Origin of the sequence: Rahnella sp. GSA61A, assembly GCF_019969905.1 — a bacterium.
Taxonomy (GTDB): domain Bacteria; phylum Pseudomonadota; class Gammaproteobacteria; order Enterobacterales; family Enterobacteriaceae; genus Rahnella; species Rahnella aceris.
Genome location: NZ_JAHXYO010000007.1, coordinates 115,344 through 173,014 on the forward strand (window position 1 = coordinate 115,344; position 57,671 = coordinate 173,014).

Sequence of the window (57,671 nt, forward strand, 5' to 3'; positions counted from 1 at the left end):
CGATCTTTATAGGCTTTAGCATCTTCCAGTAAGCGCTGTGCTTCACCGTTTGCCAGAGGCTGAATCTGGTTCGCGTAAGCTTCTGCTTCACGAATAGACTGTTGTTCTCTTTCACGGGCGGCGATCGCGTTATCGAAGGAAGCTTTCACTTCTTCCGGCGGACGCGCGGTCTGGAAGTTGACGTCCTGAATGGTAATACCCATTTTGTACGGACGAATAGTTTCTTCCAGTACACGCTGGGTATCGCTACGCACGGTAGTACGGCCTTCCGTCAGGATTTTATCCATCGTGTATTTGCCGATAACGCCACGTAATGCGCTGTCAGTCGCCTGGCTCAGGCTGTCGTCAGGGTTGGCGACGCTGAACAGATAAGCTTCAGGATCCGTCACGCGATACTGCACGTTCATTTCAACGCGCACAACGTTCTCATCAGACGTCAGCATTACACCAGACGCAGCAAGTTCACGTACCGATTCTACGTTTACTGCACGAACTTGATCGATGAAGGTCGGTTTCCAGTTCAGGCCAGGCTCAACCAGATGGCTGAACTTACCAAAACGGGTCACAACGCCACGCTCGGCTTCTTTAATGGTATAGAAACCCGTTGCTGCCCAGATCACCACCACCGCTGCGACCGCGATGCCAACAATCCGGCCACCACTCATCCCATGACCGGAACCCGTTGGTGCGCCATTGTTGCTGTTATTGTTGTTGCCTGAACCTTTTCCACCGAAGCCCCCCAGCTTTTTGCTGAGCTTACGGAAGATATCATCCAGATCAGGTGGCCCCTGATTGCGGCCGCCTTTGTTGTCGTTATTTCCACCAGAATTTCCACCAGAGTTGCCGCTATTATTATTGCTGCTGCCCCAGGGGTCGCGGTCCTGTCCGTTATTACCGGGCTGATTCCACGCCATGTTATAGCTCCATTATTCTATGATTGGTGTTCTTCAGGCCAAATCAGACAGACTCTGGTTGCGGACATAGCTTTCCAGTTCCTGCTCTTGTTTGCAGAGGCGACGCCAGTCAACGATGGGCATTCGCACCATCAGACCAATACTGCCATCCTCTTCAATCCATTCTTTTTCAATGGCCTGAAGCTGGTAAAAACGGCTACGAAGTCGGCCTGCTTCCGGCGGTAAGCACAATTCATGCTGCGCAATCTCGCCAGAGAGTCGCTCCGTTAATGCCTGGAAAAGCAACGGAATACCTTCACCTGTCACGGCTGAGAGCCAGACCCTGACCGGCAAATTCTCCTCGTTGCGGTCGATACGCGGAACAAAGTCATCCAGCATATCTATTTTGTTCATCACTAACAGCGCAGGAATTTCATCTGCTTCGATCTCTGCCAGCACCGTATTCACCGCGTCAATATTTTCCTGAACACGGATGTCCGCTGCATCAATCACATGGAGTAACAGAGATGCCTGTCGGGTTTCCTGCAACGTTGCTTTAAAAGCCGCAACCAAATCATGGGGCAGGTGACGAATAAACCCTACGGTGTCCGCCAAAACCGTCTCCCCGACATCTGCCACTATAATACGGCGCAGCGTAGGATCCAGCGTAGCAAACAACTGATTGGCCACGTAGACATCGGCCTGAGTAATACGGTTAAAGAGTGTGGATTTCCCGGCGTTGGTATACCCAACCAAAGACACCGTCGGAATATCCGCACGAACGCGTGAACGACGCCCCTGTTCACGCTGCTTAGCCACTTTTTCAAGACGGCTGAGGATCAAAGTGATTCTGTCCCGCAACAAACGGCGGTCAGTTTCGAGCTGGGTTTCACCTGGGCCACGCGCGCCAATGCCGCCGCCCTGCCGCTCAAGGTGCGTCCAGCCGCGAACCAGTCGGGTAGCAATGTGGCGTAATTGCGCCAGTTCTACTTGTAACTTACCTTCATGTGTTCGGGCCCGCTGGGCAAAAATATCTAATATCAATCCGGTGCGGTCGACAACTCGACATTCGCATAAGGCTTCCAGGTTTCTTTCCTGGCCGGGAGACAAGGCGTGATCAAACAGGATGACAGAGGCGCCCGTTGCTTTGACGGCATCTGCGATTTCTTGGGCCTTTCCTTCACCGACAAAGTATTTTGGGTGCGGTGCCTTGCGGCTCCCGGTGACGACTTGCAACGCCTCTACACCTGCAGAAGATACCAGCGATTCAAATTCGCTCAGGTCTTCCGTGTCTTTGTCCTGCGAGAAATAGATATGAACCAGTACGGCCTGCTCACCGGCTTCATAACGGTCAAACAAGCTTGCGACCTCTCATTTGGGAAAAATTCGCCAGCCGGGGGTGCATAAGCATAATCGGAATACTTATGAACCCCTTCGTGGTTGACCAACGTTGCGCTTTATTCAGCGTCATCGTTTTCCTGCTGCGGCTGTTGCGCAGACGGAGTGCTACCTTGGTGATAATTGTTGGTGCTGCCCGAACCTGGATTATTGCTATGGTGTGACACCGGGCGGGAAGGCACTACGGTGGAGATAGCGTGTTTATACACCATCTGGCTAACCGTATTTTTTAACAGAATGACAAACTGGTCAAAAGACTCAATCTGGCCTTGCAGCTTAATACCATTCACCAAGTAAATAGAAACCGGAACACGTTCACGACGCAATGCGTTCAGGAACGGATCTTGCAAAGATTGCCCCTTAGCCATTCTATCTTTTCCTTATTAGTTTGTTGTTTGTAACTTTGAGCCTATCGGCTCGAAAATAAATCACATAAAAAATTTGCGCGCTGAGTACTGATCAATTGTACACAATCACCCAACCTATGCACTAACAACCTGAATTACACGGTTTAAGGCCTCTTCTGGCTTCTCAGAATCGAGCCATTCGACACTCTCCCAACCTCGCAACCAGGTCATCTGACGTTTGGCCAGCTGTCGTGTCGCGCAAACACCACGATAAACCATTTCATCGTAATCGAATTCACCAGACAAATATGACCACATCTGGCGATAACCCACACAACGAATGGAAGGCAAATCTGTATGCAAATCGCCCCGGGCTATCAGCGTTCTGACTTCGTCTTCAAAACCATTGGACAACATCTGACTAAAACGTTCCTCGATCCGCGCATGTAATAATTCCCGGCGGGTCGGCGCAATCGCAAACTGATGTACGCGATAGGGTAATGTTTCACCCGAAATTTTAGTCAGTTCCGTTAAAGTTTTACCCGAAATAAAAAAAACTTCCAGTGCTCTGGACAGTCTCTGCGGATCATTCGGATGAATTCGCATAGCCGCAACGGGATCTATTTTGCGCAACTGGTCATGTAACGCCTCCCAACCCTGTTCTGCAGCCTGCTTTTCGATACGCTCGCGCACGACAGGATCAGCAGGTGGCAAAGGGGAAAGACCTTCAAGCAATGCCTTGAAATAAAGCATAGTCCCACCTACCAATAACGGGATCTTATTGCGCGAGGTTATTTCTGCCATTTCGCGTAATGCGTCTCGACGAAAGTCAGCCGCCGAATAAGCCACCGTCGGGTCAAGAATATTAATCAACCGGTGCGGTGCTTCAGCCAGCTCTTCTGCCGTGGGTTTCGCCGTGCCAATATCCATCCCGCGATAAATCAGGGCGGAATCGACACTGATAAGCTCGACAGGCAGGTGTTTCAGCAGCGACATCGCCAATGCTGTTTTACCTGAGGCGGTCGGCCCCATAATAAAGATTGCCGGGGGAAGTGCGTTGTTTTCAGAATCAGTCATGCTTAAAAGCCGCCAGCGCGGACTGTAAATCAAGAGGTTGCAGAAGGCCGGACGGGGGCGATTTCACCAATTGCGGGCAAAGACGCTCAACATCCGTGAGTAATTGTATGGCTTGCGAAATCGTCCAGACCTCATGCTCGCAGCCGCAGTGGCGGGCAAACCACATAGCTACCGCATCAGAAGTCACCTCCTGCTGAACAGCAAGGTAACCTAACAGATCAGGTATCAACTTTTGTAAATTTTGTTGGCGTAATGGTAAAGGTACCGCGCGAACCGTCACACGCTGTGACTCACTGAGCATTTCTAAACCAAAATGCTGTAATAACGCCTGATGGCGCGCCAGCACGGCGGTCTCTTCTTTCTGCATTGTCAGCTTCAGCGGAATTAATAACGGCTGCGGCCGCAATCCTTCTTCGGGTGGTGTCAGCTGCGCCCATTTCAGCCAGCGATCGGCCACCGGTAACGCCAGCAACACCAGTTGTTTGCCGCGCTCAAGTAACGCATATTCCGCGGAACATACCGTCAGAACGCGCCCGAAACTCTGGCTGTGCGATTCCAGCGCCGGTTCCGTCAGTGTACGGGCCACTGAAACGGCGGGCTTAGCGGGCTGTGCCACAGCAGGTGCCGGTTCCTGTAAGGAAAACGACTCCGGCGCGGGCTGCAACAAACGTCCGTAAGCTTTGCTTTCTGAAGGATTGTAAGCAGGTTCCGTGCTGCGATAAGCAGATTCACGTGGCTGGCTGGCGCGGGCAGTTTGAGGAAACACATTTTCGCGCGGGGAATTGTTTTCCCGCGATGCCGGCACTTTGCGTTCTGCCGGCTGCGAGAAATGATTGCCACCCGCCGCCTGACGATTTTCCTGCTGCCAGCGCGGCGTATCTTCCTGAAGCTGTGGCTCGTCAAGAACGGGTGCCCCGGCCTGCTGCAATACGGACATCACCGCCTGATAAATAAAATCATGTACCAGCCGCGACTGATGGAAACGCACCTCGTGTTTTGCCGGATGCACATTCACATCCACCTGATGCGGATCGACATCCAGATAAAGCACATACGCGGGCTGCTGATCATCTTTGAGCTGATCCTGATACGCCTGGCGGATCGCGTGATTAATCAGGCGATCTTTCATCATGCGGTTGTTCACATAGCAATACTGCATATCTGTCAGACTGCGCGAACCCGCCGGATCGGCGACCCAGCCACGGATCGCCAGATCACCGTGGCTCCATTCCACTTCCAGTGCGTGCTCGACAAACGCCGGGCTACAAATACTGGCCAGACGGCGGGAGAACTGTGAACGGTCTTTCACCGCGCGATACTGACGGATGAGTTTGCCGTTGTGGCTGAGATTGACGGAAACGTCAAAGCGCGCCAGCGCAATTCGCCGGACAACTTCATCGATATGGGTGAATTCGGTTTTCTCAGTACGCATGAATTTACGGCGGGCGGGCGTATTGTAAAACAGATCCAGCACTTCAACCGTCGAGCCTTGCGGATGCGCCGCCGGTTTGATCGTCACCGCCATATCCCGTCCTTCGGCATAGGCCTGCCAGGCTTCATTCTGCTCTGCGGTGCGCGATGTCAGAATCAGGCGCGATACCGAGCTGATACTGGCCAGCGCTTCGCCACGAAATCCGAGGCTCAGGATTGCTTCCAGATCATCAAGACAGGTGATTTTACTGGTGGCATGACGTGCCAGCGCCAGCGCCAGATCGTCTTTGCCAATCCCGCAGCCGTTGTCGCGAATGCGGATAAGCTTGGCGCCACCGCGATCGATATCAATATCAATACGCGTCGCGCCCGCATCAAGGCTGTTTTCCACCAGTTCCTTCACCACGGAAGCCGGTCTTTCGACAACTTCGCCCGCTGCTATCTGGTTAGCAAGTTGCGGCGGCAGTACCTTGATCGGCATAGCGGCTCCTGTGGCAGACGGTTATTCCCGCCTATGACTGTGGAATAGTTAAGGTTTGGCCGAGCTGTACCTCGCCAGACTTCATATGATTTGCGGTTCTGATGTCGTTCATGCTGACACCATATTTACTGGCGATCGCCGACAGCGTATCGCCGCGTTTCACTTTATGTTTCGCGGGTTTCTTCGCCGTTTTTGCTGTCGAATCCGGTGCTGCGGCTATTGAAGATGTGCGGGTTCCCGCAGGGACTTTCAATCGCTGGCCGACCCAGACGCCGTCTTTTTTCAACTTATTGAGGTCGCGCAGTGCCGCATTTGTCGTGCCATAGCTGTTCGCGATCCCGGTCAGGGTTTCACCCCGTGTCACTTTATGGATCTGCGTGGCACCGGCTGCCCCGGCAGTCACTTCAATCGGACCCGGTTGACTCACGGCAGAGCGGGTTGTCGCACTACTGTCTGCCGCCGCTGCTGATGAGGCCAGCAGCGGACGGTTTTCGACCTTTGGGCCGTTTTGTATCGGATGCGACTGGAAATAATTACGCAGGCCGATGTGGATAGCCCTCGCAATTTTATCCTGGTACGCGCTGCTGCCCAGCAGCCGCTCCTCAGTTGAATTACTGATAAAGCCGGTTTCCACCAGCAGGGAAGGAATATCCGGCGAACGCAACACGCCTAAACTGGCGTGCTCAGGCTTCGCTTTATGCAAAGAGCCAACGGATCGCAGTTCGCGCAGAACACGGGTCGCGACGTCATAACCCACACGTTGTGAATGACCGAACTGTAAATCCAGCACTGCCTGACTGAGATACGGGTCTGAAGCGGTATTCGCCAGCACATCCCCGGCGCCGCCGAGCAGTTCTGATTGTTTCTCGTGCTGCTCCAGCCAGTTACCCATTTCGCTGTTAGCACGACGGTTCGACAGCACCCAGACTGATGCACCACGCGCGCTGCGGCTTGGCGCGGCATCTGCGTGAATGGAAACCAGCACATTAGCGTTTTTCTTACGCGCCACATCGGAACGTCCCATGACGGAAATAAAGTAATCACCGTCGCGGGTCAAGACCGGCTGGAACATCGGGTCGGCATTCAGAATCGCCTGTAATTTACGGGCGATAGAGATGGTGACATTTTTTTCTTTCAGCCCGCCCGCGCCAATTGCGCCCGGATCCTGCCCGCCATGACCGGCGTCAATCGCGACAATTATCCTGCTGTCACTGGTCGACACGGTAGAAGAGCGTGAGTTATCCGGCGCCACCGTAGTAGCTACGACTTTAGTCTGATCATTGGTAAACGGGTTTGATTTTTCGGAAGGCGTAATCATTTTGCCCGCATTTGGCGATGGCGTGTTGGTCGCCACGGCAACCGGTGCACGCTGACGTGCCGGAGCAGAGGCGTTCATGGTCAGCACCACGGTGTACTGGCCGCCGTCTTTTTGTTTAGTGGCGTTGGTTCTGACTTTCTGATTCAGTTCAAATACCAGACGCTGACTCTGCGCATTGGGCGGCGTACTGGCACGCACACGCGTCACCAGATTCTGACCGTTGAAATTCAACGGCAAGCCTTTCATCACGCCGTCCTGACGGATATCCATCACTACGCGTTCAGGGTTGTGCAGAGGGAAAAAAGAGTAATCCGGTGAGCCATCAAATGTAATCGTAACGGTAGATTGCGTGGCACCGTTGGAAACATTGATGTTTTTCATGCCTGCTGCAAAAACCGGTGAGGCGAGCACAGCAAACAATATCAGCGTCGATAACAACATCGCGGCTGAAATATAAAGAGAGGTAAAACGTGAGTTCATCGCGTGATCATCCTTGCTGTTGAACACGATGCAGCAATTTTATGCCAGATTCAGAAACCGCCACCAGCTTCGCGGTGCGACCGGTCAGGGAATAATCCAGCGTCAGTTCAATATCCGGTTCTGGCAACACACCTGCCCCCTGCTGTGGCCATTCCACCAGACAAATAGCGTCCTGTGCGAAATAATCGCGGATCCCCATAAACTCCAGTTCTTCCGGATCAGCAAGGCGATATAAATCAAAATGATACACGGCAATCTTTTCCAGCTGATAAGGCTCAACCAGCGTGTAGGTCGGGCTTTTCACATTGCCCTGATGCCCTAATGCCTGAAGAAATCCCCGGCTAAAGGTTGTTTTACCGGCTCCCAGATCGCCATAAAGATGGATAACCGTTGAACCTTCACAGGCTTTCGCCAGGGAAGCACCTAGTTGCAACGTTGCCGCTTCGTCGGGTAAAGAGATATTAAGTTGATTCATTCAGTGATATCTATTTCTTCAGGTCTGGATTAACTAACGGGGCAATCACCGCTAAAAGATCAGTTGCCAGCATACCGCGCGTTCCCTGCCGGTGGGCAATTTCGTCTGCGGCAGCACCATGCACTACTGAGCCCGCGCAGGCCGCATCATAACTATTCAGTTTCTGAGCCAGCAGGCCGCCGATAATACCAGAAAGTACGTCGCCCATGCCGCCGGATGCCATACCGGCATTGCCGACATCCGCGACCGCCATCTCGCCACGCTCACTGGCAATCAGAGTGCCGGCACCTTTGAGCACCACCACGCCGCCATATCGCTCCGTGAGTTTCTTCGCTGAAAGTAAGCGGTCACTTTCAATTTCGTTCACGCTGCAACCTAGCAAACGTGCCGCTTCGCCCGGATGGGGCGTCAGCACACGATTTTGCCGTTTCCGCGGATTGATTGCCAGCAGGTTAAGCGCATCAGCGTCCCATAAGGCCGGTTTATCCCAATTTTCTGCGCGTTCTACCGCCTGTTTGCCCCATTCTTTCTGACCCAGACCGGGGCCGATAACTAACACATCCGCCCATTCAAGCCCTTCATCGAGCGACTCTGCGGTGAGTTCTTCCACCATCAGCTCAGGTCTCGCGGTCAGTAACGGTCCGGTATTTTCTTTGTGAGTGAGTACTCGCACCAGTCCGGCCCCGCTTCGCAACGCGGCTTCCGAAGCCATGCGGATCGCCCCCGCAAAACCGGTATCGCCGCCCACTACCAGCAAACGCCCGTGTTCGCCCTTGTGAGAACAAGGGCGACGCGGGTGCAGCCATGCGCCTAATTGTGACGCATCCAACCGTTGTAAGGGAGCAAGATGCCCGCCCAGCCAGCTTTCCAGCCCCAGCGCATCGCAGTGTAATTTGCCGGTGTAGTCGCGCGCCTGCCCGGTCAGTAAACCGGGTTTCAGGGCGATGAAACTGATCGTATGCGAGGCGTGAACCGCCTTCCCCGCAGTCTGACCCGTTTGCGCATCAAGACCGGAAGGGATATCTAAAGAGATGACAGGCAAAGACGCCGAGTTAATGGCTTCAATCAGCCCGTCATAAGGTGCTCGCGGCGCGGAAGATAAACCGGTGCCAAGCAAACCATCGATAATCAGATCAGCGTTCTGCGGCCATGCAAAGTCCGCAGGGTTAACCGTGCCGCCGCTTTTCAGCCAATCCTGCCGCGCTGTTTCTGCCTCTTCTGGCAGCGACTTACTGCCTGCCACGGCCAGCAGCGTCACGCTTATGCCTGCAGTTTTCGCCAGACGCGCAACTTCAAAACCGTCACCACCGTTATTACCGTGGCCACACAAAATCAGCCAGTGGCGGGTTTGCGGAAACTCACGCTGCGCCAGTAAAAAAGCGGCTTTTGCCGCACGTTGCTTCAGTGTAAACAGAGAAATCCCCGTTTCCTGCGCCGCCTGGCGTTCAGCCTGTCGCAGCCAGTCAGCAGAAAACACAGAATGTGGTAAACTCGCCTCGTTTCGTTTTTCACGTTGGTTCGTCATGACACTCCCTCTCGATCTCGTTCAACTGGCTCAACATATCAAGCAATGGGGCCAATCGCTAGGCTTCCAGCAAGTTGGCATCTGCGATACAGACTTATCTGCCGAAGAGCCTAAACTGCAAGACTGGCTTGATAAACAATATCATGGCGAGATGGAATGGATGGCGCGCCACGGCATGTTACGCGCACGGCCGCATGAACTTCTGCCCGGCACATTGCGGGTGATCAGCGTGCGCATGAATTATTTACCCGCCAAAGCGGCCTTTGCCAAAATCCTGAATAATCCGCAACTCGGCTACGTCAGCCGCTATGCCCTTGGACGTGACTATCACAAAGTCTTGCGCCAGCGCCTGAAAAAACTTGGCGATATGATTCAGGCGCATTGTACTGAACATGCTGATCAGACCGTCACCTTTCGCCCTTTTGTCGATTCCGCCCCCGTGATGGAACGCCCGCTGGCGGCGAAAGCCGGTCTTGGCTGGGTTGGTAAACACTCACTCATTCTTAACCGTGAATCCGGTTCATGGTTCTTTCTTGGCGAACTACTGATTGATTTGCCCCTGCCTGTCGATCAGCCGCAGGAAGAGAAATGCGGAAAGTGCGTGGCCTGCATCACCACTTGCCCGACCGGTGCCATTGTTGCGCCTTATACCGTCGATGCCCGCCGCTGTATTTCCTATCTGACCATTGAGCTGGAAGGCGCAATACCGGAAGAATTCCGCGCGCTGATGGGTAACCGTATCTACGGCTGCGATGATTGCCAGCTGATTTGCCCCTGGAATCGCTATTCGCAACTGACGGATGAAGAAGATTTCAGCCCGCGCGCCGCGCTGCATGCACCAGAGCTGATTGAATTGTTTAGCTGGGCGGAAGAAAAATTTTTGCGTATCACGGAAGGTTCGCCGATCCGGCGTATCGGACATCTGCGCTGGCTGCGCAATATTGCAGTGGCGCTGGGCAATGCGCCCTATTCGGAAGACGTGCTTAATGCCTTACAGTCGCGGGAAGGGGAAAATGCGTTGCTGGATGAACATATCAGTTGGGCAATCGCACAGCAGACAGAAAGAAGGAATGAACATCGGATAGAAGTGCAAACTTCACAGCAAAAACGCCTGATCCGCGCAGTGGAAAAGGGTTTGCCAAGGGATGCATAACCATTCCCCAAAGCAATGCATTAGAAAAGCAATATTTTCTGTGCATAAAAATAAAAATGCTTTGCCAATCAAGTGCAAAAAAAAGAGCAAGTGATCGTCATAACGTTTCTTTATAAATTTATATTGATTTAAATCAACAAGTTATATTTTGGCAATATGGCGGGCGCAAAAAACAGACAGTGTAAAAAAACAACTAAACCTGTGGATAAGTCTGTTTAAAACATTACTACAAATCGTGTAATGATCACGTCATTTATGCACAGAAAATGCAGGAAGAAAGCGTTAAGAAATGATTTTGAACTGAAGAAGAAAACTGGAGCGGGAAACGAGACTCGAACTCGCGACCCCGACCTTGGCAAGGTCGTGCTCTACCAACTGAGCTATTCCCGCATTGAGATGTCTGACATCTGCTGTACTGGCATTTGCTATAAATGTACAGCCTTTGAAACTTTGGAGCGGGAAACGAGACTCGAACTCGCGACCCCGACCTTGGCAAGGTCGTGCTCTACCAACTGAGCTATTCCCGCGTCGCATGGCACTGCTTTTTACGGCTTAGATCTTTGAATCTACGTAACTTAAAAATTTGGAGCGGGAAACGAGACTCGAACTCGCGACCCCGACCTTGGCAAGGTCGTGCTCTACCAACTGAGCTATTCCCGCTCTGCGCACTCAACGAAATTCTTCATCGGTACGGGGTGCGCATTATACGAGAAATCCTTTTAGCCGCAAGCCCCTGAAAGCAAAAAAATGAATTTTTCGTTCAAGTGTCGATTAAAACATCAAAGAGATGAATTAATCAGCGAAACACGGTGATTTCGTGCTCCGCAGCGCAATAAAAAAGATTTCAGTTATTCTGGAGATTAATAAAATGTTCGCGGTAGTAGGCTAATTCAGCGACGGATTCACGGATATCATCCAGGGCCTGATGGGTATTTTGCTTTTTAAAACCTGCCAGCACTTCCGGCTTCCAGCGACGCGCCAGTTCTTTCAGCGTGCTGACATCCAGGTAACGGTAATGGAAATACTCTTCCAGCTCCGGCATATACTTAAACAGGAAACGTCGGTCCTGCCCGACGCTGTTGCCGCAAATCGGCGATTTCCCCGCCGGAACCCACTCGCGCAGGAACTCGATAGTTTTTTGCTGGGCTGCATTGTCATCAAACGGGCTGGCTTTGACGCGATCCACCAGACCGCTGCCGGTGTGCGTACGCACATTCCAGTCATCCATCAGCGCCAGCTGAGCATCAGACTGATGCACCGCCATCACCGGCCCTTCGGCCAGAATGTTCAGATGCGCGTCAGTCACCAGCGTGGCAATCTCAATAATGCGGTCACGTTCAGGATCCAGACCGGTCATTTCCAGGTCGATCCAAATTAAGTTCGAGTCATTTGAAGCCATGATGTGTCCTGTTACAAAGTAGAGAGTTGACGGAGATCTCCGTCATTCGGGCAATTACTATAAAATAGCTGGTATCATAGTCGTTTTGGTCGCACCGAGCGATTAAAGCCAGTCAAGTGAGGCGCAGTGACTAAGTCAAAACTGTCTAAAGGGCAACAACGTCGCGTTCAGACTAACCATCAGCGTCGTCTGACACAGACCGACAAACGAAAAGAGCTGGACGATTCTCTGCATGGCGAACCGCAGGACGGCGTTGTCATCAGCCGTTTCGGGATGCATGCGGACGTTGAAGCGGCCGACGGCAGCCAGCACCGTTGCAATATCCGCCGTACCATCCGTTCTCTGGTCACCGGTGACCGCGTTGTATGGCGCGCCGGGGAAAATACCAGTGTGAAAGGTATCGTCGAGGCGGTCCACGAACGAACTTCCGTTCTGACACGCCCTGATTTCTATGATGGCGTCAAACCCATTGCCGCAAACATTGACCAGATCGTCATTGTCTCCGCCATTCTGCCGGAGCTGTCGCTCAATATTATTGACCGTTATCTGGTGGCGTGCGAAACCGTTGAAGTTGAGCCGCTGATTGTGCTCAATAAAATCGATCTGCTCGACGACGAAGGCCGTAAATTCGTTCAGGGCATGATGGATATCTACCGCAATATCAATTATCGCGTACTCGAAGTGTCGAGCCAGACCGGCGAAGGCATGCCTGCGTTTGAAAAGGCGCTGACTGACCGCATCAGTATTTTTGCCGGCCAGTCAGGCGTAGGCAAATCCAGCCTGCTGAACGCCCTGCTGCCACCGGATGAAAAACAAATTCTGGTGAATGAAGTCTCTGATAACTCAGGCCTGGGTCAGCACACCACCACCGCAGCGCGTCTGTATCACTTCCAGCATGGCGGCGACGTCATCGACTCCCCGGGCGTGCGTGAATTCGGCTTATGGCACCTTGCGCCAGAGCAAATCACCCAGGGCTTTGTCGAATTCCGTCCTTTCCTTGGCTACTGCAAATTCCGTGACTGCAAACACGGCAGCGATCCGGGCTGTGCAATCCGTGACGCCGTAGACCGGGGTGAAATAGCCGAAGAACGTTTCGACAACTACCACCGCATTCTGGAAAGCATGGAAGACGTAAAAACACGTAAAAACTTCGACACGCTGTAATGCTAATTAATTGAATTAACATGTTAATGGCAAACGGGTGAGGTTAACGGAAGTTGAACCGTTGATTTCACCCCGTTACAATCCTCCGCCATACAACACTGCGTGACCCTGAACTGATTTCAGGGTCTCCTGCAAAATGACCGGTAACGCCGGTCATTCATACCATCCAAGAGGTTTTCCCCGTGCTGGACAGTATCAAAATCAAACTGCAATACTTACTTCCTAAACAAGGACTGACCCGTCTTGCTGGCTGGGGCGCGGACAAACGTGCGGCCACGCTGACCCATTGGGTGATCAAAGCGTTTGCGCGTTTTTATAACGTCGACATGAAAGAAGCGCAAAACCCGGATCTCAAATCTTACACCACATTTAACGAATTCTTCGTGCGTCCGCTGCGCGATGGCGCACGTCCGGTCGTCAGCGGTCTGGATATGCTTTGCCTGCCAGCCGACGGCGCAGTTAGCCAGTTAGGGGCAATTACCGATGGCAAGCTGTTCCAGGCTAAAGGTCATTTCTACAGTTTAGAAGCGCTGCTGGCGGGTAACTATCTGCTGGCTGAGCAGTTCAAAGACGGCCAGTTCGCCACCATTTATCTGGCACCACGGGATTATCACCGCGTGCATATGCCGTGTGACGGCGTGCTGCGCGAAATGATTTATGTGCCGGGTGATTTGTTCTCCGTCAACCCGCTGACCGCCGCGAATGTGCCAAATCTGTTCGCCCGTAACGAACGCGTCATCTGCGTCTTTGATACTGAATTCGGGCCGATGGTGCAGATTCTGGTCGGCGCAACGATTGTCGGCAGCATTGAAACCGTCTGGGCCGGCTGTGTCACACCACCACGCGAAGGCATTATCAAACGCTGGACCTATCCGGCGGCGGGCGAAGAAGGTGCCATCGCGCTGGAAAAAGGTCAGGAAATGGGCCGTTTCAAACTGGGTTCTACGGTGATCAACCTGTTTGCCGCTAAACAAATTCGCTTCATGCCGAATCTGAGCAATGGCACCGTGACCCGCATGGGCGAACCGTTCGCTGAAGCGCTGCGCGCAGCGGCACCCGCAACAACTGACGCGCAAGCACCAGCAACAGAAGTACCTGTAGCAACAGAAACACCTGCTGGTGTGGCAACGGCTGAACCACAAGTCCCGAAAGATTATTAAGTTCGCCCTGAACAGACGAAAAGAACTGAGAAAAAGGATGTGACCGAGTGCGCCTGATCCCCGCCCTGCTGATGAGTTTACTGCTGTCCCTGCCATTGATGGCGGGTGCAGCCCCGACTGAAGATCAGCTCAAACAGGAGCTGAAACAGGCGGAAGCCAACAAAGAAATGGCCAATCAGACGCAGGTGGTTGAGGCGCTGCAAAGCGCACTCAACTGGCTGAATGAAGCCAGTGTTTCAGCCGGGCGCACGGCGGAATATCAAAAGGTCATTGATGATTTTCCAAAACTGACGCAGGCCCTGCGCCAGGAATTGCGAAATCAGCCTGACAAGCCACCCGCGCTGGATAACAGCATCTCAGCCGCTCAGCTCGAGCAGCAAATTCTGCAAGTCAGCAGCCAGCAACTGGAAGAAACCCGCCAGTTACGTCAGGAGCAGGATCGTTCCCGCGACATCAGCGACTCACTAAGTCTGATCCCGCAACAGCAATCCGAAGCCCGCAACGCGCTGAGCGACATCGATCAGCGCATACAGGCGGCGACAGCGGCGGCCACCTCCTCACCCCTGGCGCAGGCGCAACTCAGCGCGCTTCAGGCCGAATCCGCAGCGCGCAAAGCGAAGGTGGATGAACTGGAACTGGCTCAGCTTTCTGCCAATAACCGGCAGGAATTGTCGCGGATGCGCACCGATCTCTACAAAAAGCGCGCCGATTTTCTTGATCAGCAATTACAGGTTTTACGCAACACGCTGAATAATCAACGTCAGCAGGAAGCCGAACAGGCGCTGGAAAAAACCGAGCTGCTGGCCGAACAGAGTGGCGAGTTGCCACACTCGATCAGTCAGCAGTTACAGGCAAACCGCGAGTTGTCGCTGGCGCTGAATCAGCAGGCGCAGCGGATGGACCTGATTTCCTCTCAACAACGTCAGGCCGCTGCACAGACTCAGCAGGTACGTCAGGCGATTAATACCATTCGCGAACAGGCGCAGTGGCTTGGCGCGTCTAATTTACTTGGCGAAACGCTGAGGGCGCAGGTTGCGCGTCTGCCGGATATGCCAAAACCGCAACAGCTTGACCGCGATATGGGCCAGTTGCGCGTTCAGCGTCTGCACTATGAAGATTTGCTGGATAAGCAGGCTATTTACCGTCAGGCGCGGCAGGACGATGGCAAACCGCTCACCACAGATCAGCAAAAAATTCTGGATGCGCAGTTGCGGACGCAACGTGATTTGCTCAATTCCCTGCTCTCGGGTTGCGATACCCAAATTCTTGAACTGACCAAGCTGAAAGTGGCAAACAGCCAACTGGTGGAGGCGCTGAATGACGTACATGACGCCGCCCACCGTTATCTGTTCTGGGTGGCAGACGTCAGCGCCATCGGCATTTCTTACCCGGTGCAGGTCGCGCATGACCTGAAACGGCTGGTCTCGCTGGATTCGCTCAGCCAGCTTGGCGGCGCGTCGATGATGATGGTCACCAGCAAAGAAACACTGTTGCCGCTGTTTGGCGCACTGATTCTGGTGATTATCAGCATCAGTTCCCGCAAGCACTATTATGCATTTCTGGAACGTGCCAGCAGTAAAGTCGGCAAAGTCACGCAGGATCATTTCTCGCTGACCCTGCGTACCGTGTTCTGGTCAATTCTGGTGGCGATGCCGTTACCTGTGCTGTGGGCCGCGCTGGGATTCGGGCTGCAAAGTGCCTGGCCGTATCCGATTGCGGTGGCGATCGGCGATGGCGTCACCGCGACGTTGCCAATCCTGTGGGCGTTTATGGTCAGTGCCGCGCTGGCACATCCTCAGGGATTGTTTGTGGCACACTTCGGCTGGCCGCAGCGTGCGGTGTCAAGGGCACTGCGCTATTACGCGCTGTCGATCTGGGTGCTGGTGCCGCTCATTATGGCGCTGATTACCTTCGATAATCTCAACGATCGCGAGTTCTCTAATACGCTGGGACGTCTGTGCTTCGTGATTCTGTGTCTGGTGGTCGCACTGGTCACCAATAGCCTGAAACGCGCGGGCATTCCGCTGTATCACGATAAAAAAGGCAACAGCGAAAACATCATTAACAAGACGCTGTGGTGGATGCTGCTGGGCGCACCGATTGTCGCTGCGCTGGCTTCACTGATGGGCTACCTCGCGACCTCACAGGCGCTGCTGGCCCGCCTGGAAACCTCGGTCGCCATCTGGTTCGTGTTGCTGGTGATTTATCACATTATCCGCCGCTGGATGCTGATTCAGCGACGTCGTATCGCCTTCGAACGCGCCAAGCAGCGCCGTGCGGAAATGCTGAATCAACGCGCCCGCGGTGAGGAAGATGGCCATCAGATCAGCACCAGCAATGAAGGCACGGTCGAGATTGAGGAACCGGTGGTGGATCTGGATGCCATCTCTGCCCAGTCGCTGCGGCTGGTGCGTTCTCTGCTGACGTTGATCGCGCTGATCTCGGTGATCTTCCTGTGGTCTGAAATTCACTCGGCCTTCTCTTTCCTGGAAAATATTCATCTCTGGCAGGTTGCGTCTACGGTTCAGGGGGTGGAAAGCATGCAGCCGATCACCCTCGGATCGGTGCTGATCGCCATTCTGGTGCTGATTATCACCACGCAACTGGTGCGTAATCTGCCCGCATTGCTGGAACTGGCGCTACTGCAACATCTGGATCTGACGCCGGGTACCGGCTATGCCGTACTGACCGTCACCAAATACGTATTGCTGCTGATTGGCGGCCTGACCGGTTTCTCGCTGATCGGGATCGAGTGGGCAAAACTGCAATGGCTGGTGGCGGCACTCGGTGTCGGTCTCGGCTTCGGTTTGCAGGAGATCTTCGCTAACTTTATTTCCGGCCTGATTATCCTGTTTGAAAAACCGATCCGTATCGGCGATACCGTAACGATCCGCAACCTGACCGGCAGTATCACCAGGATCAACACCCGTGCCACGACGATCGCTGACTGGGACCGCAAGGAGATTATCGTGCCGAACAAGGCCTTTATCACCGAGCAGTTCATCAACTGGTCGCTGTCGGATTCCGTCACGCGTGTGGTGCTAACCGTGCCTGCACCGTCGGAAGCCAACAGTGAAGAAGTGACAGAAATTCTGCTCAACGCTGCGCATCGCTGTTCGCTGGTGCTTGATATGCCTGCGCCGGAAGCCTATCTGGTGGATCTCCAGCAGGGGATTCAGATTTTCGAGCTGCGTATGCATGCCGCTGAAATGGCGCACCGTATGCCGCTTCGCCATGAAATTCACCAACTGATCCTGGCTGGATTCCGCGAGCACGGCATTACACTGCCATTCCCGCCATTCCAGGTGCGTATGGAAACACTGCACCGCGCGCAAAATGGCAATAACGCGACCTTTACCAGCAGCAGCGGAAGTGGCCGCAGCGGAAACAGTTCGCGCTCACCGGGCGATTTGTAAGAGAAAAGAGAACAGCAAAAGGGCAGATTCTTCTGCCCTTTTTTAAGCTCATTGGCTGATGGAGTTTACAGATCCGCGATTAGCGCTGCAGCAGCGTTGCGGTGCAAAGAGATCAGCGATTTGATATCCATGCCGACAATTTCACCGTCAGTCACCCGCCATTTCCCGCCGATCATCACCCGATCGGCTTTTTCCGCACCACACAATAGCAGCGCGGCAATCGGATCATGACTGCCGCTGAAACGTAATTCATCGAGTTTAAACAGCGCCAGATCAGCCTGTTTGCCCACGGCAATCTGCCCGATATCATCGCGACCGATAAGCTTCGCCGAACCGCGCGTCGCCCAGCCCAGCACTCGCTCCGGCGTGACATATTCCGCCCCGTATTTCAGACGTTGCAGATACAGCGCCTGTCGCGCTTCATACATCAGGTTTGATGCGTCATTCGACGCCGAACCGTCAACGCCCAGACCAATCGGCACGCCAGCGGTCTCCAGATCCCGCGTCGGGCACATGCCGGACGCCAGCCGCATATTCGACACCGGACAATGACAGATACCGGTGCCCGCCGCGCCCAGACGGCGGATTTCGTCGTCGTTAAAGTGAATACCGTGTGCCAGCCATGTCCGGTCACTCAGCCAGCCAACGCTTTCCAGATAATCGACTGTACGCAGACCAAACATTTTCAGGCAAAACTGTTCTTCATCCAGCGTTTCCGCCAGATGCGTATGCAGCCGGACATCTTCCCGCTGCGCCAGTCTGGCGCTCTCACGCATAATTTCGGTGGTGACCGAAAACGGCGAGCAAGGTGCCAGTGCAATCTGCATCCACGCGCCCTCGCCGCGCTGATGATAGCGGTCAATCAGGCGCTGGCTGTCCTGCAAAATCACCTCGCCCGACTGGACCGTCTGTTCCGGCGGCAAACCGCCCTGCTCCTCGCCGAGACTCATCGAGCCGCGCGTCAGTAACGCACGCATGCCCAGCTCACGCACGACGCCCACCTGCACATCGATCGCCTCCTCCATGCCCTGCGGGAAAAGATAATGGTGGTCAGTGGTGGTAGTGCAACCGGAGAGCAACAGTTCAGCCATTGCGACGCGGCTTGCCAGACCCAGCGCCTCCGGCCCTAAACGCGCCCAGACGGGATAAAGTTTTTTCAGCCACGGGAATAACGGCACGTTGACCACGGGCGCCCAGGCCCGGGTCAGCGTCTGATAAAAATGATGATGAGTGTTAATCAGCCCCGGCAGCAGTACAGACTCGGAGGCATCATAAATATGATCTACCGGCTGCGAAGGTGGCTGACCCGCGGTCAGCAACTCAGCAATTTTCTGCCCTTCAGTGACGATGCCGCCACGGGCATCCAGTGAGTTGGCGGTAAAAACCGCCAGCGGATTTTTGATCCACGTGCGTTGCTCTGACATGTCTGACTTCCTTTTTAAGGTCACATTAAATTCAAAAAGTGAGTCAGCTCAGTTATGCCCTGTCTGCTGATCCAGGGGCGCAACGCGCAGAATTTCAGTGAACCTTGATCTCCTCCGCGACCACGCTGGTGCGTTCTGCAGGCATCAGTAAATTGAGCAGAATAGCGATAACGCCACCGCTGGTCACGGCATGCCCGAAGATATTGCCAACGATGGGTGGGAACTGACCAAGCACATCTGGCACGGCTTCAATGCCCAGACCGATGCCAAAGGCGATGGCAATTATCAGCATTTCACGACGTCCGACCGGAGACTGTGTCATGATTCGGATACCCGCCGCGACCACGCTGCCAAACATCACCAGCGTTGCGCCACCCAGCACCGGCGCAGGAATTTGCTGCAACACTTCGCCGATAAACGGAAACAGGCCTAGCACCAGTAATACCGCGCCAATATACATGCCGACAAAACGGCTGGCGACGCCGGTCATCTGGATCACGCCATTGTTCTGTGCAAATGTTGTGTTAGGAAATGACGAGAAGGCTGCGGCGATAAGGCAACTGATACCGTCAGCCAGAATCCCGCCCTGCAGACGTTTACGGAAGCTTTCTCCTTCAATCGGTTGCTGCGACAACATGCAGTTAGCGGTCAGATCACCCACCGCTTCCAGGATGCTGATAAACGATACCAGCGCGATCGGCACGAAAATAATCCAGTCAAACTTAAAACCAAAACGGAACAGTTGCGGCAATGCAAACCAGTCGCCCTGCAAAGGTTTCACCGTCAGATGGCCGGTCAGCGCAGCGGCGATACAGCCGACAACAATGCCTAAAACTATTGATGAAAGGCGCAGCCAGCGCACGTCGATGCGGTTGCAGGCGACAATCACCAGCAGCGTCAGCGCCCCCAGCCCGAGGTTAACCGGTGCGCCGAAATTCGCGGCACCATGGCCGCCCGCCCAGTCGGTAATGCTGACTTTAATCAGGCTGATGCCAATCAGCGCGATTACGGTGCCGCTGACCAGCGGTGTAAACACGCGGCGCATCTGCCCGATAAACCGGCTAACCAGCAGCGGGATAAACGCCGCCACAAAGTTCACCCCAAAAATCATCGCCATGATGTCTTCAGGGGAGCCACCGCGGCTTTTCACCAACATACCGCCGGAGAGGATCACCCCCAGAAACGCAAAACTGGTACCTTGCAAACAAATCATCCCCGCGCCCACCGACATAAACCGGCGCGCCTGAATAAATGTCCCGATGCCGGAAGCCAGCAAAGACATGCTGATCAGATAAGGCAAGTAGGCATTCAGCCCGAGAACCGAGCCGATAATCAGCGGCGGCGTGATAATTCCGACCACGCTTGCCAGCACGTGCTGGATGGCGGTGAAAAATGCCGGTGCCGGTGCAATGCGCTCTTCCAGTCCATAAAGAAGTTCTTTGTCGTTGGATTCTGACATAACGAGTTTTCCGGATAATAAGTGATGATCCGGTAATGCATAAATCAGGCCAGCAGCAAAAAATTTAGCTTAACTCAGGCAGAAGACCCTGTTTATGGCGCTTGGCGAGAAAGGGCCAGCACTGAAACTTTAAAATCAGCGCTGCGTCATTTAGGTACTTTTGTTTCAGTAAAAGTGCAGTTTTGGGTTTATTGCACAATGAAGGGGCAAAAAAGGGAAGTCGTGGAAGGAAGCCCTGACCTTGGGAACAGGGCTTAAGCACTCATCAGGCGCGTGTCACCGGAAAGGCCAGGACATCACTCAGGCTGGCAGCACCCAGCGCAATCATAATCAGGCGGTCAACGCCCAGCGCCACACCTGAACACTCCGGCATACCGTGTTCTAACGCATCCAGCAGATTGTTATCGACAGGATGCTGCGGCAGGCCGCGTGCCGCGCGTTTGCGGTTATCCTGCTCGAAACGCTGACGCTGCTCACGGCTATCCGTCAGTTCACGGAAACCATTCGCCAGCTCAATGCCTTTGTAATACACCTCGAAACGCTCGGCGACGCGGTGATCTTCCGTACTGATTTCTGCCAGAGCGGCCTGCGTGGCCGGGAAATGATAGACGAATGTCGGTTTGTCGCGACCAATGTGCGGTTCTACACCCATCGTAAACAACAACTGTAACAGGGTGTCACGGTCTTCTTCGGTATCAGCAATGTTGGATAAATCCAGTTTTGCCGCCGCTTCACGCAGTTCCGTTTTGTCGGCGGATAACGGATCCACACCGAGATGGCGGGTAAACGCCTGCTGATAAGACAGGGTTTCAGCGCTATCGCAATCGAGAACCTGCTGGAGTAAATCATCCACTTCATTCATCAGACGGTACATGTCATAACGCGGACGGTACCATTCGAGCATGGTGAATTCCGGATTATGATGACGCCCGGCTTCTTCATTACGGAAACTGCGTCCCATCTGATAAATCGGCCCGCTGCCCGCAGCCAGCAAACGTTTCATGTGATATTCCGGGCTGGTCATCAGATACAACGTCATGCCATCAGCCGCACCCGGCCCGACAAAACGCGTCTCAAACGGCACCAGATGAATGTCGGTCACCGTGGCCTGGCTCATTGCTGGCGTTTCAACTTCCAGTACGCCGCGATCGGCAAAGAAACGTCGAATCTCAGCGAGGATAGCCGCACGCTTCAACAAATTGGCGACGGGAGCACTGGGTTGCCAGCTTGCTGTTTCGCTCATGGTGATTTACTCCGAATTCAGAAAAGTCATGCAGTCTACCTGCATCCCCGCAGGCAAACAAATATCTCATTTTACGAAGCGCAATGCAGAGAAAGCCTAAACCTGCATTCACATCAAATTACCATGACTACCCCTTTGGTATAATAATTCTCTTACAAACAATAAGAATATCAGCCACCGGGACAGCGCCTGTATGTCATCGGGGTTCACTAACTCTTCGATTATGAAGAGCTTTTCGCGGGTGTTTCAAACCCGATCTCATTGATGATAGTGGAGGAATGCAGTGCAAACCTTTAACGCCGACATTGCAATTATAGGTGCAGGTGGGGCGGGTTTACGCGCAGCAATAGCCGCAGCGGAAGCCAATCCCAACCTGAATATCGCGTTGATTTCGAAAGTGTACCCAATGCGCAGCCACACCGTGGCGGCCGAAGGCGGTTCTGCCGCTGTGACGCAAGATCACGACAGCTTTGATTTTCACTTCCAGGATACCGTTTCCGGAGGCGACTGGCTGTGTGAGCAAGACGTGGTGGATCATTTCGTTCATCAATGCCCGACTGAAATGGCCCAGCTTGAACTGTGGGGCTGTCCGTGGAGCCGTAAGGATGACGGTTCCGTCAATGTTCGCCGCTTCGGCGGAATGAAGATCGAACGCACCTGGTTTGCCGCGGATAAAACCGGCTTCCATATGCTGCACACCCTGTTCCAGACCTCGCTGAAATACCCACAAATCAAACGATTCGATGAGCATTTCGTCCTCGATATTCTGGTCGATGAAGGCCAGGTACGCGGCGTCGTCGCCATCAATATGATGGAAGGCACACGCGTGCAAATTCGGGCCAACGCCGTGGTCATGGCGACCGGCGGCGCAGGCCGTGTTTACCGTTACAACACCAACGGCGGTATCGTCACCGGCGACGGTATGGGTATGGCGTTCCGCCATGGCATTCCGTTGCGCGACATGGAGTTCGTGCAATATCACCCGACCGGCCTGCCGGGTTCCGGCATCCTGATGACAGAAGGTTGTCGCGGTGAAGGCGGTATTCTGGTCAACAAAGACGGATACCGTTATCTGCAGGATTACGGCATGGGGCCGGAAACCCCTCTGGGCGAGCCGAAAAACAAATACATGGAACTCGGCCCGCGTGACAAAGTATCACAGGCGTTCTGGCACGAATGGCGCGCCGGACGCACCATCGAAACGCCGCGTGGCGACGTGGTATATCTGGATTTACGCCATCTCGGCGAGAAAAAACTGCGTGAACGTCTGCCGTTCATCTGCGAACTGGCCAAAGCGTATGTCGGCGTCGATCCGATTACGGACCCGATCCCTGTTCGCCCTACCGCGCACTACACCATGGGCGGCATTGAAACCGATGCACAGTGTGAAACCCGCATCAAAGGTCTGTTCGCAGTCGGTGAATGTTCGTCCGTCGGTCTGCATGGCGCCAACCGTCTCGGCTCAAACTCACTGGCAGAACTGGTGGTGTTCGGGCGTATGGCCGGTGAAAAAGCGGCAGAGCGTGCAGTTGAAGCCAAAGACACCGGCAACAGCGTCGCGCTCGATGCGCAGGTGCGTGATATCGAAAACCGTGTTGCCGCGCTGATGGCACAGGAAGGCGACGAAAGCTGGGCCGCCATCCGTGACGAAATGGGTCTGGCGATGGAAGAAGGTTGCGGGATTTATCGCACTACCGAGCTGATGCAAAAAACCATCGATAAACTGGCCGAACTGAAAGAACGCTTCAAACGGGTGAAAATTCAGGATACCTCCAGTGTCTTTAATACCGACCTGCTGTATACCATCGAACTGGGTCATGGCCTGGAAGTAGCAGAATGTATGGCGCATTCCGCCATCAATCGTCGCGAATCACGCGGCGCCCATCAGCGTCTCGATGAAGGCTGTACCGAACGCGATGACGTGAATTTCCTCAAACATACTCTGGCCTTTTATCAGCCAGATTCCGCCCCGCGCCTCGAATATGGCGACGTGAAAATTACCACGCTGCCACCGGCAAAACGCGTGTACGGCGGGGAATCTGAGACTCACGATAAAAAAGATAAGGAGCAATCACGTGGCTAAAATGCGCAGCCTGAAGGTTGAGATCATGCGCTACAACCCGGAAACGGACAGCGCGCCGCATCCGGTGGTGTATGACGTGCCTTTCGATGAAACAACGTCACTGCTCGATGCTCTGGGCTACATCAAAGATCATCTGGCCGCTGACCTTTCCTATCGCTGGTCGTGCCGTATGGCAATCTGCGGCTCGTGCGGCATGATGGTGAATAGGGTGCCGAAGCTGGCGTGCAAAACCTTCCTGCGGGAATATCCGGACGGTATGCAGATTGAGGCGCTGGGGAACTTCCCGGTGGAACGTGATCTGGTGGTCGATATGACCCACTTTATCGAAAGCCTCGAAGCCATCAAACCTTACATTATCGGCAATACCCGCACGATCGGCGAAGGCCCGGGCAAGCAAACTCCGGCGCAAATGGAGAAATATCACCAGTTCTCCGGCTGTATCAACTGTGGTTTATGTTATGCCGCCTGCCCGCAGTTTGGACTGAATCCTGAATTCATCGGCCCGGCAGCTATCACGCTGGCGCATCGTTACAACCTCGATAACCGTGACCACGGCAAAGCACAACGTATGCCACAGCTCAACAGTCAGAATGGTGTCTGGAGTTGTACGTTCGTCGGTTATTGCTCCGAAGTCTGTCCGAAGCACGTCGACCCTGCCGCCGCCATTCAGCAAGGCAAAGTCGAAAGTTCGAAAGACTTCATGATCGCGAGGCTGAGACCGCAATGAGGGAGGAAAATATGACGACTCAAAGTACGGGCAGCAAACGTAAACCCTACGTGCGTGAGATGAAAGCCAGTTGGTGGAAAAATTTACCGTTCTACCGTTTTTATATGCTGCGTGAGGGCACGGCGGTTCCGGCAGTATGGTTCAGTCTCTTACTGCTGGCAGGGGTTTGCTCGTTACGTAACGGGCCTGAAAGCTGGGCGGGTTTTGTGAATTTTCTGCAAAATCCGGTGGTCTTGCTGATTAACCTGATCGCCCTGCTTGCGGCCCTGTTGCATACCAAAACCTGGTTCGAACTGGCACCGAAAGCCTCCATCCTGGTGGTGAAAGGTAAAAAGATGGGACCTGAACCGGTGATTGCCGGTTTCTGGGGCGTGACGATCGTTGTGACGCTGGTTGTTCTCGTCATCGCACTGTTTCTTTAAGGAGGCGACATGAAAAATACTCTTCCTAAACGTTCAGACGAGCCGGTGTTCTGGGGATTGTTTGGTGCGGGCGGTATGTGGAGCGCAATTTTTGCGCCGGTGATGATTCTGCTGGTGTGCTTCCTGCTGCCGCTGGGCTTTTTCCCCGGCGACGCACTGAGCTATCCACGCGTGCTGGCATTTGCGCAAAGCGGGATCGGGCGTCTGTTCCTGCTGCTGATGATCGTGCTGCCTCTGTGGTGCGGTCTGCACCGGATCCATCACTGCATGCACGACCTGAAGGTCCACGTTCCGGCCGGAAAATGGGTGTTCTACGGGCTGGCGACGATCTTAAGTATCGTCACCCTTATCGTGCTGATCCGCCTCTGATCCGCAAAGATCTGACTTTCCAGCGGCCATCTCTCTGGCCGCTGTTTTCATTCTTTATCCGCAGGTTTTCCCTTTTTCTTTTTTGTTACCTACACTTAGAGAACATACTAAGGAAGGAAACTCCATGCGTATCTGGTCAAAACTCAGCGTTATCATCACAGCACTTATGTCAGTCGCGTGCAGCGTAACGCCGCCTGCTGACGTCAAAGTCGTCAATAATTTCGAACTCACCCGCTATCTCGGTACCTGGTATGAAGTCGCCAGACTGGACCATAGTTTTGAAAGCGGACTGGAACGCGTCACCGCCAATTACAGCCTGCGCGATGATGGCGGCGTAAAAGTGATTAATCGCGGGTTTAATCCGCAGAAGAATAAATGGCAGGAAAGTGAGGGCAAAGGTTACTTCACCGGATCACCTGCGCGCGCGGCGCTGAAAGTGTCATTCTTCGGTCCGTTCTATGGCGGTTATAACGTCATAGAACTGGATAAAGATTATCGTTACGCGCTGGTCTGCGGACCGGATAAAAGCTATCTGTGGATCCTGTCCCGTACGCCAACGCTGGATGACAGCGTGAAGCAGCAACTTCTGCAAACGGCGCAGCAGTACGGATTTGATACCAGCAAACTGGTGTGGGTGAAACAGCCTTGATGCTTACACCATAAAACTCGCGCCATAAAAACAACACTGCCTGCATCAACGTGCAGGCAGACATCAGTTTACTTAACGTTATTCGCTCGCTATTGCGCGCTTTTCTGAATGGCTTCCCCACCGGCAGACACATCTTCACCTACGCCACGCGTGGTGTTGCAGGCTGTTAAGGCAGAAGACAAGATAAGAACAGACAAGATAGCGAGGATACTTTTCTTCAGCATATAAATCTCCTTCCTATAAGAGAATGTAAAGTACGACACTTTTAGTGTAGCTAATTTTCTGGATATAGAAGGGAACAGGCAGGATTTTAAGACATTTGGTAAAACGAGGCTGAAGGGATCAGCCTGCTTTGGAAATTGCGCCACCCAGATGCTGGATGTCTTCACCGAAACCATGAACCGTGTTGCAGCCGGATAACGAAGCCAGCAGCATCACTGAAACCACGATAAACATCATCTTCTTCAACATGGTAAACATAATCCCATTCAACAAGTTGGGGCTGGAAAGCTGCGACAGGCATTCACCTGTGGCAGCTTTCATCCGGCGTAATAAGTATTGAGAACTTATTTAACGCGGGAAACGTATTCGCCAGAGCGGGTGTCACAACGGACGATTTCGCCGATCTGCACGAATAATGGCACTTTAACCACAGCGCCGGTGCTCAGGGTCGCTGGCTTACCGCCGGTACCTGCGGTATCACCTTTCAGGCCAGGATCAGTGTCCACAACTTCAGCTTCGATGAAGTTTGGTGGCTGAACAGCGATAGGACGGCCATCCCACAGCGTCACGATACATTCTGCGTTGTCCTGCAGCCATTTAGAGGCGTCAGAAACAGTTTTCTCTTCAACCTGATGCTGTTCGAAAGTCTCAGGGTGCATGAAGTGGTAGAACTCACCGTCGTTGTAGAGGTAGTTCATGTTGGTATCTACAACATCAGCGCCTTCGCATGAGTCAGTAGATTTGAAGGTTTTTTCTACACGGGAACCGGTCAGCAGACGACGCATTTTAACGCGTGCGAAAGCCTGGCCTTTGCCTGGTTTTACGAATTCACTGGATTCGATAGCGTAAGGCTCGCCCTCGAACATGATTTTAAGACCCGGACGGAAATCGTTGCTAGAATAAGTCGCCATGATGGCCCTCTAATTTTAAACTGGTATTAGCCAAAAAAATGGCAAACATTGTAACCCTAAACACGCCATTTAGAGAAGATTGGTTGTATCAACTCGGCGATGTTATCACTGACCCGGATGAACTGCTTACTCTTCTGGCACTTAACGACAATGCAGAACTGCAAAGTGGGCGTGAAGCCCGTCGTTTGTTCCCGCTTCGCGTGCCCCGCGCCTTTGTGGCACGTATGCAGCCGGGCGATCCACAGGATCCTTTATTGCTTCAGGTATTGACCGCACGCGAGGAATTTATTGCCGCGCCGGGCTTTACCACTGACCCGCTTGATGAACAACGCAGCGTTGTTCCGGGTTTGTTGCACAAGTATAGCAATCGCGCCCTGTTACTGGTGAAAGGCGGATGTGCGGTAAATTGCCGCTACTGTTTCCGTCGTCATTTCCCGTACCAGGACAACCAGGGAAATAAGGCTAACTGGGTTCAGGCGCTGGATTATATCCGCACTCGCCCGGAACTCGATGAAATTATTTTCTCCGGTGGTGATCCGCTGATGGCCAAGGATCATGAACTCGACTGGTTGATCGGTGAACTCGAAGAGATCGCGCACATTAAGCGGCTGCGTATTCATACCCGTTTGCCGGTGGTTATCCCTGCACGTATCACGGATGCCTTCTGCCAGCGCCTTGAAAAATCACGTCTTCAGGTGCTGATGGTGACGCATATCAATCACGCCAATGAGATTGATAATGCATTGCGCGCCAGCATGGCGAAGCTGAAAAGCCATGGCGTGACGCTGCTCAATCAGAGCGTGTTGTTGCGGGGCGTAAATGATTCTGCTGATGTGCTGGCGACACTGAGCAACGCGCTGTTTGACGCGGGTATTTTGCCTTACTACATCCACGTGCTGGATAAAGTACAGGGTGCGGCGCATTTCATGGTGAACGACGACGAAGCGCGCGTCATTATGAAAGGGCTGATGAGTAAAGTGTCAGGTTATATGGTACCGAAACTGACCCGTGAAATTGGCGGCGAGCCGAGCAAAACCATTCTGGATCTGCGGCTGAAGCAGTCTTAACACGTTCTTCCAACCCCAAATAATTCAAGTTGCAGGAAGGCGGCAAGTGATGGAGTCCCGATGAGCTTACTCAGGTAAGTGATTCGGGTGACTGAACGTAGCCAACGCACCTGCGGCTTGACGTATGAAAAGGGAACGCAAAAAGGGATGCCATTGGCATCCCTTTAGTATTTATAGCCTTCACGCGACTATGGGCACTTATAAACCTGACCGACCATTTTGCTGTCAACCGGTGCAAAGCTGGACAGGAAGTTCTGGGACGGGCTGTTGGCACCATAAATGGTGTTGCCGCCCATCGCTGCCGCTTTGTTACGCAGGTCATTGGCTGCGCCACGCATGGAGCTGCCGTCACCGCCGGTACCGGAGAACCAGTTGCTTTGGGCACCGGTGACTTCGCCAAGCAACTGACAATTTGCGCCTGGTTTGTCGTCCGTGAATTTCACCTGCTGGCCCGCTGCATCCAGTTGATGAGTGGTACTGCACCCGGCAAGCAGCGCGATAGCTGACAGGCCCAGTAACATTTTAATCCGCATCACTTTCCCCATTTGTTTTTGTAATCACATAAAGCCTATCAGAAAACACCTGGCTCTCTTAGGCATCCGTTGCCACGCATACCCAAGTTTGTGCTATCGGTAAAAATCCGAAATCCACGCAGAAACAAGTCTACACGTTAAAGGCCGGAGACAATGAGAGTTATCTTACTGAACCTGATAAAAAAGGGTCAAATAAAAAAACCCGGCCTTTACAGACCGGGTTTCTTCAGTACGTTGCCTCAGTGAGCAAAAAAGCCCGCTGATTTTACGTACCTGCGGATGAACGCAGGGGGATGATGATTACATCATGCCGCCCATGCCGCCCATTCCACCCATACCGCCAGCGCCGCCCATATCGACTTTATCGTCTTTAGGCAGGTCGGTGATCATGCACTCAGTGGTGATCATCAGGCCAGCTACAGAAGACGCGTACTGCAGAGCAGAACGGGTGACTTTAGTTGGATCAAGGATACCCATTGCGATCATGTCGCCGTATTCTTCGGTGTAAGCGTTGTAGCCGAAGCTGCCTTCGCCCGCTTTCACTTTGTTTGCGATAACAGAGGCTTCTTCGCCAGCATTCACAACGATCTGACGCAGTGGAGATTCCATTGCGCGCAGAGCAACGCGGATACCCACGTTCTGGTCGTCGTTGTCGCCGGTCAGGTTAGCCAGAGTGTGAGCAACGCGAACCAGCGCCACGCCACCACCAGCAACCACGCCTTCTTCTACCGCAGCACGGGTTGCGTGCAGGGCATCTTCAACGCGAGCTTTCTTCTCTTTCATTTCAACTTCAGTCGCTGCGCCCACTTTCAGAACGGCTACGCCGCCTGCCAGTTTAGCCACACGCTCTTGCAGTTTTTCACGGTCATAATCAGAAGTCGCTTCTTCAATCTGCTGACGGATCTGAGAAACACGGCCCTGGATGGTTGCTTCTTCGCCAACGCCATCGATGATGATGGTGGTGTCTTTGTTGATAACAACACGTTTAGCCTGGCCCATATCTTCCAGAGTGGCTTTTTCCAGTTCCAGACCGATCTCTTCAGAGATAACGGTACCGCCAGTCAGGGTTGCGATGTCCTGCAGCATAGCTTTACGACGGTCGCCGAAGCCTGGTGCTTTAACCGCAGCCACTTTCACGATGCCACGCATGGTATTCACAACCAGAGTCGCCAGGGCTTCGCCTTCAACGTCTTCAGCAATGATCAGCAGTGGTTTACCGGCTTTCGCAACGGCTTCCAGTACTGGCAGCATTTCGCGGATGTTAGAAATTTTCTTGTCAGCCAGCAGGATGAACGGGCTTTCCAGTTCGATTGAACCGGTTTCTGGTTTGTTGATGAAGTAAGGAGACAGATAACCACGGTCGAACTGCATACCTTCAACAACGTCCAGCTCATCTTGCAGGCCAGTGCCTTCTTCAACAGTGATGACGCCTTCTTTGCCCACTTTTTCCATCGCTTCAGCGATCAGTTTACCGACAGTTTCATCGGAGTTAGCAGAGATGGTACCAACCTGTGCAATGGCTTTAGAGTCCGAGCAAGGGACAGATAATTTTTTCAGTTCTTCAACCGCAGCAACGACAGCTTTGTCGATACCACGTTTCAGATCCATCGGGTTCATGCCCGCAGCAACAGCTTTCAGGCCTTCAGTGATGATGGCTTGAGCCAGAACGGTTGCGGTAGTGGTACCGTCACCCGCGGCATCGTTCGCTTTGGACGCGACTTCTTTCACCATCTGTGCGCCCATGTTTTCGAACTTGTCTTCCAGTTCGATTTCACGTGCAACGGACACGCCGTCTTTAGTGATGGTTGGTGCGCCGAAAGATTTGTCCAAAACCACGTTACGGCCTTTAGGGCCCAGGGTCACTTTTACTGCATCAGCAAGGATGTTTACGCCACGCAGCATTTTCACACGGGCGTCGTTACCGAATTTTACTTCTTTAGCTGCCATTGTTAATTTCCCTTAAATTCGTTCTGTTCAGAAAAAAGTGGATCGGGGGACAATCAGGCTTCTACGATTGCCAGAATGTCACTCTCAGACATGATCAACACTTCTTCATTGTCGATCTTCTCAGCTTTCACGCCGTAACCGTCGTTGAAAATGACGATGTCGCCAACTTTCACGTCCAGCGCTTTAACTTCACCATTTTCCAGAATGCGACCATGGCCGACAGCCAGGATTTCGCCACGGGTAGATTTACCGGCAGCGGAGCCAGTCAGAACGATGCCGCCAGCGGATTTAGATTCTACTTCTTTACGCTTGACGATAACGCGGTCATGCAATGGACGAATTTTCATTGATAACTCTCCTGTGAGCGGGTCCATATCTATTTTTAGGGTTGAATGCCTGGCAAAGTCCTGCCCGGCCTCGTGGTTTGTTTAATGGGGGCGATACGCAGCCCTTCAAGGGGAAGAACAGAAAAATTTTCTCTTTTTCTTTCGCTGCTCTGTTGACGAAAATCGACCTTCGCAGTGCTTCCCAACAATCTTTTAACAATTGAGGCCACAGAGATTAGCGATCGTGATGCTCTGTGTCGCCATCTTTTTTAGGTGAAACCAGACGTTCCTGCGTTTCGTCCGTCCGCTGGAACTCGCCATCAAAGGTATTCCCCGTTGGCGCGCTGCTCCCCCAGTTGCCGCCGGAACGCACAATGTTCAAATGCGGCATCAGTTTTAGCGTCAGTCGTTTCTGGATGGGTGGCAGCAAAAGCAGCAAACCGAGGAAATCAGTAAAGAAGCCCGGTACCAGCAGCAGGAATCCGGCGATCACCAGCGAAACACTTTTAACCATCTCGGCTGCCGGGCTTTCCCCAACCGCCAGTTTTTGCTGCAACTGCATAAACGTCTTCATGCCCTGATTCTTCACCAGAGAGACACCTACGCAAGAGGTGAAAACAACCAGCAATAACGTTGTTGCCACGCCAACCACCGCAGCCACCTTGATAAATAAGGTGATTTCAATGTAAGCCAGCAGGAATAACAGTAATAACGGTAACCAGCGCACCGCATTCTCCTTGTAATTTGGCTCCGGAAGCGCTGTCGCAGCGGCATTCCAAACCCTGAATAAGTGCCTGCTTGAGATCTTCGCTATCAAAGAAATGCAGGCTGACTACACTGAGATGGTGATCACTCATCATGATTTCAACCACCAGACCTGATTTAATTGAGCAGGTAAATGAATTGTGAGAATTCTCACAGATACTAAAAACATGCACGATAATAGGGCAGGATAGTGATCTTAGTACGTGCAATTCGTCTGAAGCAGCATATGATCGCCTCCGTTGCTCAAACAACGGTTGATCGTTTTAAATTTACTACGGCCAGTAACATAATTTTAAACATCGCATAACGCATTCAGTACCGAAGAGAAGGTTCTCATGTCAAACACCATTCGTATCGAGGAAGACCTGCTGGGCACGCGCGAAGTACCGGCAGAAGCTTATTACGGCATTCACACCCTGCGGGCGATTGAAAACTTCTATATCAGCAACACCAAGATCAGTGATGTTCCTGAGTTTGTTCGCGGCATGGTGATGGTGAAAAAGGCGGCAGCTCTTGCTAACAAAGAACTGCGCACCATTCCACGTCACATTGCGGATATCATTATTCAGGCGTGCGACGAAGTGCTTGATAAAGGCAAATGCATGGACCAGTTCCCTATCGACGTCTATCAGGGCGGTGCGGGAACCTCGGTAAATATGAACACGAATGAAGTGCTGGCGAACATCGGTCTGGAACTGATGGGACACCAGAAAGGCGATTACCAGTTCCTCAATCCAAATGACCATCTGAACAAATGCCAGTCCACCAATGATGCCTACCCTACTGGTTTTCGTATCGCCGTGTACGCGTCCTTGCTGAAACTGGTTGATGCTATTTCCCAGTTGGGCGACGGTTTTGAGCGTAAAGCGAAGGAATTCGAAAACATCATCAAGATGGGCCGTACACAGTTGCAGGACGCCGTTCCGATGACGCTCGGTCAGGAATTCCACGCGTTCAACGTGTTGCTCAAAGAGGAAACCCGCAATCTGTTGCGTACCGGCGAATTACTGCTGGAAGTGAACCTCGGGGCGACAGCAATCGGTACCCGCCTGAATACGCCGGAAGGTTATCAGCAACTGGCGGTAGAAAAACTGGCAGAAGTCAGCAATCTGGCCTGTGTACCCGCTGAAGACCTGATTGAAGCAACGTCCGACTGTGGCGCATACGTGATGGTTCACAGCTCGCTGAAACGTCTGGCCGTGAAGCTTTCTAAAATCTGTAACGACCTGCGTCTGCTCTCTTCCGGTCCTCGCGCTGGCCTGAATGAAATCAACCTGCCGGAATTACAGGCGGGTTCTTCTATCATGCCAGCCAAAGTGAACCCGGTTATCCCGGAAGTCGTGAACCAGGTGTGCTTCAAAGTCATCGGTAACGACGTCTGCGTGACGATGGCGGCAGAAGCGGGCCAGCTTCAACTGAACGTCATGGAACCGGTAATTGGTCAGGCGATGTTTGAGTCAGTGCATATCCTGACTAACGCCTGCTACAATCTGCTCGAAAAATGCATCAACGGCATTACAGCGAACAAAGAAGTATGTGAGTTCTACGTTTTCAACTCTATCGGCATCGTCACCTACCTTAACCCGTTCATCGGCCACCACAATGGCGATATCGTCGGCAAGATTTGTGCTGAAACCGGTAAGAGTGTCAGGGAAGTGGTGCTCGAGCGCGGCCTGCTGACTGAGGCGGAGCTGGACGACATTTTCTCCATCGAAAACCTGAAACATCCGGCTTACAAAGCAAAACGCTATACCGATGAAAATGAACAGTAACAGACTCAAATACTGACCTTTTAAAGGCTCGTTGTTCTGCAGAACAGCGGGCCTTTTTACTTTGTACAACACAACAATTACACAACAATTAATTATCAATTCCTTAAGGAGTGCTGGGAATATGGACGGACAACCATGTTAATTATCGAATTTATTATTGTACTGGCGGCGATTTTCCTCGGCGCGCGCTTAGGCGGCATCGGCATTGGTTTCGCGGGCGGGCTTGGCGTTCTGGTGCTCGCCCTGATAGGCGTTAAACCGGGAACTATCCCTTTTGACGTAATCTCTATCATCATGGCGGTGATCGCCGCGATTTCGACCATGCAGGTAGCAGGCGGGATGGATTATCTGGTGCAACAAACTGAAAAGCTGCTGCGCCGTAATCCCAAACACATCACCCTCCTCGCGCCCATCGTCACCTATTTCCTGACGATTATGGCGGGCACCGGCAACATTTCACTGTCGGCATTACCGGTTATTTCTGAAGTCGCCAAAGAGCAAGGGATTAAACCCTGCCGCCCGCTTTCCACCGCCGTGGTTGCCGCGCAGATAGCCATTACCGCCTCACCGATTTCTGCCGCAGTGGTGTACATGGCATCCACCATGGAAGACCACGGCGTCAGTTATCTTCATCTGCTGATGGTGATGATCCCGTCCACACTGGCTGCAGTGATCCTGATGTCGCTGATTGTCAGCTGGTGCTTTGACGCAAAGCTTTCCAATGACCCGGTTTATCTCAAACGGTATGAAGAAGGTTTGATCCAACTGCGTGGCGATAAAGTGCTGGAAATCAAACGCGGCGCCAAACTCTCGGTGTTGCTGTTCCTGCTCGGCGTACTGACGGTGGTCGCTTATGCGGTTATTAACAGCCCGAGCCTGGGTTGGGTCGCACAACCGGTGATGACCACCAACAGCGCCATCCTGATTATCATGCTCAGTGTCGCCACGTTAATCACCTTGCTGTGCAGCATTGATACCGACGCCATTCTGACCTCCAGTACGTTCAAATCCGGCATGAGCGCTTGTATTTGTATCCTCGGCGTGGCCTGGCTGGGCGACACTTTTGTGCAGGCCAATCTCGGCTGGATCAAAGAAACCGCAGGTGGCCTAATTCAGGCGCATCCGTGGCTGCTGGCAGTGATTTTCTTCTTCAGCTCTGCGCTGTTGTATTCGCAGGCCGCCACGACCAAAGCCCTGCTGCCAATGGCGCTGGCGCTGAGTGTTTCGCCGCTGACCGCCGTGGGTTCTTTTGCCGCTGTTTCCGGTTTATTCATTCTGCCGACGTATCCGACGCTGGTTGCCGCTGTGCAGATGGATGACACCGGCACCACCCGCATCGGACGCTTCGTCTTCAACCATCCATTCTTTATTCCCGGCACCATTGGCGTGTTCCTGTCTGTAGTTTTTGGATTTGGTTTCGGCAGTATTATTCTCTGACAGTTTTCCGGGGGCTGCGGCCCCCGTTAAGCACTCGGGGCTTTCTGCTCAGGGATTGCTCAGGGTATACTCAAAATTCATTAACGCGCTATGGCATGACGCCGTGCGCATCTTCTGTCGATTCACTCAGTGGCTGTTCATCTGCCGCGACAAAGAGAACTTTACTCCGCATGGATCACCGCATTCTTCGAATTTTCTTCCTGCTGTTCAGCCTGAGTCTTTTGCCGTTTCAGGCGAATGCCTCTTTATTTGGCAAACCCGCCGCGCCACAGTTTGTCCCCGTCGATCAGGCATTCAGTTTTGATTTCCAGCAGCAAGATCACGATCTCAAACTGAACTGGCAAATCCGTGACGGCTATTATTTATATCGCAGCAAGATTGAGCTGGAACCGAAGAATGCTCAGCTCGCGGCGTTTCTGATGCCCAAAGGCCGTGATCATCATGATGAGTTTTTCGGTAACAGCGAAGTTTATGAGAATGCCCTGCATCTGACGATCCCTCTCCGTCAGGCCAGCGCGGATGCAACCGTTCGGGTGACCTATCAGGGATGTGCCGCCGCAGGATTCTGCTATCCGCCGGAAACTCGTGACGTGCCGCTGAGTGCCGTCACGGAACCGACGCGTGTCAGCACGCCAGCTACGGATACAGCATCCGCACCGGTTATCGCGACGCCTGAAAAGCCATCCACACCACTGCCGTTTTCTCCGCTGTGGGCCTTGCTGATCGGCATCGGTATTGCCTTTACGCCTTGCGTACTGCCGATGTATCCGCTGATTTCCGGCATTATTCTCGGACGTCAGCGCCCTCACAGCATGAAGCGAATTTTCCTGCTGGCGCTGGTTTACGTTCAGGGCATGGCGCTGACTTACACACTGCTTGGTATGGTGGTTGCTGCGGCAGGCTTGCAGTTCCAGGCGGCGTTGCAAAGTCCGTGGGTACTGATTGTGCTTTCGGTGATGTTCATTGTTCTGGCGCTGTCGATGTTTGGCACGTTCAGCCTGCAACTTCCTTCTGCCGTCCAGACCCGGCTGGCTTTATGGAGTAACGAGCAAAAAGGCGGCTCGCTGCCCGGCGTCTTTATTATGGGCGCACTGGCCGGGTTGATTTGTTCTCCCTGCACCACCGCGCCGCTCAGCGCGATCCTGCTGTATATCGCCCAGAGCGGGAATCTGCTGGCGGGGGCTGGCACGCTGTATCTGTATGCGCTGGGGATGGGCATTCCGCTGATTATTGTGACGATGTTCGGCAACAAATTACTGCCCCGCAGCGGGCCGTGGATGCAATACGTCAAAGAAGGATTTGGCTTTGTCATTCTGGCACTGCCGGTATTTTTACTCGAACGTGTGATTGGCGATATCTGGGGGCTGCGTTTATGGAGCCTGCTCGGCATGGCGTTCTTCGGCTGGGCATTCCTGCTCAGCCTGAAAAGCCAGCGCGGCATGGTGCGGACGCTGCAATTACTTTTCCTGGCCGCGGCGCTGATCGTCAGCCGTCCTTTGCAGGACTGGGCATTTGCGCCAGCCGCTAACACGACAACACAGGTACACGCACTTAATTTCCAGAAAATCCATAATGTCGGTGAACTGAACGCTGCCCTGCAGGGCGCGCAGGGCAAACGCGTTATGCTGGATTTGTACGCTGACTGGTGCGTGGCGTGTAAAGAGTTCGAAAAATATACCTTCTCAGCGCCAGACGTGCAGAATGAACTGACGGATACCTTATTGCTGCAGGCAGATGTCACCCAGAATTCCCCTGAGCAGAAAGCGTTATTAGAACGTCTGAATGTTCTGGGCCTGCCGACAATTTTGTTCTTCGGGCCTGATGGTCATGAGTTGCCACAGTCACGGGTGACGGGTTTTATGGATGCAGCGGAGTTCAGCGCGCATTTGCAGAAAACTCACCCTTAAACGACACTACACTTTGAAGTACGCGAATTGTGAGGAGGCAAACGTGCTACGTGAACAAGTTCTCGATAAAACCCTTAATTTCCTGGAACAACGTGGCCTTGCAACATTGTCACTGGAAACGGTCGCCGAACTGGTCGATGTCCCGCTCAGTGAATTACGCCGTTTCTGGCCGGATGCCGAAGCCCTGCTGTATGACAGTCTGCGTTATCACGGCGAACAGATTGATATCTGGCGTCGTCAGCTGATGCTGGATGAGTCTCTTTCAGCGCCACAGAAATTGCTGGCGCGCTATAAAGTGCTGGATGAGCAGGTGCGGCAGCAGCGCTATCCTGGATGTCTGTTTATCGCAGCTTGCACGTTTTTCCCTGACAGCGAGGCGCCCATTCATCAGCTGGCTCAACAGCAGAAACGGGCCTCCTACGACTACACCTTGTCGCTTTTGCAGGAAATGGGCTCGGATGACCCGGAAATGGTCGCTCAGCAGATGGAACTGATCCTCGAAGGCTGCCTGAGTAAACTGCTCGTTAAGCGCCAACTGAACGATGTGGAAGTCGCACGCCGTCTGGCAGAGGATGTGCTGAACATCGCCCGCTGCCGTGAACATGGTGCACTTTCCTGACTTCCCCCCATTGCTGCCCGGCGATTTCATCCTTTTTGAATGAAAAGGCAGCAAACAAACGGCTTTTATGTATTTTAGATAACAAACCCGTTGACGGCTCAGGCCCAATACGGTTTAATGCGCCCCGTTGCCCGGATAGCTCAGTCGGTAGAGCAAGGGATTGAAAATCCCTGTGTCCTTGGTTCGATTCCGAGTCCGGGCACCATCTTCAGAGCCTGTTCGTTAAGGGTTGAGATCCTTAACGGGCAAGACATAAGTACCCGAAACAGCTTCATGTGATAAATAGGCTTATCGCATCGATGGTTGAACATTCGGGACTAAGAAGCCGGAGAGTGTTAGACGCACTCTCTGGCTTTCTCACGTCCTTCCGATAAGAATTCTGACAGTATCCCACCGGTAGTGTCAATCTTATGTAAAGAAAAGCTTCATTTTTTTGCTTTCAGTCACTTAGATTTCACTTAAGATTTATCCTATCCTCCAAAAACTTCATCTAAAGCTACACGTAAACTGTCCATATTACCTTCCACATACTCCAGCGTAACAGCCACACTTGAATGTCCTAACAGCGTTTGAACAACTTTGAGATTACGATCAGGGGATTTCATCATGTCGGTAGCAATGGTATGCCTGAACCTATGTGGAGTGATAACACACTGACACTCAGTTGAAAGTCGGCGGAAGAAGCCACGCAGGGGTTGATAAGCCATCACGTCTGTTAAGATATTTTTTCGCCCATCAAACCTGCTCGCATTAAATAACATATCGTCATGTACTGCTCCGCGCTCAACCGCAGCCAGCATCAACCGTTCAAGCCTTGGTCGTAATAATCGCGTAATCGGAACCCGGTGTTCTCTGTGATTTTTTGAAGCTTCAGGACGCAAATTTATCCATCCCCCTTCTAAGTGAACGTCTTCCAGGCGGATGTTGAGTAACTGATTCTGCCTCATACCGGTATAACGGAGCGTATCTACCACGCTGAGCCAGAACCAGGCCGGTCTCAGAGCCGAGCGTGATTTTTCAATTATCCCCAAACTTTCCTCTTTTTCTCTCGCTTCGAGTAATAAATATATTTTTTTAATCTCTGACTCGGTGAGCGTTTTTTTCCTTTTAATATCTGGTCTGGCAATCACACCATTGAAGGGATTATCTTTTAAAGTAACGAATTCTTGCTGCAGCGCATGATTATAAATTGCACGCATATGAGCAACTTTATTATTCCATGTTATTGATGATAGTCCCTGCTCACTTAAAACATGCCGACGCCAGCTTAAAACTGTTAGTCTATCGACCTGACCCGGGAAAACGTTATCTCCAATATAACGTCGGAATGAATTGATAACTTTTCTGTAACTCCACTCCGTGGCTGGCCTCAATGTCTTACTAAAAAAGTAGTCCTTAAGGATATCGTCATAACTAATTAATTCCATCTTCCTCTCCCTATTTATCAATTAATTGCTTTAACTATTTATTAGGTGACAACCACTGGCTGTCAGATAGATCGACACCTTCTTTAAAGAGTTGTGTTGCAAGAATCATATAGCCTGACATTCGGGTAAAACGCCCCTCACGGCCCTCATTCTCATATTTCTTGTAGATGTATATCCCCTTTCCACTTCTTGAAAAATGTTTGTTCAGCGCTTCAAAACTTTTTTGAATATCATCTTTGTCTGACTCTGTTTTTTCTTGTGTCGCCAGATATCGGTAAAAACAATCCGGCGTCTGAATAAAGACGTACTGAGCCATAACATGCAACAGGCTGTCCTGTGCATTTATACTGAGTGCCCCTTCCTCAATGGAATCAACTAGCCAGTCCCAAAAATGTTCGCCCAATGTGCGTGTTCTGGCAGAATCAGGCTGCTTTAATGTTTCCACGACGGGGTTATCATCAGAGGTTGTTTCATCGACTACTTCAGCGCTTGTCATTTTATCCAGCAGCGTCAGCAAATCCCCGGGAGTTACTCCCTCTGACGGCATATCTGCTTGCACATCAGCAAGACTTTCGGCCTGACTGGATTGGCCGATAGCTGAGACCAGCTCTGGCATGATCGGAAGAGCATCCGCGCTGCTTAGTGAAGATATCTTATTGTCGTCAATTTCATTGGAAACAAAGGATTGAACAGGAATTTTATTAGAAGGATGCTCGGCAGGTTCAGAAGTGGCGCTCTGACTTAAGGCTTCAGTATTATCTGTGGCAAGTTTGACCGAAGGCTGTGCAAATGTGTCTTGAGCGAACAGTCCACATTTTTCACGAGCCTCACTCACTGCGGCATTAAGAATGGCCCCGGCAGGTTTATTACCTGACAGGTAAACCAGTAATGCGTCAGCCAGCGCTGGCCAGCGCGCTACCCAGATAAGCCCCTCGTAAGGTATCAGGCGATAAGCGCAAGTGGCAGCGCGAACTGCTGAATTTGTTTCTTGCTCACAAAATTTCATCCGCCAGGGAGCTTCAGGCATCCCCAGACCTGGAAACCACTGGCGACCATCTTCGTAGAAAGCCGCCATCTGTTCGAGGCTGTCCAGGTCATGCATCAATGCTGCCCAGAAAATTGCCGTACACCAGGCTGCGCTCTGCGCCGACTGTTCTTCCGGGGGGGCCCCCGGCGGCAGCATCCATCCCCTGGATAACCTCACCGCGCAAACAGCCACCTCAAGCGCTTCATCCAGCATGCCGCCTTCGCGTGCGTAGGGTCCCGATGACGCAGCCGGCAGCTGCTGCAGGCTCACAGCCAGCCGCTTCACCGGCTCCAGCCAAAATGTCTCCCAAACTGGCCTGGAGAAAGGACTATTGTCCCACAATTGCTGCAGCGCCTGTTTTCTGTGTCGCGTGGACAACAGTTCATCTGCGCTCAGCGGTAAAAACCACCCCGCAGCATTTGGTCTCTCTGACTCCTTACGCACCTTCGGTGCGGTATCTACTTTCTGATTATGAAATCTGCCTGTCATCCACTTCAGCATTGCCGCCCCCGTCAGTCATCGATAAAGGGGCATTACGCTATGCTTTCCCCCTCTTCTGGCAAGCGAGAACTCTATATTCGTTTCCTCGATTAACCCCTTGATCTTTATTTTTTGGATCTGCATGAATAATTTTTGCAGGCCATGAGCTTCCAAACGTGCCTGAATATGGCTTTTCAAAGAGAAGAAACCACCATGAAATCGGACGCTGTTCATGTGGCCATAATAATCACCTGCTGGATGTTGATTTGCTCAGCGCTCACAACCCTCATCACTAGTGGACTTTTCACATCGGGCAGTCTGATCGTATTTATCACGCTCACCGGTACGCCCGCGCTTTTCAACCCCCTGGCAAAACTTGTTTTTTTTCTCAGGCCATACCCCTTCGTATTGATGAAAAAGAGACGACGGTTATGGCTACACCTCAATCCCTGGCTTGCTGTCGGCCAGCCGGGGATCCGTGATATGAAAGGTTACTGGCATGCCCTGTCAGACACTCTCCGCACTGGCATGAAAACGCCCCGGCACACAATTATCCTGTCGTCTCACCTGCTCAGTCCCCGACGAACAGCCCGGTTGTTACGACACTTCCCCGCAGATCATTATCGCTGCCACACCCTGAGCAGACCCATCGGCCATGCGGAACGAGCGGGCTTGCAGATCGACACATTCCTGAAGGAATGGCGTTGGTACACTCCCTCAATGCAATGCGGAGTCCTGGTGATACGCAAAAAAGAAAAGAGGCAATGACGACGATGCTCTCATGGAAACTGATGAAAGCCACCGAACGCGCCTGCAGGAACATCTGTGAGGAGGAAGAAGTGGCCCTTCATTACAATTACCACCTAAGTCGTTTTGATCGTCTCATACTGTGGATTAAAGGCTTCATCGCAGGCTGGCCACAGGAGGAAGAATACAAACCGCTGTTTGGAAACATAATTCGTCTCTGGAGACGAAAACAGCGGTGAATAGCTCTACCCCGTAATATTAATTTGTAAATCTGAATACATAATTTCCCGTTAAATCTCTGTTTCAACGTATTCATACTGGCTACATGAACCGTATCGATCTGAACGATCGAAATTGTCCGTTATACAAAAGCGCAACACCCGATTATTGTATTCACATCGAATACAAATAATAAAAATCATAAATTTTAGTTGGTTATACCAACATCCTATTCAACGCCGGGGAGTCTCATGAATCTTAGTGTCACGTCACTGCTTTCACGCCTGACCCTGGAACAGGACGATAAACTCAACGCCCTGCTCAGCGCAGCGGCGACAGAAAGTAAAAAATCGGGCGACCCGCTGGCCGTAAGATTTAAACCTGGGATCCGCGAGTACATAACACTCGCCTCTGCAAAACTGGGCATATCAGCGTCTGAATTCATCAATATCTTAATTGAAGGCGTGATAAGGGAAACGCTGTCCCCCTTTCAAACACGCGCTACCCAGGTCGTAGAACGGTTTCAACTGCTCATGGACGCCCACGGTTTGAACATCACTGACGTCGCGACGCTGCTGTCACCGTGGAATATCGGACTAAGCGTACTGGAAAGCCGTGAGCGCACCATGGATTATCTGACAGACCCTTTGCTTTCCGAAATAGCGGAGTGGTTTAGCATTAATAAAAGTTGGCTAACAGCGGCGTCATCATCACCAATTGTTGCACCAGGCAACATTCCCGACTGGCATAAGTTAGCACTGCAAATTAGCAATAAAATAGCGGATGTTTCATTAAAGGCCTTACCGCAGATTATTTTAATTCGGGATACTCTGGCTCCCTCAGTCGATCACTTCAGCTATGAAACGCTGATTGGCGTGTGTTTAATCACTGTGAAATTGAAAAATGGGCTCCCCCTGCGCGTTGCTGAATACTTAGGCGAACAAATACCGTATGGCGGACACGAACAGCTCTTTATTGATTTCATGGCTTATTGCGGTGTCTTACAAAAGAAAAGACGGGCCATTGTTACAGCCTGTACAACAGATGCCTCTTCTTTAGAATTCTTGTCATCCGGTAAAGTCTTACCCGTCATGTTATTGGATAAACGACTAAATCAGAATTATTTGAATCAATGGAAAAAAGAAGAACTTAATCTACTGCATTATCCGGAGAAATCCGTCACAAAGGAGTGGCTAAAAGAAATAGATAATTTGAACTAATAATAAACTCGTTAAGTAGTAAATCTTTTTATTGGTGCGTCTGCACCAGGGAATTCTTTTACCTAAAAAACATAAACTGCACAGGAAAATATAATGATGAAAGCCACGTTAATAACACGCTGTCTGATGTTTGCCGGGCTGGTCTCTTCACTGCCCGCGGCACATGCTGCCGGCACCTGGTTTGAAGCCAGGAACGATGCGATGGGAGGAACCGGCGTTGCTTCATCAAAATACGGCGCGGCTCCGTTGCTTAACCCGGCCTTACTAACAAAGTCAGAACCCGGAGATAACCTCAGCATTATCCTGCCAACCGTAGGCGCCCAGGTCAGTGACCCGGACAACCTGCAGGACGGCTTTGATAACGTCAAGCATGCCTGGGATAACCTCGAGAATGCCAGCGGCACCGGCAACAGCGCCTCCTCAGCGACAGAACTCAGGAAATCGCTGACCGATATTTCGGGCCACAGCGGCCGTGCGGATGCCGGCGCAGGCTTAGTGATTGCCGTACCTAATGACACACTGCCCTTTGCTCTGGTCATTAAAGGCTGGGGTCAGGCGAAAGCTCGCGCTGAAGTGAGCAACAGCGATCTGGCTTATCTCGATGCCGCCGGTGCTGGCCTAGTTCAACCTGATGAAACCGCCCTTAATAGCCTCACCTCACGCGCTGAAGGCGTGGCAGCTCTGGTGAGCGAGTACGGCATCGCGATGGCACATCATTTTATGCTGGGTGATATTCCGGTATCGGTTGGGATCACCCCCAAATTTCAGCGTGTGGATACCTGGAATTACAATGTAGCCATCAATAACTACAGCACCTCCGACTTTCGCAGCGGTGACTGGAAGCGCTCAGAGAGCGGCGCCAACGTTGACCTTGGTTTTTCTGCTGACCTGACGCCTGAATGGACTATCGCCCTGGCTGGACAAAACCTCGTGGCACGCAGTGTTGATACCCGTGAAGTGAATGGCCTGCAGGACAACTTCAAAATCCGCCCTCAAGCTACTGCGGGCACAGCCTGGAGTAACGGGCTCGTGACTTTTGCAGCCGACGTAGACATGACACCCGCCAGCGGATTCACCTCCGATGAGAAAAGACAATATGCCGGCGTCGGTGCAGAGCTCAATGCCTGGTCCTGGGCGCAGCTGCGCGCCGGCTACCGCGCTGACATGCGTAACAGTGACAACAACGTCGTAACGGCCGGTATCGGCATTTCACCGTTTGATGTTGTTCACCTCGACCTGACTGGCATGGCCGGGACAGATCGAACATATGGTGCCGTGGCTCAGCTCGCTGTCACCTTCTGACCCTGACAGGGCATGTTCAGCATGCCCTTTTCCTTCACCGGAGAAATGCCATGACAATCCTGAAAAAAAGCCATTTACCCTCACTCCTTGTAGTCTTCTCAGTGCTTTGTATCACTGTGCTTACCGCCGCGAACGCGCGAGCCTCGACAATTACCAATTCAACAGAAAAGGCAGCCGGAGAAGTCTTAATTCCGCAGGCTTGTGGGAGTTGCGTTTCTTATGATGTATCAGTTTGGATGTTTACGCCGACGCGCCCTGACGCGCTCAAAAACATTCTCCAATCACTTAATACACTCCCTGAGGGGGAGCCTGATGAGGTCGAGGGCCAAAGGGTAATTTCACCCGATAAAAGCACTGTCGCTGCTGACACTTTTAGGCAATCAGGAACATTAGATCCTTTAGTGCTTTGGCATGCGATGTCTATTTTTGGGGAACCACTGCCATTGGAATTAGTTTCGTCTGCTGGGACTTTCCGCGCTGAACTCAACATGAAGGCGGTCCCTTCAACCACGTTCTTGAAGCCATCGTCTGAAACTTTCAATCAAAAAATATTGAGCCTTTCGCGCAACACAGACAACGAAGATTCAACCTCTCAGATTCAAACGCTATTGAACTTCAAGCTTATAGCAGGCTTGCCAGTAGGTTCTGGCAGTGGGGTTAATGACATCGCTAGCAGCAGCGGGCGAATGCTGATTAAAAACGGCGGTGCGTTGTTGAATGTTAACCGCATGGGGAATCGCTACCTGGTTTGGATAGTTCACGCGACTTATATCAACTTCTGAATCTGACCGGGGCAGGCATTGCATGCAAGCCCCTTTAACGGAGATATAACATGACGATCGTAAAACAACTTCGCTTTACCCCTGCCATTTTGGTTATAGCAATGCTGCTGGGAACGACAGGGTGCAGCAATAGCGACCTGAACGCGATAACGCATCAGGTCAGCACCCTGAGTTCCTCGCTGATGCCTTCAAATGCTTCAAATGACAATGTGAAATCACCTGAATGGGGTGAAGTCACCAAAACCCTGACAGTACATGTAGATATCGATACAGCCGCGGTAAGACTTAAACGTTATTACCGCTTTACATCAACCGATGAAATCACCGCAGCCGGTAACAGCGGTAAAGGGAACTCGGGTTGGGTCGCCAGCGCGATGGCTGAAGGTACTGACTGGAGCGCCCAGCCAGGCTCTTACTACCGTATGAGCCGGATATGGGGAAATGCGGACCGCCTGACTATTGAGGTCAGCCGCGAAGGCAATAGCAGCAATGTGACTGCAACCTATCGCTCAACTGATCCAGCTCATCTGAAAGAAGCCTGGACGCAAAAGCTTTGGGCGCAAATTGGCCCGGTAGCCGAAGGTAAAGTACGTTAATGAAGCATCGCGTTAAAAATAGAAAAGCCTCTGCAATGCAGAGGCTCAGTTTTAGTTAAGCAGTATTCAAAACAGTTTTTAGACGATATGACCAGTTCCCAATCCAATGTGCAGGTGTATACATCACGCGCCGACGTTCACCGCTCAATGCGTTACCCGTAACTACCTCGCCTGCTATACCCATCAAAGACAATTGTATATAAGCCATTCCAGATGCCACATGATCAATATCGGTACAGGAAACCCACAGACGTCGCGTTGGATTGAATCCCTTTTCGCGTAAGACTTCTGCAATAGCCAGGAGCATGCCAGCAGAACCACATGCCGGCTCGTAAACAGTAAAAAAAGGTTTATCGGCCAGCAGGCTGTCGATATCACCCAACTGCATTTCTGCCATCATTCGTGAGACGCAAAACGGCGTAAAAAACTGACCACGCGCTGCTTCACCGAGTTCCAGTGTCATGTAAAGCGAGCCCAGGAAGTCACCACTCTCAGCTTCCAGCCCCATGACAACCTCTGCCAGTAACATGGCCATCCGCTCAGCATCTTTTGCCTCGTACTGGCGTACCGTTTCCATGTACTCCTTTTCCAGCTCGTCATTACAGTTTATTCCGTTATGAATCGACGCTGCAGCAAGGGTAATAAAGTCTCGGAAGACTTTATTACGGTGATGATAGCGGGCGGTTTCGTTGAAAATTGAGATGAATTGTTTCTTATGGTCAACCATGATTTTTATCGCATATCTCCGGGGAAATATGCCCTGAAGGGGATATTTCCCCTTCAGGATGGTAAGTGATGCGGAACGACGTTCCGCTTATGTTATCGAATTATGAATGCTCAATATAACCTGCACGTAATTGCGTTTCGGACACATCAATGAACACGTCACATCCCTTATTAATGACTTCTTCCAGAAAGGTGCCCCAAAAATCGTTTCCAAGAACTTCCCCAAAGTCATCGCCGCCCACTTCGAGATAAGCCTTTTCATACCAGTCTTCGTTTTCAGTTAATCGGGGATCAAAACCTTCCGCATAGGCAATATGCAGCCTGCGACCTTTTCTGAATGCGCCCTTTTCAGCCATCAGGTAAATCCCTGTATCTTTCACTAAAAGCATGTTCCCTCCTTTTTCCTGCAGCTCTTCCATCACAGGTTTCAGAACAGCATTTTTGAACAACAACATGATTTTCACCTTCATAAATTAAGGGGAAAATCACCCCAGGGGATGATTTCCCCCTGGGGTTTGGTTAACGAGATATCAGCCAGAACATGGACCTACCAGTCATGGACGGCAAATCCGGCTAATACCTCACCACAGCAGTCAAAATGAACGAGCGAAACATTAAGCCGCTTCATCAGTACGTAGGTCAGACGGCGCGCATCTTTTGAAAACCCCCGCTTCTTTAACTCCAGCAGCGGGAAGTTATAGGCACTCAGCCTGACTACATAGCCGGTACCCGTCAGGTGGATCCACTCGGCATCCCCCCACTCGCAGCGCTGATGACCAAGACGATGAAATATTTCTGCGTCTTGCTCAGTCAGGTGAGCCGTACTGCACACGACATACTGGTAAAGTTCCACAGGTTGCACATCGTTGATAGTGGCCATGTTAAGCATCCCTCGCCGGTGAGGCATTTGTCTGCTCCTGAACAGGCAGCGCTTCCGGCGGGAAAGCCATCAGAGGAGCCGAAAACGGCCCCGCCCCGTACTTCCCGCTGTCAACATGATCTCCGCGGTCATAACAGTCATAACCCAGGACACCGTTGACCGGCTCCTGGTACCAGTGGCGGATCTCACAGTCAAACACGGCCGAGAGTTCCCCCATCAGCTCGCTGGAAGGCGGATACGACGGTGAATCAAACTCCAGGCGCAAACTGTTTATACGGTCACGATGCCAGAGAACGTTGTGACCACACGGCCACTCCATCCCGTGGATACGACTGTACAAACTGCCCGTGCTGGACATGCCTGCCAGCAGGCGGCTGTTGCCGTTGAGCTCCGCCGCAAGCCGGGAAGGAATAATCATCAGCATGTCACAGTGACAGGCACGCTCAGGTCTCCTCCCCAGTTTCTCCCAACATTCACCGCCGTCGATATGGGGTGACCAGGTGGCCACACCAAACCAGTCAACGTACTGCCGGGTCATCAGCTGCGCCATTATCTGGCGTGCGGCCAACGGGAAAGTTTCCCACCGAACAGCACTCAGCCCTGACTGCGTCCAGATACGGTCAATTTGTCTGACGGTATCCGGATTAAGTACCGCATCCTTCTGCAGCAACTCCAGCCAGTGCTGGAAAGCCAGGTTGGAGGCGATAGCCGGCCCAGTTCCGTGTGAGACCAGCCCCGGGTAAGGGGGATATTCCACAGTTTTCACCGGCTTAAGCACCCCGGCTGAACCTGCCAGAAACAGCTGAATGCTCTGTTGTACGGCGTAGCGGTATAGCGGCACCTCATCGCCGGTAACCCACTGCAGCATGACATCGATAAACACGGAACGGCCGGTGATTTCCAGGCGGTTTTTGCACCATTCAAACATAGTTACTTCTCCTCTTCAGACTATAAAAGAGGGAGCCGCCCCATCGGGGAAGTCTCCCCCGATGGGTGGTTTACAGGTTAAGTCGGGTCAGCCCCGGATCACGGGTGACTGATAATCCCGAGTGTGGCACCGGCCTCAAGGCCGGCAATCAGCTCATCGGCCGCACTCAGATAAGGCGAGCGTGGCAGGTAAGCAGAGTCGTTAAGGTGTGTCAGGTGATACTTATCCACCAGGTCATTAATAGCTTCAAAGGGCTTCACGCCCGCTTTTTGCAACGCTGCCACACAGGCGTCGTCGCATAAATCGGTATCATTCAACGTCAGGCCATAGTGCCTGGCCAGCAGCGCCGATGCGGTGGCCTGCCAGAATTGTGGTGTCTGCATCATTGTCTCCTTCAGGCCACTTTTGAGGCCGTTGATAATGCCTGTGAGTCAGTCGTCAGAGTTAACAAAAACTCTGACGCTTCCCGCGCCTGCCGGCATGCCCGGAACAGCGCTCTTTTGTCTTCTTTGAGGGCCTTCAGCCAGCCACTGACGTAGCTTTCATGCTGCACCTCACCGTAAACGCCAAGTTCTGCGCAGAGGAAGGCGCTGCCCATCTCGGCAATCAGCTCCTCAAACGCATATACCGGATCCCCGAATTTTCGGGTCGATGAAGTTATTCCCTCCCGGTTCAGCCGTTTATGATGGCCACTGGCATGAACCAGTTCGTGAAGTAACGTGGACCAGTAGTCAGCCTCCGTAAAAAACTGCCCGGAGGTGGGCATCACTATCTGATCCACCACCGGTCGGTAATAGGCACGGTTTTGCTCCAGAAAGTTGACGGCTACTCCGCTCGCGTTGAACATTTCCATCACCCGGTTCATCACCGGTACAGAAACCGTCTCCACTTCTTCTTCAGTCATCAATGTGGCCGGTTCACCGGAAAGCGCTGCCGGCAGACCGTCGCACTGCTGGGTATTAAACAGCTGCAGAGGTCTGAGCATCGTTCGGGACTCCATGACGGGGTTTCCATCCTCGTCAGTAAGTTTGGTGCCCTGCTTATCTTCAGCCTGGACCTCAAAAGGTTTGAAAATCACAGCAAGACTGCAGGTCTCTCCCGGGCGGACGTGTCCGCCCGCGAGTTGCGCCTGCCGGAAGGTGAGCCAGCGGTCAGAGCTAAACCCACGCTCCTCCGCCGCCATCCAAAGCAGTGGAATATTTATCCCGCTGTAGGCTTTGCCTGTTGTGGCATTCGCCGGCAGGCAGTTGCCCGCCCTCTTTTGAGCTGCACGCCAGGGTTTACGCCATGGCGCGGTGCCTTTCTCAAGAGCCGCAACGATTTTGTCAGTGACCTGCTGATACAGGTCTGCACGTTCAGTTTTGGGTGCCCTGCGGGCTGAGGTATGTTTTTTCATGGGATAAACCTTATAAAAGGCGTATCCCGGCCAGCGGCGGGATACGCCACTGGGAGTGGATGAAAATTAATGTGTGAAATAAGGGGTGATAATGTCCCCCGTCTGTGTCACCGAACTGATACGGTCTTTGAGCCGGGAGAACGCGCGAACAAATTGTTCGTGGTCAGCCGGTTTTGCCCGTTTGCAATCGGTCCGGATAACGTCATCGAGCACATACAGTGCTGCCAGGCGCCACGCTGCTTTCTCCCGCTGACCTACGCAGGCATGAAAGTGTTTATGCGACTGATCAAACATCCGTTCGATACCGTTTCGGAACTCTGCGACCGGGATAAAGACTTTCTCCGGAGGCCGGGTTTCACTCCGTACAGTTGAAATCAGGGGCGTCACAAAGAAGTCATGATGTTCGTTGAGTATCGCCTCCCTCGTGGTGTGACTGATAAAGAAGGTGAAGGAATAGTCGGTGCCTGGAAGCAGTTCGCTAATCTTTTCTTCCCATCCATTGTCTCGTCGGGGATCGAAACCCTCGGCATAAGCCATGTTCATATACCCGGGTTGTTTTTCATCCTCAGCCCGAATGTAAAAACCGTAGCCGTTTTCCAACGTGATCGATTTATTCAGGCCGGACGGGAGAGTTAATACCTTACGCAGAGAAGCGGAAGTAAAACGGAACATGATAAATACTCCTGTGATTAACAGAAGAAACTTCCCGGGAGGAAGTCTCTCCGGGAAGCATGGTCAAATAAGGAATTACGCGACGTTTTTAGCATCATCGCTAAAACGATAACGGTACAAAGCCAGATCGCGGGCCATTATTCGTGCCGCTTTCATGGCCTGACGTGCAGATCGCCATTGGCCGCAGGTACCAAAACCCTGCACCTTCCAGTCGCGGGAACTGCACCCCGTACGACACGCTATCCTGGCGGTAAACTGCCCCTTGCCGTTTCGAATCACCTCGGGACGAAAACTCAGGTGCCCCGTACGGTTAGTGAACCAGTCGTTGTCGTTCTGCCCAAGCACAGCAGAACAATGTGCCAGGACATCGGACGCCTTCTGTAAAATTGAAATGATGATTTTCATGGTGTTTCTCCTGCAGTTGAGCGGAGAAACCTTTACCCATGCGGGGAAAGTTTTCCCCGCATGGGTGGTCAGTTAGGTTGTCCTGTCAGGACATGTGTGAAGCGCAATTAATAATAGTAAACAGCCTCGACGCCTTTACGGAAACCATAGTTCCAGGCATGTTCATCTGTGGTGTGGCCAAGAAGGACGAGCTCGGTCACATACTTCTGAAAAAGATAATCAGGTATCAGGCCGGACTCGCAAGCATGACCAAGCTGTTCAGCAATCCAAATTATTTCCCAGGTTCGTGATGGGAAGCCGTCAGCATCGACGTCATCTGCAATACCACAACGCTCAAATGCGCGGATCGTCAGCAATGCTGTTTCAATTTCAGAAACCAGCACGATGAAATCGACAGTTAAACGCGTACACGCGTGGATACGCCCGACAGTGATGTCGTATGAAGACATGGTAAATTCCTCGAAGTAAAGGGGTACCATGCCCACAGGGAGCAAAGTCCCGGCAGAGTAAAAATAGTGAAAAGCTAGAAGGCAAAACGTCGTGAGGTAGAGCAAAAAGAGTAAAACGTGTGAAGTGAGCCTTAACCCGAAGGTCTCTGTTTGCAAAGGTTAACAGATTTAACGTAATCGCCCGAAAGCGCCATCTCTCAGATCATGATGGCATTGGCATGTGATTACCCGAAGGCGTTCCTCTCAAATCACCGGAACATTGGCAGTTGTCAGAGACAACGTAAGCAAATTAATCGTACACAATCCGTGCATCTCCGGCAATAGCGTCAACGCAAAGATTTTCCCACGTCGTTCTATAAGCCCAGGAGATAAACTCCTCAGCGGAAATGCCGCTACTGCCCATAATATTTACCTTAAATGAATCGTTGTCGAAATCGACATTGTAAATAAAGTCTTCGGTAATTCGGACTTGATACTTACGCCAGTCAGCATCTAATACAACGGCTGAAGATATATCAGTGGTAAGCCCAAAATAGTCGGGCATGTTAACGTCGCCCTCATAGGTATATTTCCAGTATACGCGCCCAATAACCGAATGCGCTGCACAAACGACAACCTTTTTACTCATCGCTCTCTACCTTATTATAAACACGAGTGACGTAATGTCCCCGACCATCTCCATGGCCTAAATCCATGGACACTAATGCCTCGGCTTCTTTCTGGCTGAATCCCTTGTCTAAATGGTATTTCATGGCATCTCTTGAATAAGCATATCGCAAACTGTGAGGAGCATATTTACCAACAAGACCGGCCTCTCTGACAATATTGCGGTATCGTTCGATGGCAAGGTGTATCCCCGCTTTATCTATCAGTTTCCCGTTGTTATTTTTCATAAAGCGTATTGCATTATTTACGACGCTAAGCAAAGTCTGGCGATCAATTATCGTCGTATCGCGAGGTCGCCCCCCTTTCGTACCGAAGACAATCCTGACTTTTTCCTGGTCACTCTGAAGAACCTTTTGCCAGGTCATTAATGACTTAACAGATTGCATCGTTTCTTCCGTACGTAAACCAAGATGTCGCGATAATTCCATGGCGATCGCAGCACCCGCATCGACTTCACGGATTTTATCAAGAGTCTCTTTATATACATCATCAGGAATAGCGACTTTGGTACCCTCTCGGCTGGTTCCTGAAATACCTAACGCCGCATTGCTTAATTTCTCATGCTCTGGATTAGCCATAAACGTTTTACCCGCAGTGCGAAGTATCGCCCGGATTGCTGCCATTTCATTTTGCAACGTACGTTTGGATATGTTCTCTGAAAGCCGGCTTTTTATGTAAAGCGTAATATGCTGTGTTTTCAAGTTCCCGGCATCGCGAATTTGAATATTCATTTTTAATAAACGGTCTGCCAAACGATCGGCTATTTTCATTCTGTCGGAAACGGTCTTAAAACTGCCTCCCGCCTGGCGAGCAAGTGTGACCAGGCTTTTATTTAATTTCGCCATAAACACTCCAAATTGACACAAGGTGAGTTAGGCATTCCGTCCTGGTGAACGGAATGCCTAACTCACCGGCTCCCCGGATACTTCAGTCAAAAACATCTCACCCCGACGGCACGGTTAATTTTGCGCTTCCTGCGTCTCAACAGACATCTGTGCATCGGGGCGGCGAAATGTTGAGTTCTTGCGAGGCTCCCCAGGTCTCAGACCTGTTCGCGGCTTACGCCGGGCTGATTTACATCAGTCTACCTCCACACACCAGCTTCCTGGTGTCGCCATCGATGTCGTGTTGATTTACCTCCTCTAATTTAAAAGTTGTCTTCATACGAGTTTCCGCTGATAAGACAGTTGGTGAGTGATTAATGACCTGAATGACAGTTAAACGATCTGTTATGCGTTTTAAAACCGTCACTACGTGTTGGTCAGATGGTAGAAATGTTGTTGAAGTGGCAGTACGTCAGTGCTGCCGGTTGTGCGCTGCGCGCGTCACTTGGTACTCGTTTCACTCGAACGCAAGTGACGCCGCGCTCCTTCTGCTCTCAATGCGAACGTGGAAGATGCCAAATTTCAATTGGCATACCCACGGTCCGCAAAGTTCGCAACCGGTAGCTGACGTCAAAGCATCAAATCGAAGTGAAACTGCAGTGAAAACTGCAAAACGTAATTGCGTAAAAATCAGCAAATTGAAGTAGAAGAGACCTTACCGCGATCCAATCGCGATCCCCATTCTCAAAGGTTAACGGGGGTACCGCCCGAAGGCGCCACCTCTCAGGTTACGGCGGCATTGGCATTGCGATCACCCGAAGGCGCCCCTCTCAGATCGCTGGAGCATTGGCATGTTGCGTAAGCAACTTAAAGCAAAGGCATATTAAAACTAAGGCGACTGCCTTTGCAAGTAATTAAGCAGACACATAATGAGTAAGCCATTGTAGAAACTTTGGTCTATTCATTTAACTGCGCTTCCTGTCTTTGGTAAGAGAAGTCACGTATTCGCTAATTTCTTTCAGATCGTCTTCTATTTCTTTAATGTTCGGGTAAGGGTCTCCCACCGCATTAGCGCTATCATGACCAGTAAAATAAGTACTGCATTTAGACATAGCATTGGTTATTTTTGATATATCATCCTGGGTTATATCTAGCACTTTCGTTAATCTTTGGGTCTGGACAGACCTTTCAAAACGAGTAATGACTTTATTTAACAACTTTTCCTCTATTAGTCGCTCCCAAGCCTCACGCAAATAACCATAAAAGTCCCTTGATGCACTTCTAAATTCGGATACAGTTCCAGTTATATCTATTTTTCTTAATGACTGTAATTTAACATTTAACTGGCTAATTCTTTTTGAAGTAGTTAAAGCGTCCCAAGGAGCCGTTTCTCTTACAATACCAGAATATTGGCGAGTACGTTCCAATGTAAGACATTTACAACTCGCGTTTAGTGCATCTACATTTTCTAGAAGGTATTTATAGAATACAATATCATGCGTAAACACAATGACCTGCCGCTCAAGCGATTCCTTAACCAATCTTTTCGCAACCCGCATCATCCACTGATGACTGAGAGAATTAACGGGGTCGTCGAAAATAACGCCAGAACGTCTATTTTCCGCCTTAATTTCAGCTAAGAAATTGGCAATAGCAATACACCTTTGCTCTCCCTCACTAGCTACTTTAGAGACTGTGCTTTCACTTGCACCATCGATTATTAATTTTACCTGTTGCTCACCCCCTCTGTTCCTAGATTGAATTTTAACCTCAAACCTATCAAAGTTAAAATCATTAAGCTCATTATTAAAACAATCAACTAATTTTGCCAATATGGTTTGTCTATTTAAAGCTGCTGACAATACAGAAATAGATTGAGTGTTGCATTGCTCATAAATCCTCTTCAATTTCTCAATTTCGATATAACGAGATATATTAGACTCAATAGCGCTTCTATTTTCTTTAATTATTTTCTTGTCGAGCAACAATTCTAATTGTTTTTGTTTGGATTCAATTATAGATTTGGTGTTTGCATCATCTTGCAACTTTTGGATCAGGTCGTTAATGTTGTCTATTATTTTTAACAGCGATTTATAAAAGTCAATACGGATTTTTTTTGGTTGCTCTTCAAATAATTCCGCCTTGAAATATTCTTTTCTCTCCAAAAATCCATCGCTAAATATATTTAACTTATCACCCAACCCATCCTCATATGAATCCAATATAGGTTTCACTCCAAAATATGGTGTGAAATCACATCCTTTATTGAGTATTTTATTCAGCTCTGTTTGGTATCTCGATTTTGCCAACCTTGAAAGAGTAGAAGCATTATTATTCAAAAAATCATGCAGTTTTGCTAACCTGGACTCGCTTTCATCATTTATTCCCTGTAAACACAAGGGACAAACATCTCCTTTTTTCATTGGGAAATGCTCGCAAGATTCACTGTTCAGGATGAAATTTTTAGCACCTTCCCATAATTGAACCCACTCCTGATTTGCTACGCCTTGGATAGGTAAACCTCCGAGAGTTAACTCACGGAGATTTTCAGCTGCAATTGACTTGGCCTTAAATTCATTTTGCAATGACTTGATATTTTCGATGTTCTTCTTACCAAGTAACTCTATGATTTCATCGCAAAAATCCTTTAAGGGTGTTAACGCTAAAATTTCGCCCTTTAATTTTTTCCTTATTGTTTCTACCGATTGCAAACTTAATTCGAGAATTGATTTTCTTAATGGTTCTATAGAGGATATTTCAGCATCAGTGCACTCATGGTTTTTAATATCATCTACATTAGTTTTAGCTGATATCGAGTTATAAAAAATTGCCGATTCGTTTTGATTTTTTAAAGGATTTAAATTAATTATCCCATTCCCTGGCTGAATATCTTCTTCAATTATCCCTTTAATATAATTAATCGCGCCAACCAACTCAGTCAAAACATGAATGCCTATTGGTTTAATTGATAAGCCACCTTCATCATTGACGTAATGGAAGGCTGACGAGCTATCGAAGACTCTTATAGACTTCAGTGATGGGTTGCTTTCACAATCCTCGCTCCAAACGACAGTGGTGAGATCATCATTTACATTTATGTTTAAAGTTGCCTCAGGAGCAGGGTTGACAGTATTGAAAACATTACTCTTTACCAATGGGGCTATTCCACGAGTTAAACAGGTATTTTTTAGTATGCCTGTGTAGCTGGATTTTCCGGCTCCATTATCCCCATAGACTATGTTAATACCTTCTTTTGCAAATATAAGAGACTGATCCTCAGCCAGAGCTGCCACTCCCTTAACGTCACAAAGTGAGCCTAAGGTGATTTGATCCTGCTCATCAACAAATCCTGAAACATCCATTTTCCCTATGAGGGTTTGATAGTCAGCGTCAATCTCTATCAAACCATGTTCCATTTTTGCTATCGCATGAATCCTTTCATAATGTTCAACAGTTAATTTCCCTTCGTTTAAAGCTAACTGCATAGCGAATCGCCACCAGTTATGCTTTGAATTGGCCCACGTGGCTATATCCTCAATCGCTGACATTTATGCATTCCTCTGCAAGAAATCTTTCTATGTTGGAAGATAAGCAATACTAAAACTCTTGATATCAAGATTTTCCCCTCAACATTATTCGCTTGTCAACTTAGGCTCTAGAACTATCAAAGAACTTGTCAACATTAATGTGAAACAACCCTATATACACATAAATATTGCAACCTAATCTCGTCGGGTTAGGCTACACCCCAATGTGACACACTCATTGGGGAAGCTAATGTCAGGGCAACAAATTGGTTATGTACGCGTTAGTTCTGAAGATCAATCAGTAGAGCGCCAACTTAATGGGCTCCATCTTGATAGGGTTTTTATCGATAAGGTTTCCGGTAAAGATACTAACCGCCCCGAGCTGAAGCTTTTACTATCGTTTGCGCGTGAAGGCGATACAGTCGTTATACACAGCATGGACCGGCTTGCCAGGAACTTAGACAATCTAAGAAGCTTGGTGAAGGAATTAACTACCAAAGGGGTACAGGTTAAGTTTATTAAAGAAGGGCTAACCTTCAGCGGTGACGATTCACCGATTGCCCAACTACTTCTGTCAGTTATGGGAGCATTTGCTGAATTTGAACGTTCTCTCATCAAAGAACGGCAGCGAGAAGGCATCGAACTGGCAAAAAAACGTGGGGCATATCGAGGGCGTAAAAAATCTTTAGATACACAAGAAATTGAGAATATTAAACGACTGGTCGCTGAAGGTAAGAACAAGTCTCATCTAGCGAAACAATTCGGCATTAGTAGAGAAACCCTATACCGCTACATTCGTGGATCATGAAGATAGAACACTGAGACGATGCTAAAACAGACTTTTTAATTATCTTTCCTTGTTGTTCAGCAACCTAGGATTTTCTAATTCATCGAGCTTCACAATTCAAAACGCACACGATTATACTGTATATAAAACCAGTAATTAATAAGGGTGCGTTATGACCATTTTTTATCCAATCCCGGACCCACTGAAGCTTATGATACCTTTTTTCCAGGATAAGGTGCAGGCGGGTTTCCCTTCACCCGCACAGGATTACATTGAAAAAGGTATTGATTTAAATGAACTTTGTGTGAATCACCCCGCAGCAACCTACTTTGTTATGGCTACAGGGATGAGTATGGTTGATGCCGGTATTTATGAAGGTTCACTGCTGGTCGTAGACCGAAGCCTGCAGGCAAAACACGGAGATATCATTATTGCATCGCTGGCTGGTGAATACACAGTTAAGCGGCTTTGCCTTCACCCTATAGTTAAGCTCGTACCAATGAATCCGGATTTTCCCCCAATTATTCTCCACGACGGAGGCGACGAGCTGGAGGTTTTTGGTGTTGTGACGTTCAGCATCAATGGGTTTCAATGATGTTTGCTCTCGCCGATGTGAACAGCTTCTACGCCAGCTGCGAAACAGTGTTTCGCCCTGACTTACGGGGACGACCTGTCGTCGTTCTAAGCAACAACGATGGTTGTGTAATAGCACGCAGCGCAGAAGCCAAAAAACTAGGTATCCGGATGGGAGATCCGTTCTTCAAAATGCGTGACATCTTCGAAAAGCACAAGATTGTTACCTTCAGCAGTAACTATGCGCTTTACGCGGACATGAGCTCACGGGTAATGACTGTATTAGAGGAAATGTCACCAGCCGTCGAAATATACAGTATTGATGAAGCATTCATGAACCTGCAAGGCGTCAGTAATTGTAAGAATCTTGAGGAGTTCGGACGTGAAGTTCGAGCTAAAGTTCTCCAATGGACCGGTCTGACTGTGGGTGTTGGTATTG

General features: G+C 51.1%; 55 protein-coding genes and 4 tRNA genes (2 of these 59 cut by a window edge). 23 read left to right on the forward strand and 36 right to left on the reverse strand.

The window, feature by feature from the left end; translation table 11 throughout:
* The 8 genes from hflK to nnr form a co-directional block, all read right to left on the reverse strand.
* Positions 1–914, reverse strand: partial view of an FtsH protease activity modulator HflK gene (gene hflK / locus LC431_RS11370; RefSeq protein ID WP_013573765.1) — the 5' portion only. Its footprint begins 385 nt before the window's first position; only the first 914 of its 1,299 coding nucleotides appear in the window; the start codon lies at positions 912–914; its stop codon lies beyond the left edge, outside the window.
* Between the two features lie 33 nt (positions 915–947).
* Positions 948–2,252 (reverse strand): ribosome rescue GTPase HflX, encoded by a 1,305-nt coding sequence (gene hflX / locus LC431_RS11375; protein WP_013573764.1) that lies wholly within the window; start codon positions 2,250–2,252, stop codon positions 948–950.
* A gap of 98 nt (positions 2,253–2,350) precedes the next feature.
* The gene (gene hfq, locus LC431_RS11380; protein WP_013573763.1) at positions 2,351–2,659 is read right to left on the reverse strand and encodes an RNA chaperone Hfq; all 309 of its coding nucleotides are present in this window, start codon (positions 2,657–2,659) and stop codon (positions 2,351–2,353) included.
* A 114-nt stretch (positions 2,660–2,773) separates the two neighbouring features.
* On the reverse strand, positions 2,774–3,715 hold the full coding sequence (gene miaA / locus LC431_RS11385; protein WP_013573762.1) for a tRNA (adenosine(37)-N6)-dimethylallyltransferase MiaA: 942 nt from the start codon (positions 3,713–3,715) through the stop codon (positions 2,774–2,776).
* Entirely contained in the window at positions 3,708–5,627 is a 1,920-nt protein-coding gene (gene mutL / locus LC431_RS11390; protein WP_014411561.1) for a DNA mismatch repair endonuclease MutL, read from the reverse strand. Before mutL ends, miaA begins: the two co-directional genes overlap by 8 nt.
* Before the next feature lie 31 nt (positions 5,628–5,658).
* Complete coding sequence (gene amiB / locus LC431_RS11395) at positions 5,659–7,425, reverse strand: N-acetylmuramoyl-L-alanine amidase AmiB (RefSeq protein WP_119261158.1); 1,767 nt, start codon at positions 7,423–7,425, stop codon at positions 5,659–5,661.
* Between the two features lie 7 nt (positions 7,426–7,432).
* Positions 7,433–7,900, reverse strand: a complete 468-nt coding sequence (gene tsaE, locus LC431_RS11400; RefSeq protein WP_013573759.1) for a tRNA (adenosine(37)-N6)-threonylcarbamoyltransferase complex ATPase subunit type 1 TsaE — start codon at positions 7,898–7,900, stop codon at positions 7,433–7,435.
* A 10-nt stretch (positions 7,901–7,910) separates the two neighbouring features.
* Positions 7,911–9,425, reverse strand: a complete 1,515-nt coding sequence (nnr, locus tag LC431_RS11405; RefSeq protein WP_223509823.1) for a bifunctional ADP-dependent NAD(P)H-hydrate dehydratase/NAD(P)H-hydrate epimerase — start codon at positions 9,423–9,425, stop codon at positions 7,911–7,913.
* Here nnr and queG point away from each other — a divergent pair.
* On the forward strand, positions 9,424–10,578 hold the full coding sequence (gene queG / locus LC431_RS11410) for a tRNA epoxyqueuosine(34) reductase QueG (RefSeq protein WP_013573757.1): 1,155 nt from the start codon (positions 9,424–9,426) through the stop codon (positions 10,576–10,578). The two genes, nnr and queG, sit on opposite strands and share 2 nt — an antisense overlap.
* Before the next feature lie 314 nt (positions 10,579–10,892).
* Here queG and LC431_RS11415 read toward each other — a convergent pair.
* The 4 genes from LC431_RS11415 to orn all read right to left on the reverse strand — a co-directional run bounded on the left by LC431_RS11415 (position 10,893) and on the right by orn (position 11,977).
* Positions 10,893–10,968: transfer RNA gene (locus LC431_RS11415), tRNA-Gly, on the reverse strand.
* 61 nt (positions 10,969–11,029) lie between these two features.
* A tRNA-Gly gene (locus LC431_RS11420) sits at positions 11,030–11,105 on the reverse strand.
* A 57-nt stretch (positions 11,106–11,162) separates the two neighbouring features.
* Positions 11,163–11,238 (reverse strand) — tRNA-Gly (locus LC431_RS11425).
* Between the two features lie 184 nt (positions 11,239–11,422).
* Entirely contained in the window at positions 11,423–11,977 is a 555-nt protein-coding gene (gene orn / locus LC431_RS11430; RefSeq protein WP_013573756.1) for an oligoribonuclease, read from the reverse strand.
* 126 nt (positions 11,978–12,103) lie between these two features.
* On the opposite strand from orn, the gene rsgA reads away from it, so the two are divergent.
* The 3 genes from rsgA to mscM all read left to right on the forward strand — a co-directional run bounded on the left by rsgA (position 12,104) and on the right by mscM (position 17,717).
* Entirely contained in the window at positions 12,104–13,141 is a 1,038-nt protein-coding gene (rsgA, locus tag LC431_RS11435; RefSeq protein ID WP_013573755.1) for a small ribosomal subunit biogenesis GTPase RsgA, read from the forward strand.
* A 182-nt stretch (positions 13,142–13,323) separates the two neighbouring features.
* Positions 13,324–14,301: an archaetidylserine decarboxylase gene (gene asd, locus LC431_RS11440; protein WP_119261156.1), complete on the forward strand. Its 978-nt coding sequence runs from the start codon at positions 13,324–13,326 to the stop codon at positions 14,299–14,301.
* Positions 14,302–14,348: 47 nt separating this feature from the next.
* The gene (mscM, locus tag LC431_RS11445; RefSeq protein WP_013573753.1) at positions 14,349–17,717 is read left to right on the forward strand and encodes a miniconductance mechanosensitive channel MscM; all 3,369 of its coding nucleotides are present in this window, start codon (positions 14,349–14,351) and stop codon (positions 17,715–17,717) included.
* 65 nt (positions 17,718–17,782) lie between these two features.
* Here the strand turns inward: mscM and LC431_RS11450 are convergent, their stop codons facing one another.
* The 3 genes from LC431_RS11450 to epmA form a co-directional block, all read right to left on the reverse strand.
* Complete coding sequence (locus LC431_RS11450; protein ID WP_223509824.1) at positions 17,783–19,141, reverse strand: 8-oxoguanine deaminase; 1,359 nt, start codon at positions 19,139–19,141, stop codon at positions 17,783–17,785.
* Positions 19,142–19,235: 94 nt separating this feature from the next.
* The gene (locus tag LC431_RS11455; RefSeq protein WP_200223785.1) at positions 19,236–20,600 is read right to left on the reverse strand and encodes a uracil-xanthine permease family protein; all 1,365 of its coding nucleotides are present in this window, start codon (positions 20,598–20,600) and stop codon (positions 19,236–19,238) included.
* Between the two features lie 265 nt (positions 20,601–20,865).
* Entirely contained in the window at positions 20,866–21,843 is a 978-nt protein-coding gene (epmA, locus tag LC431_RS11460; protein WP_013573750.1) for an elongation factor P--(R)-beta-lysine ligase, read from the reverse strand.
* Positions 21,844–22,126: 283 nt separating this feature from the next.
* Here epmA and frdA point away from each other — a divergent pair, with 283 nt between their 5' ends.
* From frdA to blc, 5 genes are all read left to right on the forward strand, one after another.
* Positions 22,127–23,926 (forward strand): fumarate reductase (quinol) flavoprotein subunit, encoded by a 1,800-nt coding sequence (gene frdA / locus LC431_RS11465; protein ID WP_013573749.1) that lies wholly within the window; start codon positions 22,127–22,129, stop codon positions 23,924–23,926.
* 1 nt (position 23,927) lies between these two features.
* Positions 23,928–24,653, forward strand: a complete 726-nt coding sequence (locus LC431_RS11470; protein WP_191996300.1) for a succinate dehydrogenase/fumarate reductase iron-sulfur subunit — start codon at positions 23,928–23,930, stop codon at positions 24,651–24,653.
* An 11-nt stretch (positions 24,654–24,664) separates the two neighbouring features.
* The gene (gene frdC, locus LC431_RS11475) at positions 24,665–25,075 is read left to right on the forward strand and encodes a fumarate reductase subunit FrdC (protein ID WP_037034293.1); all 411 of its coding nucleotides are present in this window, start codon (positions 24,665–24,667) and stop codon (positions 25,073–25,075) included.
* A 9-nt stretch (positions 25,076–25,084) separates the two neighbouring features.
* On the forward strand, positions 25,085–25,444 hold the full coding sequence (frdD, locus tag LC431_RS11480; protein ID WP_013573746.1) for a fumarate reductase subunit FrdD: 360 nt from the start codon (positions 25,085–25,087) through the stop codon (positions 25,442–25,444).
* A 124-nt stretch (positions 25,445–25,568) separates the two neighbouring features.
* A complete protein-coding gene (blc, locus tag LC431_RS11485; RefSeq protein ID WP_013573745.1) occupies positions 25,569–26,093 on the forward strand; it encodes an outer membrane lipoprotein Blc in 525 nt (174 codons plus the stop codon).
* Between the two features lie 89 nt (positions 26,094–26,182).
* On the opposite strand, the gene LC431_RS11490 is transcribed toward blc, so the two are convergent.
* The 3 genes from LC431_RS11490 to efp form a co-directional block, all read right to left on the reverse strand.
* The gene (locus LC431_RS11490) at positions 26,183–26,317 is read right to left on the reverse strand and encodes an entericidin A/B family lipoprotein (protein ID WP_013573744.1); all 135 of its coding nucleotides are present in this window, start codon (positions 26,315–26,317) and stop codon (positions 26,183–26,185) included.
* Positions 26,318–26,435: 118 nt separating this feature from the next.
* Positions 26,436–26,564, reverse strand: coding sequence for an entericidin A/B family lipoprotein (locus LC431_RS11495; RefSeq protein WP_013573743.1), 129 nt, complete (start codon positions 26,562–26,564; stop codon positions 26,436–26,438).
* 95 nt (positions 26,565–26,659) lie between these two features.
* On the reverse strand, positions 26,660–27,226 hold the full coding sequence (gene efp / locus LC431_RS11500; RefSeq protein ID WP_013573742.1) for an elongation factor P: 567 nt from the start codon (positions 27,224–27,226) through the stop codon (positions 26,660–26,662).
* Positions 27,227–27,264: 38 nt separating this feature from the next.
* Here efp and epmB point away from each other — a divergent pair, with 38 nt between their 5' ends.
* Positions 27,265–28,293, forward strand: coding sequence for an EF-P beta-lysylation protein EpmB (gene epmB / locus LC431_RS11505; RefSeq protein ID WP_112198357.1), 1,029 nt, complete (start codon positions 27,265–27,267; stop codon positions 28,291–28,293).
* Positions 28,294–28,481: 188 nt separating this feature from the next.
* Here the strand turns inward: epmB and LC431_RS11510 are convergent, their stop codons facing one another.
* The 4 genes from LC431_RS11510 to LC431_RS11525 form a co-directional block, all read right to left on the reverse strand.
* Positions 28,482–28,826, reverse strand: coding sequence for a DUF4156 domain-containing protein (locus LC431_RS11510; protein WP_014333641.1), 345 nt, complete (start codon positions 28,824–28,826; stop codon positions 28,482–28,484).
* 300 nt (positions 28,827–29,126) lie between these two features.
* Positions 29,127–30,773, reverse strand: coding sequence for a chaperonin GroEL (groL, locus tag LC431_RS11515; RefSeq protein WP_013573739.1), 1,647 nt, complete (start codon positions 30,771–30,773; stop codon positions 29,127–29,129).
* A 53-nt stretch (positions 30,774–30,826) separates the two neighbouring features.
* Complete coding sequence (locus LC431_RS11520; protein WP_009636718.1) at positions 30,827–31,120, reverse strand: co-chaperone GroES; 294 nt, start codon at positions 31,118–31,120, stop codon at positions 30,827–30,829.
* Positions 31,121–31,334: 214 nt separating this feature from the next.
* On the reverse strand, positions 31,335–31,826 hold the full coding sequence (locus tag LC431_RS11525; protein ID WP_112197561.1) for an FxsA family protein: 492 nt from the start codon (positions 31,824–31,826) through the stop codon (positions 31,335–31,337).
* Positions 31,827–32,199: 373 nt separating this feature from the next.
* Between LC431_RS11525 and aspA the strand changes: the two genes are divergently transcribed.
* The 5 genes from aspA (at position 32,200) to LC431_RS11550 (ending at position 37,804) form a co-directional block, all read left to right on the forward strand.
* Positions 32,200–33,636: an aspartate ammonia-lyase gene (aspA, locus tag LC431_RS11530; protein ID WP_013573737.1), complete on the forward strand. Its 1,437-nt coding sequence runs from the start codon at positions 32,200–32,202 to the stop codon at positions 33,634–33,636.
* A 135-nt stretch (positions 33,637–33,771) separates the two neighbouring features.
* Positions 33,772–35,073 carry an anaerobic C4-dicarboxylate transporter gene (locus tag LC431_RS11535; RefSeq protein ID WP_013573736.1) on the forward strand — a complete coding sequence of 434 codons (1,302 nt, stop codon included), beginning with the start codon at positions 33,772–33,774 and terminating at the stop codon, positions 35,071–35,073.
* A 170-nt stretch (positions 35,074–35,243) separates the two neighbouring features.
* Positions 35,244–36,980, forward strand: coding sequence for a protein-disulfide reductase DsbD (locus tag LC431_RS11540; RefSeq protein WP_223509825.1), 1,737 nt, complete (start codon positions 35,244–35,246; stop codon positions 36,978–36,980).
* Positions 36,981–37,023: 43 nt separating this feature from the next.
* A complete protein-coding gene (locus tag LC431_RS11545) occupies positions 37,024–37,599 on the forward strand; it encodes a transcriptional regulator (protein ID WP_014411550.1) in 576 nt (191 codons plus the stop codon).
* Positions 37,600–37,728: 129 nt separating this feature from the next.
* Positions 37,729–37,804: transfer RNA gene (locus LC431_RS11550), tRNA-Phe, on the forward strand.
* A 265-nt stretch (positions 37,805–38,069) separates the two neighbouring features.
* Here LC431_RS11550 and LC431_RS11555 read toward each other — a convergent pair.
* Positions 38,070–39,026 carry a site-specific integrase gene (locus LC431_RS11555; protein ID WP_072270530.1) on the reverse strand — a complete coding sequence of 319 codons (957 nt, stop codon included), beginning with the start codon at positions 39,024–39,026 and terminating at the stop codon, positions 38,070–38,072.
* A gap of 34 nt (positions 39,027–39,060) precedes the next feature.
* Complete coding sequence (locus LC431_RS11560; protein ID WP_223509826.1) at positions 39,061–40,554, reverse strand: TraI domain-containing protein; 1,494 nt, start codon at positions 40,552–40,554, stop codon at positions 39,061–39,063.
* Positions 40,555–41,297: 743 nt separating this feature from the next.
* Here LC431_RS11560 and LC431_RS11565 point away from each other — a divergent pair.
* The 5 genes from LC431_RS11565 to LC431_RS11585 all read left to right on the forward strand — a co-directional run bounded on the left by LC431_RS11565 (position 41,298) and on the right by LC431_RS11585 (position 45,399).
* Positions 41,298–41,519, forward strand: a complete 222-nt coding sequence (locus tag LC431_RS11565; RefSeq protein WP_223509827.1) for a hypothetical protein — start codon at positions 41,298–41,300, stop codon at positions 41,517–41,519.
* A 231-nt stretch (positions 41,520–41,750) separates the two neighbouring features.
* Positions 41,751–42,719 (forward strand): hypothetical protein, encoded by a 969-nt coding sequence (locus tag LC431_RS11570; RefSeq protein WP_223509828.1) that lies wholly within the window; start codon positions 41,751–41,753, stop codon positions 42,717–42,719.
* A gap of 93 nt (positions 42,720–42,812) precedes the next feature.
* The gene (locus LC431_RS11575; protein ID WP_223509829.1) at positions 42,813–44,021 is read left to right on the forward strand and encodes a conjugal transfer protein TraF; all 1,209 of its coding nucleotides are present in this window, start codon (positions 42,813–42,815) and stop codon (positions 44,019–44,021) included.
* A gap of 50 nt (positions 44,022–44,071) precedes the next feature.
* On the forward strand, positions 44,072–44,803 hold the full coding sequence (locus tag LC431_RS11580) for a hypothetical protein (RefSeq protein ID WP_223509830.1): 732 nt from the start codon (positions 44,072–44,074) through the stop codon (positions 44,801–44,803).
* Positions 44,804–44,853: 50 nt separating this feature from the next.
* Positions 44,854–45,399, forward strand: a complete 546-nt coding sequence (locus tag LC431_RS11585; RefSeq protein ID WP_223509832.1) for a hypothetical protein — start codon at positions 44,854–44,856, stop codon at positions 45,397–45,399.
* A 55-nt stretch (positions 45,400–45,454) separates the two neighbouring features.
* Here LC431_RS11585 and LC431_RS11590 read toward each other — a convergent pair whose 3' ends face one another.
* From LC431_RS11590 to LC431_RS11645, 12 genes are all read right to left on the reverse strand, one after another.
* Positions 45,455–46,126, reverse strand: coding sequence for an N-6 DNA methylase (locus tag LC431_RS11590; RefSeq protein ID WP_255611204.1), 672 nt, complete (start codon positions 46,124–46,126; stop codon positions 45,455–45,457).
* A 100-nt stretch (positions 46,127–46,226) separates the two neighbouring features.
* Positions 46,227–46,580 carry a DUF3085 domain-containing protein gene (locus LC431_RS11595; RefSeq protein ID WP_162906078.1) on the reverse strand — a complete coding sequence of 118 codons (354 nt, stop codon included), beginning with the start codon at positions 46,578–46,580 and terminating at the stop codon, positions 46,227–46,229.
* Positions 46,581–46,672: 92 nt separating this feature from the next.
* Positions 46,673–47,032: a DUF5983 family protein gene (locus tag LC431_RS11600; protein ID WP_223509834.1), complete on the reverse strand. Its 360-nt coding sequence runs from the start codon at positions 47,030–47,032 to the stop codon at positions 46,673–46,675.
* The gene (locus LC431_RS11605; protein WP_223509836.1) at positions 47,007–47,933 is read right to left on the reverse strand and encodes a DUF1281 domain-containing protein; all 927 of its coding nucleotides are present in this window, start codon (positions 47,931–47,933) and stop codon (positions 47,007–47,009) included. The genes LC431_RS11600 and LC431_RS11605 overlap by 26 nt, the downstream gene beginning before the upstream one ends.
* Before the next feature lie 98 nt (positions 47,934–48,031).
* A complete protein-coding gene (locus LC431_RS11610) occupies positions 48,032–48,319 on the reverse strand; it encodes a TA system toxin CbtA family protein (protein ID WP_188473056.1) in 288 nt (95 codons plus the stop codon).
* Between the two features lie 8 nt (positions 48,320–48,327).
* Positions 48,328–49,329, reverse strand: coding sequence for an ArdC family protein (locus LC431_RS11615; RefSeq protein ID WP_223509838.1), 1,002 nt, complete (start codon positions 49,327–49,329; stop codon positions 48,328–48,330).
* Between the two features lie 66 nt (positions 49,330–49,395).
* Positions 49,396–50,001 carry a hypothetical protein gene (locus LC431_RS11620; RefSeq protein WP_223509841.1) on the reverse strand — a complete coding sequence of 202 codons (606 nt, stop codon included), beginning with the start codon at positions 49,999–50,001 and terminating at the stop codon, positions 49,396–49,398.
* Between the two features lie 75 nt (positions 50,002–50,076).
* A complete protein-coding gene (locus LC431_RS11625; protein WP_223509844.1) occupies positions 50,077–50,406 on the reverse strand; it encodes a hypothetical protein in 330 nt (109 codons plus the stop codon).
* A 107-nt stretch (positions 50,407–50,513) separates the two neighbouring features.
* Positions 50,514–50,855: a hypothetical protein gene (locus tag LC431_RS11630; RefSeq protein ID WP_223509846.1), complete on the reverse strand. Its 342-nt coding sequence runs from the start codon at positions 50,853–50,855 to the stop codon at positions 50,514–50,516.
* A gap of 289 nt (positions 50,856–51,144) precedes the next feature.
* Positions 51,145–51,483: a hypothetical protein gene (locus tag LC431_RS11635; protein ID WP_223509848.1), complete on the reverse strand. Its 339-nt coding sequence runs from the start codon at positions 51,481–51,483 to the stop codon at positions 51,145–51,147.
* The gene (locus LC431_RS11640; RefSeq protein ID WP_223509850.1) at positions 51,476–52,366 is read right to left on the reverse strand and encodes an integrase domain-containing protein; all 891 of its coding nucleotides are present in this window, start codon (positions 52,364–52,366) and stop codon (positions 51,476–51,478) included. The genes LC431_RS11635 and LC431_RS11640 overlap by 8 nt, the downstream gene beginning before the upstream one ends.
* Before the next feature lie 944 nt (positions 52,367–53,310).
* The gene (locus LC431_RS11645; RefSeq protein ID WP_223509852.1) at positions 53,311–55,893 is read right to left on the reverse strand and encodes an AAA family ATPase; all 2,583 of its coding nucleotides are present in this window, start codon (positions 55,891–55,893) and stop codon (positions 53,311–53,313) included.
* 229 nt (positions 55,894–56,122) lie between these two features.
* On the opposite strand from LC431_RS11645, the gene LC431_RS11650 reads away from it, so the two are divergent.
* The 3 genes from LC431_RS11650 to LC431_RS11660 form a co-directional block, all read left to right on the forward strand.
* Positions 56,123–56,680, forward strand: a complete 558-nt coding sequence (locus tag LC431_RS11650; protein ID WP_072270520.1) for a recombinase family protein — start codon at positions 56,123–56,125, stop codon at positions 56,678–56,680.
* A gap of 151 nt (positions 56,681–56,831) precedes the next feature.
* Positions 56,832–57,254, forward strand: a complete 423-nt coding sequence (gene umuD, locus LC431_RS11655; protein WP_060435721.1) for a translesion error-prone DNA polymerase V autoproteolytic subunit — start codon at positions 56,832–56,834, stop codon at positions 57,252–57,254.
* Positions 57,254–57,671: the start of a Y-family DNA polymerase gene (locus LC431_RS11660; RefSeq protein WP_060435763.1), read on the forward strand. 848 nt of this gene lie beyond the right edge of the window; only the first 418 of its 1,266 coding nucleotides appear in the window; the start codon lies at positions 57,254–57,256; its stop codon lies beyond the right edge, outside the window. The genes umuD and LC431_RS11660 overlap by 1 nt, the downstream gene beginning before the upstream one ends.

What these genes read in the sequence shown, in the direction of transcription:
- hfq (WP_013573763.1), bottom strand. Translation starts at nt 2,659, where the DNA reads ATGGCTAAGGGGCAATCTTTGCAAGATCCGTTCCTGAACGCATTGCGT.
- miaA (WP_013573762.1), bottom strand. Translation starts at nt 3,715, where the DNA reads ATGACTGATTCTGAAAACAACGCACTTCCCCCGGCAATCTTTATTATG.
- mutL (WP_014411561.1), bottom strand. Translation starts at nt 5,627, where the DNA reads ATGCCGATCAAGGTACTGCCGCCGCAACTTGCTAACCAGATAGCAGCG.
- amiB (WP_119261158.1), bottom strand. Translation starts at nt 7,425, where the DNA reads ATGAACTCACGTTTTACCTCTCTTTATATTTCAGCCGCGATGTTGTTA.
- tsaE (WP_013573759.1), bottom strand. Translation starts at nt 7,900, where the DNA reads ATGAATCAACTTAATATCTCTTTACCCGACGAAGCGGCAACGTTGCAA.
- queG (WP_013573757.1), top strand. Translation starts at nt 9,424, where the DNA reads ATGACACTCCCTCTCGATCTCGTTCAACTGGCTCAACATATCAAGCAA.
- nnr (WP_223509823.1), bottom strand. Translation starts at nt 9,425, where the DNA reads ATGACGAACCAACGTGAAAAACGAAACGAGGCGAGTTTACCACATTCT.
- orn (WP_013573756.1), bottom strand. Translation starts at nt 11,977, where the DNA reads ATGGCTTCAAATGACTCGAACTTAATTTGGATCGACCTGGAAATGACC.
- LC431_RS11450 (WP_223509824.1), bottom strand. Translation starts at nt 19,141, where the DNA reads ATGTCAGAGCAACGCACGTGGATCAAAAATCCGCTGGCGGTTTTTACC.
- LC431_RS11455 (WP_200223785.1), bottom strand. Translation starts at nt 20,600, where the DNA reads ATGTCAGAATCCAACGACAAAGAACTTCTTTATGGACTGGAAGAGCGC.
- epmA (WP_013573750.1), bottom strand. Translation starts at nt 21,843, where the DNA reads ATGAGCGAAACAGCAAGCTGGCAACCCAGTGCTCCCGTCGCCAATTTG.
- LC431_RS11470 (WP_191996300.1), top strand. Translation starts at nt 23,928, where the DNA reads ATGCGCAGCCTGAAGGTTGAGATCATGCGCTACAACCCGGAAACGGAC.
- frdC (WP_037034293.1), top strand. Translation starts at nt 24,665, where the DNA reads ATGACGACTCAAAGTACGGGCAGCAAACGTAAACCCTACGTGCGTGAG.
- frdD (WP_013573746.1), top strand. Translation starts at nt 25,085, where the DNA reads ATGAAAAATACTCTTCCTAAACGTTCAGACGAGCCGGTGTTCTGGGGA.
- blc (WP_013573745.1), top strand. Translation starts at nt 25,569, where the DNA reads ATGCGTATCTGGTCAAAACTCAGCGTTATCATCACAGCACTTATGTCA.
- LC431_RS11490 (WP_013573744.1), bottom strand. Translation starts at nt 26,317, where the DNA reads ATGCTGAAGAAAAGTATCCTCGCTATCTTGTCTGTTCTTATCTTGTCT.
- LC431_RS11495 (WP_013573743.1), bottom strand. Translation starts at nt 26,564, where the DNA reads ATGTTGAAGAAGATGATGTTTATCGTGGTTTCAGTGATGCTGCTGGCT.
- efp (WP_013573742.1), bottom strand. Translation starts at nt 27,226, where the DNA reads ATGGCGACTTATTCTAGCAACGATTTCCGTCCGGGTCTTAAAATCATG.
- epmB (WP_112198357.1), top strand. Translation starts at nt 27,265, where the DNA reads ATGGCAAACATTGTAACCCTAAACACGCCATTTAGAGAAGATTGGTTG.
- LC431_RS11510 (WP_014333641.1), bottom strand. Translation starts at nt 28,826, where the DNA reads ATGCGGATTAAAATGTTACTGGGCCTGTCAGCTATCGCGCTGCTTGCC.
- groL (WP_013573739.1), bottom strand. Translation starts at nt 30,773, where the DNA reads ATGGCAGCTAAAGAAGTAAAATTCGGTAACGACGCCCGTGTGAAAATG.
- LC431_RS11520 (WP_009636718.1), bottom strand. Translation starts at nt 31,120, where the DNA reads ATGAAAATTCGTCCATTGCATGACCGCGTTATCGTCAAGCGTAAAGAA.
- aspA (WP_013573737.1), top strand. Translation starts at nt 32,200, where the DNA reads ATGTCAAACACCATTCGTATCGAGGAAGACCTGCTGGGCACGCGCGAA.
- LC431_RS11535 (WP_013573736.1), top strand. Translation starts at nt 33,772, where the DNA reads ATGTTAATTATCGAATTTATTATTGTACTGGCGGCGATTTTCCTCGGC.
- LC431_RS11540 (WP_223509825.1), top strand. Translation starts at nt 35,244, where the DNA reads ATGGATCACCGCATTCTTCGAATTTTCTTCCTGCTGTTCAGCCTGAGT.
- LC431_RS11555 (WP_072270530.1), bottom strand. Translation starts at nt 39,026, where the DNA reads ATGGAATTAATTAGTTATGACGATATCCTTAAGGACTACTTTTTTAGT.
- LC431_RS11560 (WP_223509826.1), bottom strand. Translation starts at nt 40,554, where the DNA reads ATGCTGAAGTGGATGACAGGCAGATTTCATAATCAGAAAGTAGATACC.
- LC431_RS11565 (WP_223509827.1), top strand. Translation starts at nt 41,298, where the DNA reads ATGACGACGATGCTCTCATGGAAACTGATGAAAGCCACCGAACGCGCC.
- LC431_RS11570 (WP_223509828.1), top strand. Translation starts at nt 41,751, where the DNA reads ATGAATCTTAGTGTCACGTCACTGCTTTCACGCCTGACCCTGGAACAG.
- LC431_RS11575 (WP_223509829.1), top strand. Translation starts at nt 42,813, where the DNA reads ATGATGAAAGCCACGTTAATAACACGCTGTCTGATGTTTGCCGGGCTG.
- LC431_RS11580 (WP_223509830.1), top strand. Translation starts at nt 44,072, where the DNA reads ATGACAATCCTGAAAAAAAGCCATTTACCCTCACTCCTTGTAGTCTTC.
- LC431_RS11585 (WP_223509832.1), top strand. Translation starts at nt 44,854, where the DNA reads ATGACGATCGTAAAACAACTTCGCTTTACCCCTGCCATTTTGGTTATA.
- LC431_RS11590 (WP_255611204.1), bottom strand. Translation starts at nt 46,126, where the DNA reads ATGGTTGACCATAAGAAACAATTCATCTCAATTTTCAACGAAACCGCC.
- LC431_RS11595 (WP_162906078.1), bottom strand. Translation starts at nt 46,580, where the DNA reads ATGTTGTTGTTCAAAAATGCTGTTCTGAAACCTGTGATGGAAGAGCTG.
- LC431_RS11600 (WP_223509834.1), bottom strand. Translation starts at nt 47,032, where the DNA reads ATGCCTCACCGGCGAGGGATGCTTAACATGGCCACTATCAACGATGTG.
- LC431_RS11605 (WP_223509836.1), bottom strand. Translation starts at nt 47,933, where the DNA reads ATGTTTGAATGGTGCAAAAACCGCCTGGAAATCACCGGCCGTTCCGTG.
- LC431_RS11610 (WP_188473056.1), bottom strand. Translation starts at nt 48,319, where the DNA reads ATGATGCAGACACCACAATTCTGGCAGGCCACCGCATCGGCGCTGCTG.
- LC431_RS11615 (WP_223509838.1), bottom strand. Translation starts at nt 49,329, where the DNA reads ATGAAAAAACATACCTCAGCCCGCAGGGCACCCAAAACTGAACGTGCA.
- LC431_RS11620 (WP_223509841.1), bottom strand. Translation starts at nt 50,001, where the DNA reads ATGTTCCGTTTTACTTCCGCTTCTCTGCGTAAGGTATTAACTCTCCCG.
- LC431_RS11625 (WP_223509844.1), bottom strand. Translation starts at nt 50,406, where the DNA reads ATGAAAATCATCATTTCAATTTTACAGAAGGCGTCCGATGTCCTGGCA.
- LC431_RS11630 (WP_223509846.1), bottom strand. Translation starts at nt 50,855, where the DNA reads ATGTCTTCATACGACATCACTGTCGGGCGTATCCACGCGTGTACGCGT.
- LC431_RS11635 (WP_223509848.1), bottom strand. Translation starts at nt 51,483, where the DNA reads ATGAGTAAAAAGGTTGTCGTTTGTGCAGCGCATTCGGTTATTGGGCGC.
- LC431_RS11640 (WP_223509850.1), bottom strand. Translation starts at nt 52,366, where the DNA reads ATGGCGAAATTAAATAAAAGCCTGGTCACACTTGCTCGCCAGGCGGGA.
- LC431_RS11645 (WP_223509852.1), bottom strand. Translation starts at nt 55,893, where the DNA reads ATGTCAGCGATTGAGGATATAGCCACGTGGGCCAATTCAAAGCATAAC.
- LC431_RS11650 (WP_072270520.1), top strand. Translation starts at nt 56,123, where the DNA reads ATGTCAGGGCAACAAATTGGTTATGTACGCGTTAGTTCTGAAGATCAA.
- umuD (WP_060435721.1), top strand. Translation starts at nt 56,832, where the DNA reads ATGACCATTTTTTATCCAATCCCGGACCCACTGAAGCTTATGATACCT.